The following is a 55,289-nucleotide window of genomic DNA, read 5'->3' as shown; positions in this document are numbered from 1 at the left end:
ACTTCCCCTGATGATGCCCGGCCGTTGGGAGTTCCTGGTCTCCGTCACCGACGGAGGCCGCCACGACCAGGTCGTCTTCCCACTCGCCGTCACCCGCTGACGCACCGTCACGGTCGCGTCTGCCCGGCCCATTCACCCGAAAGGCACCTCCCGATGGACTCCGCCACCACGGCCCGAGCGGTCGACTCCGGCCAGCCGCCACCACCCGACGCCAGGTTGCCTCAGGGCGAGCGCGCCGGGGCGGCCGGCGCGTACACCGTTCTGTTCGGAACGCTGATGTCGCTGGTCGGCATCAGCTGGGACGTGGAATGGCACGTCGACGTCGGCCCCGACACCTTCTTCACGCTGTCCCACCTGCTGCTGTACGCGGGCAGTGCCATCGCGGGTGTCGCCAGCCTCGTGATGGTGCTGCGGGCCACCGCAGCCCAGCGGGCCGGCCGCCCCGCCGACCCGGCTGTCGGGGGAAGCCCGGTGCGGGTCCTGCGCGGCACCTTCACCGCACCTCTCGGATACCTCATCTCCGGCATCGGCGGCGCGCTGTTCCTGCTGTACGGACTGATGGATCTGTGGTGGCACTCCCTGTACGGCTTCGACGCCGTGCTCAACTCCCCGCCGCACGTGGCCCTGTTCATCTCCATCAGCGTGACCATGGTCGGCAGCGTCATCGTGTTCGCCGCCGCCCGCGCGCGGCGCTGGGGACGCGCGGGGATCATCGTCAGCGTCCCTGTGCTGATGACGTTCACCCCGATCACCACCAACGCCTTCGACGGGCTGAATCTGTCGGTCGACCCGGTTGTCGCGGGCACCGTGTTCTTCTCGGTCTGCTTCGTCCTCATGGGCGCGATCACCGTGCGGGGCCGTGCCACGGCCGTGTCCATCGCGGCCGTCCTCGGAGTCATGCAGCTCTTCCTGTGGTGGTTCTCCCCGTGGGCCGCCAAGGCCTACGCGGCCCACGTCGGGCTGCCGCTGCGGGACAACCTGCGCAGCATGCCGCCGGAACTGCCCTCCGGAATACCGATGTTCATGCTCGCCGCGGCCCTGGTGATCGACGTCCTGCTGTGGGTGGGGCGGCGATACGGATGGTCGGCGCGCTTCGCTCCCCAACTGCTCGGCGCCGTCGCGGGTGTGATCGTCAGCCTCACCATGCTGTGGCAGAAGCGGCTGCTGCAGAGCGGCGGGGGCGGGCGGGGCCCGATGGGCGACCGGAGCGAGGACCTGTTGTCCACGGTGCTCACGGACACGCTCCTCGGCCTGGTGTTCGGCGTGCTGGCCGGCTATCTCGGCGCGCGCTTCGCCGCGCTGCTCAACCTGAACGACAACGCCGCCGAGCAGGAAGGCCGCTGAACCGATGCGCACCCCAACCTCCTTCCTGATGCGGCGGCGAGCAGTCGGTGCCGCGCGCCGGTCCGTGGTGCGGCGCACCCGGGCCCTCCTGCTGGCCCTGGGCACGATGGCGGCCGCGATCGCCTTCTCGGCCCCGTCCGCCCAGGCGTACGCACCCGTCGAGATCGTCCACACCGAACAGGTCGACGTCGGCCCCTACCGCATGACGGTCGGCTTCTCCGTGTGGCCGCTGCGCGCCATGCAGTCGCTGGACTTCACCTTCGCCCCCGACGGCGGCATCAAGGGCAAGTCCGGCACGCTCCGGATGGCCCGCGCCGGATCGAACGGTGCCGGATCGAACGGTGCCGGGTCCGACGGTGCCGGGTCCGACGGCCCGGGAGCCGACGGTCCCGGCAGGCGCAGCGGGAGCCCGCTCTCCCGGCATCCGCGCAAGCTCGACGTCTGGGGCCTGGACGTGCAGTCGCTGGACTCCGCCGGGACCTACGACTTCACCTTCGACGGTCCGCAGGGCCAGGGGACCGGCACGCTCAAGAACATCACGGTCCTCTCCCAGCCCGGCCCGCCGCTGCCGCTGAGCTGGACGGTCTGCACCCTGCCGGTGATCGGCCTGATCGTCTTCCTGGTCATCGCCTGGCGCCGCAACCGCCCGTCCCGGCTCCTCGCGGCCACGGGGATCTGAGGCCTCCAACCGACATCGGAAGTAGGTGGTGCCCGGTCGGCGGGAGTGCCGGCCGGGCACCACCTGTGACGAAGAAGGGCTGGTCAGCAGGGTTGTCGTGGCGTAGCCTTCATTCTGATCAAATGACCAAGTCATTTGATCAGAACCAATGAGTGGAGCAGACCATGGCACGACTGGCAGCGGAAGACCGGCGCGAGCAGTACATCGACGCGGCCATCAAGGTGGTCGCGACCGTCGGGGTCGCCGACGCGACGACCCGGCGCATCGCAGCCGAGGCAAAAGCTCCACTCGCCGGTCTGCACTACTGCTTCCAGTCGAAGGAGAACCTGTTCGTAGAGGTCCTGCGGCGCCTCTCCCAGGTCGACCTGGGAGAAGTGCGCGCACTGGGGAAGGACCTCGAACTGGGCGAGGCCGCAGCGGAGTTCTTCAAGCTCGCCGTGGACTGGATGATCGACCACCCGCACCACATCCGGGCGCAGTTCGACCTGCACCTCTGGGCGATGAAGCAGGATCCGGACATCGCCCGTGACTTCTACTCCGCTTTCGTGGGGTCCTGGCACGAGGTGCTGCGCGAGATCACACGCGCCGACGTCGACGACGAATCCGTCGCTCTGGCCGTGCGGACCGTACTCGTCCTCACCGACGGGTTCGCGATCAAGTGGATGACCTTCGGCGACAGGCCCGCCCTGGAGCGGGACATGAGACTGGTGCGCCTCATGCTCCGGAACATGCCGGCCGACTTGTGGCCCCACGCTCTGCGTGAGGTCCTGGAGGAGCCCGCGATGTGATCCGCGGGTACACGGGCCGGGTTCCCGACCGGCCTGCCTTCCGCGTGCCCGTGAGTCGAAAAGCCCGCTGTGCGCGGGACGAGCCGCGCCCGAAACTTCCCCGCCCCTGCCATGCGCGAGCCCTTGCCCTTAATGGTTGCTACGCAATAATTCGGCCATCGATATTTGGGTTCTCTGCCCTCCACCAAGGAGTCACCGTCTATGGACCACGTTCGCCCGCCTGCCCGGACAGGCGCCGCCGACGGCGGCGAGCGCAAGGACATCACCCTGCCGCCAGGCTTCCTCTTCGGCACCAGCACCGCCGCCTACCAGATCGAGGGCGCGGCGACCGAGGACGGCAAGGGGCCCAGCATCTGGGACACCTTCACCGCCGAGCCCGGCCGGATTGTGGACGGCAGTGACGGCAGCGTCGCCTGCGACCACTACCACCGCTGGCCCGAGGACATCGAGCTCATCAAGCGGCTCGGCGCCGACGGCTACCGCTTCTCCATTGCCTGGCCGCGCATCCAGCCCACCGGCAAGGGCCCGGTCAACAAGGCCGGCCTGGACTTCTACGACCGGCTCGTGGACGGGCTGCTCGAAGCCGGCGTCCAGCCCATGGCCACCCTCTACCACTGGGACCTCCCGCAGGCCCTGGAGGACGAAGGCGGCTGGCTCAACCGCGACACCGTCGCCCGATTCGGCGAGTACACCTCCGTCGTCGCAGACCTTCTCGGCGACCGGGTGACCCACTGGTGCCCGGTCAACGAACCCAATGTGGTGACCCTGAGCGGATACGGCGAGGGCGTCCTCGCCCCGGGCAAGGCGCTCATGCTGGACGCGCTCCCGGTGGCCCACCACATCCTGCTGGCCCACGGCACCGCCGTACAGGCACTGCGCGCGGCGGGCGTCACCGGGAAGATCGGCACGGCCACCAACCACATCCCGGTGTGGCCCCTCACCGACGGCGAGGCCGGCCAGGCCGCCGCCGGGTTCTTCGACACGCTCTGGAACCGGCTCTTCGCCGACCCCGTCCTGCTCGGCAGCTACCCCGAGGGACTGGGCGAGGCCATGCCGGGCCCGGTGGCGGACGACCTCGCGTTGATCTCGCAGCCGCTCGACTTCTACGGGGTCAACTACTACAACCCGATGGGTGTGAGGGCTGCCGCCGAGGGCGCGCCGGTCCCGTTCGAGTACGCCGACGTGACCGGATACCCGACCACCGACTTCGGCTGGCCGATCGTGCCTTCAGGGCTCACGGACCTGCTGGTCGACATGAAGGAGCGCTATCCCGGCGTCCCGCCGTTCATCATCACCGAGAACGGCTGCTCCTTCGCGACCGGCCCCGACGCGTCCGGCGTGGTCGACGACCAGGGCCGGATCGGTTACCTCGACGGCCACATCCGTGCCGTAGCCGAGGCGATCGAGCGGGGTGTCGACGTGCGCGGCTACTACTGCTGGTCCCTGCTGGACAACTTCGAGTGGTCAGACGGGTACGCCCAGCGGTTCGGCCTGGTCCACGTCGACTACGACACTCTGGTCCGCACCCCCAAGCGCTCCTTCGACTGGTACGCCGGTCTGATCCGCGCCCACCGCGGAGCGACCGCGTGAGCGCCCGCGTCCAGCCCCAACCTCAGTCGCCGTCCGTCCATCCTGCGCTGGCCGAGCCGACCGAACGGGTCTCCACCGTCTGGGTCGTGTGGCTGGTCCTGATCAGCGTCGGCCTCTGGTCGGGCCTGTTCGGCCCGATCCAGGTGCTGCTCGCCCAGCAGGCCGAAGCGATATCACCGGACCACAAGGAAGCCGTGCTTTCCCTGGTGACCGGCGTGGGCGCCGCCGTCTCGATGATCACCAACCCCCTGTGCGGCGCGTTCTCCGACCGGACCGTCTCACGCTTCGGGCGGCGCCGTCCGTGGGCGATCGGCGGAGTCCTCGGCGGCATCGTCGCCATGCTGCTGCTGACCAACGCGGACTCGGTCATCGTGATGGTCCTGGCATGGTCCCTGGCGCAGGGATCGCTGAACGCCACGCTCGCAGCCATCTCCGCCACCGTCCCCGACCGGGTGCCGGCCCGGCAGCGCGGCGTCGTCGGCGGTGTCCTCGCGATCGCCCAGACCCTCGGTGTCGTCGCAGGCTCCGGGATCGCCGCCGCCACCGGCAGTATCGCGGCCGGCTACCTCACCCTGGCCGCCGTACTCGTGCTGACCACCCTGCCGTACGGCCTGGACGCCCGTGACGTCCCGCTGCCGCGCGAGCTGCGGCCCGAGCTGCGGTGGGGGAGCTTCGTACGAGGCTTCTGGGTCTCGCCGCGCAAGCACCCCGACTTCGGCTGGGCCTGGATCACCCGGTTCCTGATGAACCTCGGCAACTCGCTGCTCATCCTCTACCTGCTCTACTACCTCGGCGACGCCGTGCACATGAGCGACGACGACGCCGAGTCGGGCGTGTTCGTGCTCACCGCCGTGTACGGCGTCGTCACCGTCGTCACGGCCTTCGTCGGCGGATGGTGGTCGGACCGGGTCGGCAAGCGCAAGGTCTTCGTGATCTGGTCGGGTCTCATCGCCGCGGTGGCGCTGCTGATCTTCGCGTTCGTCCACACCTGGACCGCCGCCCTGGTCGGCTCGATCGTGCTGGGCATCGGCTTCGGCGCCTACACGGCCGTCGACTTCGCCCTGATCACCGAGGTGTTGCCGGGCGCCGGGGACCGGGCCAAGGACCTCGGCGTCATCAACATCGCCAACACCCTGCCCCAGGTCCTCGCACCGGTCGTCGCCGCTGCCGTCATCGCGACGGGCCTCGGCTACACGGCGCTCTACGGTCTCGCCGCTGCGGTGAGCGTGCTCGGGTCGGTCCTGGTGGTGCGCATCAAGGCCGTGAGCTGAACCAGGCACACAAAAGAGCAGGCGGGCCAGAACCGGAGAGGTCCTGGCCCGCCTGCTCTTTGCCGTCCGCCAGGAGGATCAGCGCGCGCGGAAGCCTCCGTCGACCACCAGTTCGGTGCCGGTGACGAAGGACGCGTCCGCACTGGCCAGGAACGCCACCGCGGCGGCCAGCTCGTCCACGTTCGCGCGGCGCCCCAGCGGCGTCTCGGGGACCACCCCGCCCTCGGGCTCGGCCTCGTTGATCGGCGTGCTGACCCCGCCCGGCACCAGCGCGTTCACCCGGATCCCGTCGTCCGCCAGCTCCAGCGCCACGGTCCGGGTCAGGCCGAGGATGCCCGCCTTGCTCGCCGCGTAGGCGGCATATCCGGCGGCGCCCGACGGACCGAAGATCGACGAGGTGTTGACGATCGCGGCCTCGGTGCCGCGGCGCAGCAGCGGGATCATCGTCTGGATCCCGAGGAAGACACCGGTGAGGTTGACCGCGATCACCCGCTCCCAGGTCTTCAGCGGCAGCTCGTCGACCGGCGTGACGTCCACGATGCCGGCGTTGTTGACCAGCACGTCCAGCCGGCCGAAGCGGCTCTCGACGTGCGCGCAGGCGGCCTGCCAGTCGCCGGGGTCGGACACGTCGAGGTGGAGGTACTCGACGTCCAGGCCCTCGGCGGTCAGACGTGCGGCGGTCGCGGCCCCGTCGTCGTCCAGGACGTCGGTGATCACGACACTGGCGCCCTCTCGGGCCAACCGGTGAGCGTGCGCCGCTCCCTGGCCGCGTGACCCTCCGGTGATCAACACGGCCCGATCGGCGAAACGGGGGCTGAAGGCGTGCGGGGGCTGAGTCATCGGTGTCCTTTCGCGGGGGTGGAGCCGACACAAGGCGGCTGCCGCCAGTATTTGTGTCCCGGGGCCACGCCGTGAACGGCGATCTGACGACGTACGCCGAAGGTTTTTCCTTGGGGTGGGCCGGGGGGCCGGGAACAGTCACGGGTGCGGCACCAGGACGGGCGGCAGGTGGGTGAGACGCTCCATCGCTCCAGATCATGGGCTGTGAAAGAATTCCGTTCGTGCTGGGACGTACACACCGACGACCGTTGATCACGCGCGTGTTCGCGCCGATCCACGATGTCGACCTGTCCGGTGCGATCGACCGGCGCATCCGCACCGCGATCCGGCTGGGCCTGCTCGCCGACGGTGAGCGCCTGCCCCGCGAAAGGGATCTGGCCGAGCAGCTGAGCGTCACCAGAACCGCGCTGCGGGACGCGCTGGACGTGCTGCGGGCCGACGGCGTCATCGAGACCCGGGCGGGGAAGTACGGCGGCAGCTTCGTACGAGCCCAGCAGATCACTGGACCCGACGCGTTCCTGCGACAGCTTTCCGGGACCGACCTGCGTGAACTCAGCGACTGGCGCGCCATGCTCGTCTCGACGGCGGCCCGTCTGGCCGCGGGCCGGGCCTCGGCGCACGACGTGGAGGTCCTGGAAGCGCACCTCACCGACCTGGTGAGCGCGGACACCGCCCCAGCGGCCCGACGCGCGTACGCCCGCTTCCACATCGAACTCGCCGCCATCGCCCAGTCCCCGCGCCTGAGCCGGGCGGTGCTCGAGTTCACCGAGGACTCGGACTGGATGTTCGAGCCCGCGTTGGAGACACCCGAACTGCGCGCCGAGGCGACCGAACAGCTCGGGGCCCTGGTGGCCGCCATCAGGGACCGTCGGCCCGATGACGCCCGCTCCGTGGCCGCGGACGAGGTCGCGCACGGCTTCGCCGTTCTGCAGACCCGCAGGGTCGAGATCCTCGCCGACGAGACCCGGGAGCGGCCCGAGCAGGCCGCCCGGAAGGCGGGACCGGCCGGCCTGGCTGCGCAACTCGACGAGGTGCTGGGGCGGCTGCGGCGCGATGGTGTGCAACTCGCCGACGCGGTCGCGGCGGTGCTGCGGGAGGACAGGCGGGAGGTGGCCGTACGCCCGCGGATCTCCACGCTGACCCTCGACGCACTGTCCCGGGCCGAACTCCCGCTCGACGGGGCCGGGTTCCTCGCCGAGCCCGGAGCCGTCGAGGGCGCGGCGCACTGGATGGACTGGTGGGAGAACCGCGGTGACGGCGACTATCAGCCTCGCGTCCACGAGCTCGACGAGCGCAAGGACACCTTCTACGACTACACGCACCGCGAGTTCTTCGCGCAGCCGCGCGACCGGCGGCACGCCTGGGTGACGGGGCCGATCGTCGACGCGGGCGGTGTGGACGACTTCGTCGTCTCCACCACGGTTCCGGTGCTCGACGACGGCCGGTTCGCCGGAATCGTCGGCTTCGACCTGCTCGTGTCGGACATCGAGCGTGCCGTCGTGCCGTGGCTCCTGGAGAAGGGTCTGCTCTTCGCCGTGGTCAACGCCGAACGGCGAGTCGTGGTCTCCAACCACCCGCAGGTGTACGTCGGAGACCTCGTCGACGAGGCGGCCACGGTGCTCGTCGGGCTGGAACAGGTGCCCTGGACGGTCGTCGCGCTGGGGTGAGTGCTGCCCGGGCGGCGGACGTCAGCGCCAGGGCGAATGCTGCGGACGTCAGCGCTCGGCCGTACGCAACTGCACGATGTTGAGCGTGGCGGCGACGTCGATCGGCCGTTCCGCGAGGGGCCGGGGCAACAGCTCGTCCACCCGTCGCAGCCGCCGTTCCACCGTGTTGCGGTGGGTGAATAGGACTTCAGCGGTACGGGAGATGTTGAAGCGCTCCCTCACGTAGGCCGCTGCCGTCTCGCGCAGGACCGGGTCGGCGTGTTCGAGTTCGCCCAGCGTCTCGCGCACGTAGGCGTCCATGCGGGCCGGGTCGCCCGCCATGAGCGAGACCATCCGCACCTCGTCGAAGGTCGCGAGACGGCGTGGGGAACGCAGCCCGGCCAGCACCTGCTGTGTGGTCAGCGCGTCGAGGTGGCTGCTGCGGAAACCGTCGAGTCCGGTAGCCGGACGGCCCAGTGTCACCCGTACCTGCGGGTGCTCCCGCATCACCGCCCGCAGGGCGTCGGCGTCGGGATCCTCGGCCGTGGGCATCCAGGTCCAGGTGATCGCGGCACCCGCCACGACCGCGAGACGCCGCCGGCAGCCCAGGGCCCGCATCAGGTGTTCGGCCGCCGGTTCGAGCTCGGCGGCGAGGTCGTTCGAGGGCACCCAGAGGAACGCCGCCAGATGCGGTCCGGTCAGTGGATATCCGAGTGCCTGCTCGGCCCGCTCGACCGGCACCGGCGCTCCGGAGATCAGGAGGGTGGCGGTCTCCAGACGGGTGCTGGCGGTGCCCCGGGTCAGATGCTCGCGCTCCGACTCGATCACCGATCCCACCGCCCGGATCGTGTCGTCCACGAACGTCGTGATCGAGAGATGGCTGATCGACAGCACCTCGATCAGCGTCTCGTTGTCGGAGGCCAGCCCGACACACTCGCGCACCCACTGGGTCCAGGCCACCTGCTGCGCGGCCCGCCAACTGTCGAGGTCGTCCCCCTCGAGGCCGCGTCGGACGAGGTCGCGGGCGAGGTCGATCGCCTCGGCGCCGACATACGGTTCCACCCGCTCGCCGGGTGCGTTGACGTTCGAGGTGATCCACTGGAGGGCGTTCGCCTCGCTCACCGACCGGTCCGCCTCGGACAGGACCGGGTCGGAGCGCAGGCTCGCCGGCGCGACGGACTGGGTCGCCGCGAACAGCGCCTCCACGAGCGACTCCTCGCGGGCGAGGAGTCGCTCGGCGGCGCGCCGGATCAGCCTGCGGGACGACTCCGACGGCATCGGCCATTCACCTTTCACCGGTGCATTGTGCATGTGCCGAGCTGCTGGGGAAAAGCATCTCGTCGCAGGTCGGAGCGTCTACTGGCGCCCGATGCGCTGGTAGATCTCCGGCTTGCGCCGACGCAGGACGGCGGCGTAGACGGCGCCACCGATCGCGATCGCTGCGCTGGCGCCGACGAACAGGGCGCCGAGTTCGGCCGAACCGCCGATCAGCATCGGGAAGTTGACGGCGCCGAAGTAGACGAGCACCAGGAACAGGACGAACGCGATGGCCGGGGCGACCGTGCCGCGCCAGCGGGAGACCGTCGGCGAGGGGTGCTTCACGAAGTAGGCCACCACGGCGAGTGAGGTCACGCACATGGCGATCAGGACGTTGTAGGAGCTGAGGCCGCCGAACCAGGAGTAGATCTCGACGACGCTCAGACCGGCGAGCAGCAGTGTCACGAGCAGCACGAGGTTGACGACGCTGACGCTGACGGAGGCGCGGTAGGGCGAGTTGTGGACCGGGTGCACCTTGGTGAAGTACCGGGGCAGGATCCCGTCGACGGACAGCGAGTAGACGTATCGGGCGATGACGTTCTGGATCGACAGGTGGGCCGCGAAGACGCTGGTCACCAGGAGGACCGAGACGAGGTCGACGTAGGTCTTGCCGAGGAGGTGCTCCGCCACGTTGTTGAACGAGAGCGGACCTTCGGCGGTCGCGCGGGCCACGGCGTCCTTGGTCCCGAGACCCGTGATGAAGGCCCAGGACGTGATGACGTAGAAGACTCCGATGAACAGGGCGGTGGCGATCGTGGCGCGCGGGATGGTCCGCTCAGGGTCGCGGGTCTCCTCGCGGTAGACGGCCGTGGTCTCGAAGCCGACGAAGACCGCCACGCTGAAGATGAACGCCGGTCCGAGGTTGCCGGCGTTGTCGACGAGGTGCGAGGGCGAGAAGACGCCGAGCGAGACGCCGTCCGCGCCGCCGTTGCTCATCGTCACCAGGTCGAAGGCGACCACCGCGAGGACCTCGACGGCCAGCAGGAAGCCGAGGACCTTCGCCGAGACGCTGATGTGGAAGTAGGCGAGTACGCCGACGGCGACGAGGAAGCCGACCGCGTAGAGCCACCAGGGCAGGTCGGGGCCGCCGAAGGACACGACGAGCTGGTTCGCGATGAGCCCGCCGAAGCCGTAGAAGCCGACCGCGGCCGAGATGTAGGTGCCGAGGATCAGGAACGCGGAGCCGAGTCCGGCGGTCCGGCCGAGCCCGGCGGTGATGTACGAGTAGAACGCCCCGGGGTTCGGCGTGGCAGCCGCCATCGCGCCGTAGCCCAGCGAGAACAGGGTGAGCAGCGCGGTGAGGATCACGAAGACCAGGGGGGTTCCGACACCGACGCCAAGGCTGATCATCAGGACGATGTAGCCCGTCGTACCCGCCAGCGGGCCGGTGAAGGCCAGGGTCGACAGCACGATGTCGCGGACGCCCAGACCACCGCTCAGCTTGGTCTCGGACGTGGCCGCCGGGGCGGAGCCGGTGGCGGGCGGTGGAGATGAGGGTTGCTGGGTCATACGTGTCCTCGCTCGGGTCGGCGTGGGTCGCGTCCGGCGGATCCGTCACGCCGTCCGCAAGGTCGAGGCACAACCTTTGGGATGCGACCTCATTGCGTCAAGTCCTTACAGAAAATATCTGAGCTCTATGGTTGTAAACCGATATTTAGCTTTAGGGTGTCGATCGACGCCACCTCTCGGTGTCCCGACCCCGTGTCCGCGTGCCCTGAAAGGTGGCGCCATGGCCCTCATAGACGAACTCGAAGCCCTCGGCTGGTCCCGCTCCGGTCACTTCATCGACGGCGAGGTACGTCCGTCGAAGACCTGTCGCGACGTCCAGGACGTGATCGACCCCGCGACCGGCGAGACCGTCTACACGACGTCGCTCGGCGACGCCGACGACGTGGACACGGCGGTCGAGGCGGCCCGCCGCGCGGGCGCCGACTGGCGCCGGACCACCCCGGCCGAGCGTGCCGCCGTACTGAACGCGGTGGCCGACGTCATCGAGGACAACGCCGACCTGTTCGCCCGGGTCGAGTCGATGGACGTGGGCAAGCCGGTGCCGTTCGCCCGTGACGAGATCCCCGGCTCGGTCGACGCCCTGCGCTTTCTCGCCGGCGCCGCCCGCGCCGCCCAGGCTCCCGCGTCGGGAGAGTACGTGACCGGGCACCTGTCCCTGATCAAGCGGGAACCCGTCGGCGTCGTCGGGGCGGTGACCCCGTGGAACTACCCGCTGCTGATGGCCGTCTACAAGATCGCCCCGGCGCTCGCCACCGGCAACACCATCGTGCTCAAGCCCTCGGAGCTCACCCCGACCTCGACCACGCTGCTCGCGCACCTGACCCGGGACATCGTCCCCGCGGGAGTGCTCAACGTCGTCGTGGGCACCGGTGCGGGCGTCGGCCGCGCGCTCGCCGAACACCCCGGCATCGGCCTGATCTCCCTCACCGGTGGCGCCGAGACCGGCAAGGCCGTCGCCGCCACAGCCGCCTCCACCCTCAAGCGCGTCCACCTCGAACTCGGCGGCAAGGCCCCCGTGGTGGTCTTCGCCGACGCCGACCTGGACGCCGCCGCAGAGGCGATCGTGATGGCCGGCTACTGGAACGCGGGCCAGGAGTGCGGCGCCGCCACCCGGGTCCTAGTCGAGGAGTCGGCCGCCGACTCGCTCAAGGAACGCCTCGTCGCGGCCTCGGCCGCGCTCGTCGTCGGCGGCCCCGACGAGGAGGGCGTCCAGATGGGCCCGCTGATCAGCGGAGTCCACCTCGACCGAGTCTCCGGCTACGTCGAGCGCGCGGTCGCCGCGGGCGCCCGCGTCCTGGCCGGCGGCGAACGGGTCGACCGGGCGGGCTGGTTCTACCGGCCGACCGTCCTCGACAACGTCGCCCAAGGCAGCGAGATCCAGACCACCGAGGTGTTCGGCCCCGTCGTCACCGTCCAGACCTTCACCGACGAGGCCGAGGCCGTGTCCCTCGCCAACTCCGTCGAGTACGGCCTCGCCGCCTCCGTGTGGACCCGGCAGGGCGGCCTCGGCCTGCGCATGAGCGACGCCCTCGACTTCGGCACGGTCTGGGTCAACGACCACCTGGCCGTGGCCTCGGAAATGCCCTGGGTCGGCTTCGGCGGCTCCGGCTACGGACGCGACATGTCCACCTACGTCCTCGACGACTACAGCCGCACCAAGCACGTGATGCTCTCGTACAAGTAAGGGCGGAAGCCACAGCATGACCATCAAACGCGGTACGTACGACGCGACCGCCTTCGACGCCACCGACCGTGACGTCGCCGACGCCGTGATCGTCGGCGCCGGACCGTCCGGCGCCGTCTACGCCAAGTACCTCAGCAGTTGGGGCTTCCACGTCGTCGTCCTCGAACAGGGCCCCTGGATCGGCACGGCCGAGTACACCGGCAACCGCCCCGAGTACGAGATGTCCCTGTGGGGCCGCTGGCACAAGGAAGGCGGCGTACGCGGGCAGTGGCACGACTACCCCTGCGACATTTCCGCCTCGGACCTCTCCCCGGTGATGTACAACGCCGTCGGCGGCGGCAGCATCCACTACGGCGCCCAGTGGCCCCGGCTGCTGCCCAGCGACTTCCGCGCCCGCACCCTCGACGGGGTCGGCGACGACTGGCCGATCACCTACGAGGACCTCGTCCCCTACTACGAGCAGGGCGACGTCGACTTCGCCGTCTCCGGCATGGCCGGTGACCCCGCCTACCCCGACGGAGCACCGCCGCCGTTCCCCGCCATGCCCATCAACGAGGGCGGACGGCGCCTCGCTCAAGGCATGAACCGGCTCGGCTGGAGCTGGTGGCCCGCCCCCAACGCGATCTCCCAGGGCAACCACCGCGGCCTCGTCCCCTGCGCCCGCTACGGCACCTGCGAGGCCGGGTGTCCCAACGGCTCCAAGGCGAGCGTCGACATCACCCACCTGGAGACCGCGCTCAAGGACGGCGCCACCGTCGTCACCGGCGCCCGCGCGAGCGAGGTCCTCGTCGACGCGCGCGGACGCGCCTCCGGCGTGGTCTTCCTCGACCGCACCGGACGCGAACACCGCCTGCGCGCCGAGGTCGTCGTCCTCGCCGCCAACGGCATCGGAACCTCGCGCCTGATGCTCACGTCCCAGTCCGCCCGCTTCCCGAACGGCCTCGCCAACTCCTCCGGACTGGTGGGCCGCAACCTGATGCTCCACCCCACCGGCATGGTCGTCGGCGTCTGGGACGACGAGGTCGACTCGGTGCTCGGACCCGCCGGCCAGAACATCCACTCCTACGAGTTCTACGAGACCGACCGCACCCGAGGCTTCGTCCGCGGCGCCAAATGGGTGTCACTGCCGACCGGAGGACCGCTGGTCGCCAGCACCATGGTCCCGCACAGCCCGGTCGGCGCCCACGGCGAGGAACTCCTCACCGACGTTCGCAGCGTGCTGAACCGGTCCACCATCCTCGCCGTCATCACCGAGGACCTGCCGAACCCCGACAACCGCGTCGAACTTTCCGACACACTGACCGACGCGAGCGGACTGCCCGCGCCCAAGGTCAGCTACCGCCGCGACGAGAACAACATCGCGATGCTCGACTGGCACCTCGGCAAAGCCCGCGAGGCGCTGTACGAGGGCGGCGCGTCCACCGTCCACTGGTACGGCATCGTCCCGGACCAGCCCGGCCACTTCCTCGGCACCGCCCGCATGGGCACCGACCCGGAGACCTCGGTCACCGACTCCTTCGGCCGCACCCACGACGTGCCCAACCTCCACATCGCCGACGGCAGCATCTTCGTCACCAGCGGCGGCGTGAACCCCACCAACACCATTGCCGCACTGGCCCTGCGAGGCGCCACCGAACTCGTCCGCCGCGCCGCCGACGAGGAGGTCCCCGCATGACCTGGCAGCTCACCGACGCACGGCGCGAGCACCTGCTCGCCGTCGCCGACTGGTTCTTCCCGCCGACGATGCACGGCTTCCCCTCCAACGAGGAAGCCGATCCCGACGGTTCAGTGCTCGATCTGGTGCTCGCCGAGATGGGCCCACACCACTCTCGCCTCGACGCTCTGCTTGACGCGGTGGCAGGACAGTCCGCCGAGACCTTCCTCAAAAGCCTGCGCACGGCCGACACCGAGGGCTACGAACTCCTGCGGATCGTGTGCGCCGGACGCTACCTGGCCGCCCAGCCGGTCTGGGACGCGATCGGCTTCCAGGGCAGAAGGCCCAACCCGGTGAAGCCGGGCGAGGCGGACGTCTACCTGACCGGCGATCTGCTCGGTCCGCCCCGCCGCCGCGGCAAGATCTTCCGGCCCACACCCGGCTGACCCCCCACCCGACGAACACCGCACACCAAGGAGCATCGTGACCCGCTACTGCATCATCGGCGCCGGAGCCGCGGGCCTGTCCGCCGCCGACGAACTCACCCGGGCCGGCCACGAGGTGGTCTGCTACGAGAAGACCGACCGCGTGGGTGGCCATTGGCACACCGACTACGAAGCCCTCCACCTCATCACCTCGCGGGACACCACCCACTTCCGCGACTTCCCCATGCCCGACCACTACCCGCACTTCCCCCGACGCGACGAAGTCCGCGACTACATCGTCTCGTTCGCCGAGCACCGGGACCTGAACCGGTGGATCGTCTTCGACACGTCGGTGGAGACGGTCGAACCGGCCCCGGCGGCGGGCCGCCCTGGTGACGCCGGCTGGCTGGTGCGCACCTCCCAGGGTCTCACCGAGCACTTCGACGGCGTCCTGGTCGCCAACGGACACCTCTGGGACCCCAAGATCCCTCCCGTGGAGGGCACGTTCAGCGGCGTGCAGCTCCACTCCAGCGAGTACGACAGCGTCCGGGACCTGAGCGGGAACCGCGTCCTGGTGGTCGGCGCCGGCAACTCCGGCTGCGACCTCGCCGTGGACGTGGCCCAGCACCGCCTCGAGGCGGACGTCGTGATGATCCAGGGCCTGCACTTCCAGCCCAAGTCCTACTTCGGCCTGCCCCGCCAGCAGGTCGAGTGGCTCCAGCGGTTCAGCCCCGCCGAGCAGGACTTCATCAACCGGCTCATGTCCAAGGTGGTCCTCGGAGACCCCGTCGACTACGGGATGCCCGCGCCGGACGCGCCGACCCTCGCCGACGGTGTCACCACCGTCAACACGCTCCTCATGTACTGGATCCAGCACGGCCGCGTCGGCGTCCGCCCCGGCATCCGCTCCTTCGACGGGAACACCGTCCACTTCACCGACGGCGCTTCGGCGGAGTACGACAACATCCTGTGGGCCACCGGCTTCCACGTGCGGCTGCCGTTCCTCGCCGACGACCTCCTGCCCTGGGAGCGCGGCGTACCCCTGCGCCGGGCCGCGGGCATCCTCCCCGAGGGCACCAGCGGCCTGTACTTCATCGGTCTGACCGCACCCCGGGGACCGCAGCTGCCGATCTACGGCACCCAGGCGGCCGCCGTGGCCAGGATGATCACGCTGCGCGAGACCGGCCTCGACGTCGAGGAGCGCATCGAGCAGTTGCAGGAGACCGATACCCGCGTCGACATTGTGCGCGCCGACTGGGTCGAGCAGTTGGAGGACACCACGCGCCTGCTCGACGCGTTCGAGGTGGAGGGCCGCACCCGTCAGGAGGCCGTGACGTCCTGATCGGACACGCGGGAAAGAGGGGGTATCCGCCGTCACGGCGGATACCCCCTCTTTCGTTGCAGCCGGCGGTACGGGGATACGGCTCAGGCCGCGGCGCTCTGCAGTGACTTCAGTCGGCGGCAGGCCATGGCGACGAACTCGCGAGTCGCCCGGGACGGCAGGCTGCCGCTCCGGGTGATCACGGCGAACCGCTCCTCCTCCACCGGCGACAGCGGGGCGCAGTGCACCACGTCCGCGAACCGGGGCAGCCGGGTCAGCAGCCGCGACACCAGCGCGTCCCCGACCCCGCCCGCTGCCAGCTCGAGGGCCGCCGTCTCCAGCTCGACCTCGACATGCGGCCGCTGCGGCACGCCCGCGGCACGGGCGCGGGCCAGCAGCGCCCGGCGGATCGGGTCCCGCTCGCGCAGCCGCGCACCGGACAGCACCAGCCGCCGTACGGCCAACTCGTCGATGGTCACGGGCCGTCCGGCACGGCTGGGATCGGCGCTCGCGCACACGACGGTGTCGACGAGGACCGGCTGGGTGACGGACAGGCCCGAGACGTCGACGGGCAGGCGCACCAGGCCCGCTTCCAGGTCGCCGGCCCGCACGAGGTCGACGATGTCCGCGGACTCCAGGCCGACCAGGCGCATGCCCACCTCGGGGTGGCGGACGCCGAACTCCTTGGCGACGGTGTCGAGCACATGCAGGTGCACGCTGCCGGACGCGCCGAAGGAGACCTGCTCTCCGGGTGCGCTGTCCGCTCCGCGGATCTGCCGGGTCAGCACATCGACGCTGTGAACGGTTTCCCGCGCCAGCGGGATCAGCCGGCGGCCGATCTCGGTGAGCTGCAGTGTTCGGTTGGTCCGCACGAAGAGCGGGCCGCCCAGGGTGCGTTCCAGGCGGCGTATCTGCTCCGACAGGCTCGGGGCGGCCACCAGCAACCGCTGGGCGGCCGCCCCGAACGACCCGTGCTCGACTGCGGCGAGGAAGTACTCGAGCTGCCGCAGGGTAGGACGAGCGGGCACGCGTTCCTCCTCGGTACGGGTGCGGCCCGACCGCGACCACCTCGGGAGGGAGGAGTTCACGGCCGGGCCGCAGATGGGTCAGGCGCCGGCGCCGGCTTCGGCGACAGTGGCGGTCTCGGTGGCGGGGGAGCTGTTGCGGCGCATGTGCTCGTCGATGATGTCGAGGATGGTGCCGACCACACCGGGGGTCAGGTGGTGGCCCATGCCGGGGACGATCACATGCTTGGCACCGGGGATCGCGGCGGCGGTCGCCTTGCCGCCGGTGGGCGCGACCATGAGGTCACGGTCGCCGTTGATGATCAGGGTCGGCGCGGTGATGCCCCGCAACTCCTGCGTCCGGTCGCCGGACTTCTGGATCGCGGCGATCTGCCGGGCGTCACCGGTACCGGCGAGCACACCGGCACCGCGGGCCCACATGCGCTTGGCCCAGGTGCGCTCCTCCGCCTCGTCGAAGGGGAACTGCTTGGACGCGATGTGCCCCAGCATGGACACGTGCGAGTCGGCGAACGCCTCGGCGCTGCGGGGGACCGGGCGCAGCAGTCGCGGCAGTGTGGACGTCGCCGGCTGTCCCACCTTCTTGTTGCCGGTGGTGGAGACCAGCGAAGTGAGCGAACGGACCTTGTCCGGGTGCCGGGCGGAGAGCGTCTGGGCGATCATGCCGCCCAGCGAGATGCCGAGGGCGTGGACGCTGCTCAGGCCGAGGTGGTCGATGAGACCGGCCGCGTCCTCGGCCATGTCGCCGATGTCGTAGGCGTCGTCGGGGGCCTTGGCCGTCAGCATCTGCCAGCTCGTGGGCACCTTGTTGTCGACCAGGGGGGTCGAGCGGCCGCTGTCGCGGTTGTCGTAGCGGATGACGTAGTAGCCGCGCGAGACGAGTTCCCGCACCATCGCCGCGGGCCACGACGTCAGTTCCAGGCCCAGCCCGGGCACGAGCAGCAGGGGTTCGCCCGAGGGGTCGCCATTGGTGCGGTAGCACAGCGTGATGCCTCGGCCGACATCGCAGAACTGGTCCTCGCTGTCGCCCGGCAGGTGGCCGGCCGCCTCGGTCTGGGCGGGCGAGCGGTACTCCGCGGCGACCTGCACCGTCTCGAAGCGCAGGTTGGGGTCGGCGACGTCACCGTGGCGCAGGAGCTTGACGTCGCCCGGGTAGCTCATGGACATCAGCCACGGGAACTCCTCGCCCTGACGCGGCTGTTCGTCGATCACCCGCTGGATGTAGCCGGCGCTGAAGTTCATCAGGGGCCGGGTGCTGCCGCCCTCGGGGAAGACCGGACGCACCGTGTTGTAGCCCAGCTCGTCCATATGGGCGAGCAGTCGGGTGAAGTGCTCGCACAGCAGGCCGACCTTGAGCGTCCACGAGCCGTGCGTGTAGCCGATGAGGAAGGCGAAGTTCGGCACGCCGGAGAGCATGTTGCCCTTGAACGCGACGGTGTCGGGCAGGTGCACGGGCTTGCCGTCGACGCTCAGCGTCATGCCGCCGAAGAGGCGCACGTTGAGCCCGGTCGCGGTGATGACGATGTCCGCGTCGAGGTGCTCGCCCGAGGTGAGCTGGATGCCGGTCTCGTCGAAGGTGTCGATGGTGTCGGTGACGACCGACGCCTTCCCGTCCTTGATCGCCTGGAAGTAGTCGCCCTCGGGGGCCGCGCACAGCCGCTGGTCCCAGGGCTTGTACGGCGGGTTGAAGTGCGTGTCGACGGGATAGCCCTTGGGCAGCAGTTTGCTGTTCACCCGGCGGATGTACCGGCGCATCGCCCTCGGGAAGCGCTGGGCGGTCTGCCAGGTGATCGCCTCCATCTTGATCTGGAACTTGCGCGTCCGCGCGTACGCCTTCGCGGGGCCGGACAGCTTGCGCAGCGTCTGCGCCACCGGGTCGCGCCGGGGCACCGGCATCACGTACGTCGGGGTGCGCTGCAACTGCACGACGTGGGCGGTCTTGTCCGCCATGGCCGGGATGAGGGTGACGGCGGTGGCGCCACTGCCGATCACCACGACCTTCTTGCCCGCGTAGTCGAGGTCCTCGGGCCAGTGCTGGGGGTGCACGATCGTGCCCTGGAAGCGCTCGCGCCCGGCGAGCTGCGGGGTGAAGCCCTCGTCGTAGTTGTAGTAACCGGTGCCCGCCAGAAGGAAGTTCGTGGTCAGCCGGATGCGCTTCCCGCTCGCGCCGTCCTCGATCTCGAGCAGCCAGCGGGCCTGCTCGGTTGACCAGGACGCACTGATCACTTTGTGCCGGTAGCGGATGTGCTGCTCGACGCCGTACTTGGCGGCGACGCCCCGCACGTAGTCGAGGATCTGGTCGCCGCCGACCAGGACCGTCTCCTCCAGCCAGGGCTCGAACTCGTAGCCGAAACAGTGGTGGTCGGAGTCGGAACGGATGCCCGGGTAGCGGAAGAGGTCCCAGGTGCCGCCGGAGGCCGCGCGGGCCTCCAGGATGGCGAAGTTCTTCCCGGGCAGCCGTGACTTCATGTAGTAGCCGGCTCCGATGCCGCCGATGCCGGCACCGATGATGAGGACATCGAAGTGCTCGGGTTCGACGGCGGCGGTGTCGGACGCGGTCGGCTTCGTGGACGTGTCTGCGGGCATAGGGCGCACCCCTGTCGGTGTCTGGCGGTGTCGCGGATCACAACGGGCGTTCACTGTCCGGCCACCGGCGCCCCTGTGTCGACGCAAAGATGCATCGGAATCAGGGCGCTGGTGGTGCAAACTGCCCTGCCTGTGTGTGGCATGTGCAGGGCGTAAGCGACTGTGTCCTCAGAGGTGGCGTGTGCCCGTGCAGCCGGAGAACCCGCCTGGCGGCCAGGAATAGGGGGTCGGTGCACTTCGCACCACTCGCGCGCAGAAGGCGGTGCACATCGCCATCGCTCCTTCGGTGTGCCCTCCGTCACCATCTAGCAACTCCGCATAGAAGCGGCCCGGACGGCACTTTCGCTCGCTTCCGGCCGTGCGGTAGGCGCACTGGAGACGCCGCCCGGCCCACGGGGCCATGGCGCGGCGCGAGAGGTAGGAACCACCATGGGCAACTTCACGGGAAAGGTCGCCGTCGTCACCGGCGCGGGATCCGGCATCGGGCAGGCGCTTGCCGAGGGACTCGCCCGGCGTGGAGCACGGCTGGCGCTGTGCGACGTGAACGAAGAGGGCCTCGCGGAGACGGCGAAGCGGATTCCCGGCACGGACGTGTACACGGCCAGGGTCGACGTCTCTGACCGGAAGGCCGTCGCCGCGTTCGCCGAGGACGTCAAGGCGCACTACGGCGTGGTCCACCAGATCTACAACAACGCCGGCATCGCCCCGGTCTCCGCGACCGTACTCGAACAGGACTACCGCGAATACGAGCGCACGCTCGGCGTGAACCTGTGGGGTGTCATCCACGGCACCAAGGAGTTCCTCCCGCACCTGATCGAGTCGGGCGACGGCCATGTCGTCAACATCTCGAGCCTCAACGGCCTCATGGCCGAGAGCGGCATCGGACCGTACGTGACGTCCAAGTTCGGCATCCGCGGCTTCACCGAGACCCTGCGCATCGAGATGCTCAAGGAGCGCCGGCCCGTCAAGGTCACCGTCGTCCACCCCGGCGGCGTCAAGACCAACATCACCGCCGAGTCGCACCTCGAGGGCGCGAGCGAGGAGGAGCGGCGCCGCGCGGAGATCTACGAGCAGCAGCTCTACAAGACGACCCCGGCCCAGGCCGCCGACGTGATCCTCAAGGGCGTCGCCAAGGGCAAGGGCCGTATCGGCTTCGCCCAGACCACCTGGGCCGACCCGCTGGTCCGGCTGTTCCCCGCGTCCTACCCGCGCATCGTGGTCTACCTGGAGCGCCGCATCTTCGGCGCGTGAGAGCGACTCCCCAGCACCGCCTGCGCATCCGCAGACCCGCGAATCCGCAGTGTTGCTGAACCCCCAACCCCGAACGACCCCACCCACGGCGACGCGGACCCCACGCCGACGAACCGGTTCACCATCGGCCCCGCACCAGTCGGGAAGCACGAACGGAGACGCCCCATGGCGGACCACACCGCGCACCACACCTCCCAGCCATCACGGTCCCTGTCCCGTTGGGCGGCCACCGTGGCTTACGCCCTGCTGCTGTTGTCCACCCAGATGCTGTGGCTCACCTACACCCCGGTCACCACCGACGCCGCCCACAGCTTCGGGGTGTCCGAAGGCGCGGTCGGTGACCTGTCCATTCTCATACCCGTCTTCTACGTCGTCCTCGGCATCCCCACCGGCCGTCTGCTGGACTTGCACTTCAAGCCCGCCCTGGCCATTGGCGCGGTGGTCACGGCGCTCGGCGCGATCCTCCGGTGGGCCGACGCCGACTCCTACACGTGGGCCCTCGTCGGCCAGATCACGCTGGCCCTCGGCCAGTTGCCCATCGTCACGGCGATCACCAAGTTCCCCGCCCGGCACTTCGACGCCAGCCAGCGCACCGCCGCCATCTCGCTGCTGAGCGCCTTCCAGTTCCTCGGCATCCTCGTCGCCTCCGGCAGTGGCAAGGCGCTCTACGACGCGGGCGGGCTCTCCCTGCTCGTCGGATTCCAGGCCGTCCTGACCACCGTGGCCGCGGTGGCGTTCCTCGCCCTGCTCTCCGTGCCGTCCCGCTTTTCGGTCGCAGCGACCGACAAGGTGAGCGTCCTGAAACTGCTGCGCGACAACAAGGCGTTCGGACTGCTCACCATCCAGGTGACGGCCGGCTTCGGCATCTTCAACGTCCTGGCCACCTGGCTCGACAGCATCGAGACCCACCAGGGCAACGCCGACCTCGGCGGAATCATGGTCCTGGCCCTCACCCTCGCCGGCATCGTCGGCGCGGGCGTCCTGCCGACTCTGGCCGCCCGCCGTGACCAGCGCCGAGAAGTGCTCCTGATCTCCTCCTTCGGCGTCATCGCCTGCGTGCTCGCGATGACGGTCGTGACCCAGCCGGCCATCCTGGTGGTCATCAGCGCGGTCCTCGGCTTCTTCCTCCTGCCCGGCATGCCGCTGGTCTTCGACTGGTCCGAGATCGTGGTCGGAGCCCGCCACGCCGGCATCGCACTCGCGCTGGTCCTGGTCGCCGCCAACGTCGGCGCCACGCTCTACGGCTTCATCGTCCAGCCGTTCATCGGCAACCCGGTGGCCGCCCTGCTGGTCCTGGTCGCCCTCACCCTGCCGTGGACCTTCGCGGCCTGGCGCACCCGGCCCACGACGGCACTGACCGTCCCGGCGTAACGCCTTCCGCGCACCCCCATTCCTGCAACCTCACTCCCGTAACCCCTTTCAACAGCACGAGCCGCAGTACGAATCGGAGCACCACCATGGCCACCCTGTCCGTCGCCGCCATCCTCGCCGAGAACGCCCGCAGGCGTCCCGACAAGACCGCCCTGATCGAGGGCGACCTGAGGCTCGGCTTCGCCGAGGTGTGGCGGCGGGCCCTGGCACAGGCCGGCGCCCTCACCGCGCTCGGCGTCCGGCCCGGGGACAGGGTGGCCCTGATGGCACCCAACACCACCGAATTCCCGGTGGCCTACTACGCGATCACCGCCGCAGGAGGGGTGGTCGTCCCCGTGCACCTGCTGCTGTCGCCGTCGGAGATCGAGTATGTCCTGAACGACAGCGGCGCCTCCCTGCTCCTCTGCCACCCGGCCCAGGCCGAAGCGGCGGGCGCCGGAGCGCGGGCCGCCGGGGTCCGACTCGTCGCTCTGGGAACGGAGTTCGACACCCTCGCAACCGAAGCCGAACCCCTGCCCTCCTACGTGGCCAGGCAAGCCGACGACCCGGCCGTCGTCTTCTACACCAGCGGCACCACCGGCGTCCCCAAGGGCGCCGTACTCAGCCACCTCAACCTCGTGATGAACGCGACCACCAGCGCCTTCGACGCCCTCGGCATCGACAGCGCCGACACCGTCCTGGGCGCGCTGCCCCTCTTCCACGCCTTCGGACAGACCGTGTCGCTCAACGCCACCTGGCGCGCCGGCGCGACGCTCGTCCTGCTGCCCCGCTTCGACCCGGCCCGCGCCATCGACCTCATGGTCGAGGAAGGGGTGAACACCTTCCACGGCGTACCCACGATGTACGTCGCCCTGGCCGCCGCGGCGACCGAAGCTGCCGCCCTGCCCCGGCTCCGCCTGTGCGTGTCGGGCGGTGCCTCCCTGCCGGTCGCCGTACTGGAACGCTTCGAAGCGGCCTTCGACGCACCCGTCCACGAGGGTTACGGACTCTCGGAGACGTCCCCTACCGCCACCGTCAACCAGCCTGCCTTCGGTACCCGTCCCGGCACCATCGGTCACCCCCTGTGGGGCGTCGACGTCGAGATCGCGCGCGCCGACCTCGAAGGCCGCATCGAACTCCTTCCCGTCGGCGAGCTCGGCGAGGTCGTCGTCCGCGGCCACAACGTCTTCTCCGGCTACCTGGGCCGGCCCGAGGCCACCGCGGAGGCCCTGGTCGACGGCTGGTTCCGCACCGGCGACCTCGGCACCAAGGACGAGGACGGCTTCCTGCGGATCGTCGACCGCAAGAAGGACGTGATCATCCGCGGCGGCTACAACGTGTACCCGAGGGAGGTCGAGGAGGTCCTGGTCCGCCACCCCGGAGTCGCCCAGGTCGCCGTGATCGGCCTGCCCGACGACCTCCACGGCGAGGAGGTCTGCGCCGTCGTCGTGCCGGCCGAGGACGCGGCGCCGGACGCCGGCCCGGAGATCATCGAGTGGTCCAAGGAGCACCTGGGACGGTACAAGTACCCGCGCCGGGTGGAGTTCACCGACAGCCTGCCGCTGGGCCCGAGCATGAAGGTCCTGAAGCGGGAACTGCGGTCGCGCTACGGGGCCACCCCCACGCCGATGGGCGGGTGATGCCACCGAGCGCCTTGACGGTTCATGCCCGGGGACGTCGTCCTCGGGCATGCCCGCGAGAGCGGCTGTGGTTCATCCGGCGTTGATGACCACCGCCTTGACCTGGGTCCAGTCCTCCAGATAGTCGGGGCCCATGGAGCGGCCGAAGCCGCTGTGCTTGTAACCGCCGAACGGGGTGCCGATCGATCCGTTCGGACCGCCGTCGCCGACCGTGTTGACGGCGACCTGGCCGGCCTGGACCCGGCGGGCGAGACGGACCGCACGGCCGATGTCGCTCGTCCAGACGGTGGCGGTCAGTCCGTAGCGGGTGCCGTTGGCGATCGCGACCGCCTCCTCCTCGTCCTCGTAGGTCAGCACGGACAGCACCGGGCCGAAGATCTCCTCCTGGGCGATGCGCATGTCCGGGGCGACCCGATCGAAGAGGGTCGGCTCGACGAAGTAGCCGTCGTCGAACGGGTCTCCGGTCAACTTGCCACCTCCGACCACCACTTCGGCACCCTCGGCGCGGCCGATCGCCAGGTAGTCGAGGACCCGCCTCTCCTGCCGGGCGTTGATCAGGGGGCCCATGTCCACCGCCTGGTTCCACAGTCCGACCCGTACGGCGCCGAACGCTTGCGCGACCTCGGAGACGAGCCGGTCGTGGAGCGAGGAGTGCACGAGGACACGGGAACCCGCGGCGCAGACCTGGCCGCTGTTCATGACGATGCTGCGCACGATCGCGGGAACGGCCTTGTCGAGGTCGGCGTCGGGCAGCACGATCTGCGGGGACTTCCCTCCCAACTCCAGTTGCAGGGGGATGAGGTTGCGGGCGCAGGCCTCCATCACGGCGGTGCCGGTGGCAGGGGAGCCGGTGAAACTCATCTTGCGGACACCGGGGTGGGCGGGCAGCGCGGCGCCCGCCTCCGAGCCGTATCCGGTGACGACGTTGAGCACGCCGGGCGGGATGCCCGCCTCCTGGGCGAGGCGGGCCAGGTAGAGGGCGGTCAGCGGGGCGTCCTCCGCCGGCTTGAGGACGACGGTGTTGCCGGCCGCGATCGGGGCCGCAGTGTTGAAGACGGTCATTGGGCCGGGCGCGTTCCACGGGATGATCGCGCCGACGACGCCGTACGGCTCGCGCAGAGTCAGGCCCAGCACCTCGGGGGAACGGGTCGGCAGAGTGTCGCCGAACACCTTGTCGGCCTTGCCGGCGAGATAGGTGAGCCGGGCCGCGATGGGAGAGGGGCCGACCGGGTGGCCGACCTCCATCGCCTCGAGGCGGTTGATGTCGTCATCGTGTTCGCGTACCAACTCAGCCCAACGGTAGAGGAGTTCGCCGCGCGTGGCAGGGCTCGTGTCGCGCCAGGCGGGCAGCGCCCGCTCGGCGGAGCGTACGGCGTCGTCGATGTCCTCGGCCGTACCGCGCGGGACGCGGGCGAGTGGCGACCCGGTGGCGGGGTCGACGACGTCGAGCAGGGCCTTGGAACGGGCGGGAACCCACTCGCCGTCGATCAGGTGTGTGCCCTCGGGCAGCAGCGCGGCGATGTCGAGCGGGACGGGGACGGCAGTGGTCATCGTGGTCCTTGAGGGAGGGAGGGGGCCGCCGGGTCAGGCGGTCGAGGCCTTGAGCTCGTCGTAGCGGTGGCAGGCGACGGCGACCCCGTCGCGGTCGGTGAGTCCGGGCCGGAGCGTCCGGCAGAGGTCCTGGGCGAACGGGCAGCGCGGGGCGAAGTCGCAGCCCTGCTCCGTACGTCCCGAGGGCGGGGCGGTGACAGTACGTCGTCGCTCCAGTCGGCGGCGGCGCTGGACCTCGGGGTCCGGGACCGGGGCCGCGGCGAGCAGTGCCCGGGTGTAGGGGTGTGACGGACGGTCGGCGACCTGACCGGCGGGGCCGCGTTCGACGACCCGGCCGGCGTACAGGACGACGATGGTGTCGCTGAGGTGGCGGACCACGGCGAGGTCGTGCGAGATGAACAGGTAGCTCAGGCCTCGGCTGCGCTTGAGCCGGGCCAGCAGGTTGAGCACCTGCGCCTGCACGGAGAGGTCGAGGGCGCTGACCGCCTCGTCGCACACCACGAATTCCGGCTCCATCACCAACGCCCGTGCGATGGCGATGCGTTGGCGTTGACCGCCGGAGAACGCAGCCGGGTAGCGGTGGGCGGCGCCCGACGGCAGGCCCACGTCGGCCAACGCGGCCGCCACCCGCTCCCGGACGGTGTCCTCGGGCAGTCCGAGGTTGTGGCGCAGCGCCTCGGCGAGAGTGTCGCCGACAGTGTGCGCCGGGTTCATGGAGCCGTACGGGTCCTGAAAGATCACCTGCATCCGGCGGGCCAGCAGTCGGCGGTCGGTACGGGTGCCGTGGGTGATGTCGGCGCCGTCGAACGCGACACGACCGCCCGTCGCCGGGACCAGCCCGAGGATCGCCGAACCGATCGTCGACTTCCCCGAGCCGGACTCGCCCACGAGTCCGACGGTCTCGCCGTGCCGTACGGTCAGATCGACTCCGCGCACGGCGTGTACCGCTTCCGAGCGGCGGCCCGGCCTGCGGTAGGAGACGCTCAGGTCGCGCACGTCGAGAAGGGCCGTGTCCCTGCCCGGCAACAGGGTGGCACCCTCGGTGTGTTCAGTCATGGGCCACTTCTCCGATCAGCTCGACGGGCCGGATGCACCGCGCCGAGCGCTCCAGGGCCGTCAGTCGGGAGATGACGACGGGCTTCTCGCGGCAGGCGTCGGTCACGCGCGGGCAGCGGTTCTGGAAGTGGCAGCCCACCGGCCACTCGGGCGGCGGCGGCACCGCGCCCTCGACGGCGGGCAGGGGCTCGCCCGGCACCGCGTGGTGTGGGTCTGAGCCGAGCAGGCCCGCGGTGTAGGGGTGAGCCGGGGCGGTGACCAGTGCGGTGACCTCGGCCTCCTCGACGACCTCGCCGGCGTACATCACCACGGCCCGGTCGCACAGGTCGGCGAGCACGCCCCAGTCGTGTGTGATGAGGACGACGGCAGTGCCGTTCCTTCCCAGATCCCGCAGCAGATCCAGGATCTCGGCCTGGACGGTCACGTCGAGTGCGGTGGTCGGCTCGTCGGCGATGACGAGAGCGGGGTCCCCGGCCAACGCGGCGGCGATGCCCACACGTTGGGCCATGCCACCGGACAACTGGTGCGGGTGGCTTGCCGCGACCCGGGCCGGATCCGGCAGTCGCACCAGCTCGAACAGCTCCAGAGCGCGCTGCCGGGCCTCCTTCCGGGTGCAGCCGGTGTGGACCCGGACGGCCTCCGCCACCTGGGCGCCCGCCGTGAACGACGGGTCCAGGCTCGCGATCGGGTCCTGGGAGATCCATCCGATACGGCGACCCCGAACCCGGCGGAGCGAGGCGGAATCGGCCCGCGCGAGGTCGTTCCCCTCGAACCGGATGGTGCCGGACACGATCTCTCCGCCCGCGGGAAGCATGCCCAGCAGTGAGGTCGCCGTGACGGTCTTGCCGCAGCCGGTCTCGCCGACGATGCCCAGCACCTCACCGGCGCACAGGTCGAAGGAGACATCGCGGATGACGTCGGTCGGTGTCCCGTCGATGAGCAGCGCGACGGTCAGTCCGCGCACCGACAGCAAGACGTCCTCGGCGGGTTCCGCCACCGCCGTGACAGAGGTCCTGGGCACCTTCGGAAGGGACTGCCGAGCCGCACGACGACGGGACGGAGGCTTGTCCGCCGGGGGCGCGTACCGTTCGGCCAGGGTGTCGCGCAGGCCATCACTGAGCAGCCCGAGCGCCAGGATGAAGCTGATGATCATGAAGCCGGAGGGGACCAGGAGCCACGGGTCGGTGCCGATGTTCTTGGACGCCTCGGCGATCATGTTGCCCCAGCTGGCCTCGGTGGTGCCCAGCCCGAGGAAGCCGAGCCCGGTCTCCAGGAGCACGGCGTAGGCGCCGTACACCGAGGCCTGCACCAGTACGACCCCGGTGACGCGGGGCAGGACGTGCCGGCGGATGATCACCCGGTCCCGTATGCCGCTCGCGACGGCGGCCCGGACGTACAGCTCCTCCTTCACCCCGAGGGTGGCCGAGCGCACGACCCGGGCCAGCAGCGGGGCGCCGAGCAGGCCGTTGGCGGCCATGGCGGCGCTCTCCTCGTTCGTGAACACCGAAAGGACCACGAGAAGCACGATGATGACGGGGACGGCCGATACCAGATCGGCGGTCTTGAGAACGAGCCGGTCGAACCAGCCGCCCCGGTAGCCCGCGACCATGCCCGCCGGGACACCGAGCGTCAGATACACCGCCAGTGTGACGATCACGCCGAGGAGCGTGACCTGGCCGCCGTGCATCAGCCGGCTCAGCACGTCCCGGCCCAGCTCGCCGGTACCCAGCCAGTGCGCGCCGCTCGGGGGGCGCAGCGCCGAGGTCAGATCCTGTTCGTCGGTGCCGTAGGGGGCGATCCAGCCGGCGGCTAGGGTAACCAGGAGGACCAGCAGCAGGTAGGCGGCGGAGACCACCGCAGCGGGCTTGCGGACGAACCGGGCGGCGAAACCGGACGGCCGGGCCTCCGGCCGCCCCACCGCACGAGCGGTCCCCGCGCTCTTGAGCTCGGTGCCCTTCATGTCCGCACCTTCGGGTCGAGCATCGTGTACACCACTTCGATCAGTAGATTGATCAGCATCACGGTCACCGTGAAGACGAGGGCCACGCCCTGGACCATCGGGATGTCCTGAGTGGTCGCGGCGGTCACGGCCAGCCCGCCGAGGCCCGGCATCACGAAGAGGGTCTCCGCGAGCACGGTGCCGCCGAACAGCGTCACCACGACGACACCCAGCACGGTGACGATCGGCGCGGCCGCGTTGCGCAGCACGTGCCGGAAGACCACCGACCGCTCCGGGATGCCACGCGCCCGCAGCACGCGGACGTATTCGCGGTCGAGCTGGTTCAGTACGCCGTCCCGGGTCTGCTTGGCGACGGGCGCGGTGGCCGGCACACCGAGCGTCAGGACGGGCAGTACCAGCGACTGAAACCATTGCACCGGAGAGTCGGTGAAGGGGACGTATCCCGTGGCCGGGAAGACGGGAAGCTGCACGGCGAACGCGGTCATCAGCACCAGGCCGAACCAGAAGTTGGGCACCGCGAGACCGACCAGCGAGACACCGTCCACGGCACGCCCCAGCCGCCCGCCCCTGAGGGCGCTGAGGACACCGAGCGTCACTCCCGCGACCGCGGCCACCAGGATCGCGCCGCCGATGAGCGAGACCGTGACGGCCAGCCGGGAGGTGAGCTGGTCACTCACGGGCACGCCCGAGGTGAGAGAGGTGCCCAGGTCACCGTGAAGGGCACCGGTCAGCCAGTCCCAGTAGCGGACCGGCAGCGAGTGGTCGAGTCCGAGCCGGGCGTCGAGTGCCTTCACCTGTGCGGGGCTCGCGTTCGCGCCCAGGATCGTGCGGCCGGGGTCGCCCGGAACCAGGGTGGTCAGGACGAAGGTCAGAACGGTCACGCCGAACACCACGGGGACGGCGCCGACGAGCCAGCGGAAGAGGATCCTGTGCATCTCACCTCACTGTGTTTCCTGGGCCGGGTGGCTCCGGCCACGGCGGGAGCCACCCGTGGTGCCTGACTACTTGGTCGCGTAGAAGGCGAGCGGGCTGGCGAACGGGGCGCCCGCGCTGACCTTGACGCCGCCGGTGCCGGGACGGACGTAGTAGTTGACGGGGGTGAAGGCGACCGGGGCGAACCAGGCGTTCTCCACCAGGTACTCCTGCATCTGCCGGTCCAGCCCGGCCCGTTCGGAGGGTTCGGCGGCGGCCGCCTTGTCGAACAGACTGGTCAGTTGCGGCGACGTGCTGCCGAAGCCGTTGAAGACCTTCGAGCCCGGCATGAACAGGTCCAGTCCCTCCAGGTACATCGGCTCCTCGGTGAAGCCGCCGGAGACCGCCGGGTACTTGTGGTTGGTCTGGTTCTCCACGAAGGAGGTGATACTGGTGACGGCGGTGACCTTCGCCTTGATGCCGACCTTCTCCAACTGGCCGGCGACGGCCTGGGCCATGGTGTCGAAGCCGACGAACGTGGCAGCGAGAACGGGGAGTTCGAAGCCGTCGGGGTAGCCTGCCTCCTTGAGCAGTTCCTTCGCCTTCGCGGGGTCGTAGGTGTAGTGGCCGGCGAGGTCCTCGGAGTAGCCGTCGCCGCCCTTGATGACGGTCTGCACGGTGGGTGTTCCGCTCGCGCCGAGCAGCGCCTTGGTGACGGCCTCGCGGTCGATGGCGTAGTTGATCGCCTGCCGCACCCGCACGTCACCCAGCGGCTTGGACACCTCACCGTCCCGGTCGATCAGGCTCAGCCCCTGGAGGATCACGGGCAGACCGACGGTGCTCATGTCCGCGGATTTCGCGGAGGCGGCGGAGGTGTAGTCGCCCTTGTAGACGTCGATCTGACCGGTCTTCATGGCGTTGATCGCGGTCTGGCCGTTCTGCACGATCCGGATCACGATCTTCTTGTAGCTCTGCCGCGACTTGTCGTAGTAGGCCGGGTTGGCGGTGTAGGTGTAGTGGTCGCCCGCCACGCTGTCGGAGGGCGAGTAGACGTAGGGGCCGGCGCCCTGGCTGGCCTTGGTCGGGGTCAGGTTCGCCGGGTCGGCCAGGCCCTTTGGGCTGATGATCTGGCCGATGCCGTACGACTGGGTCAGCAAGGTCGGCAGGATCGGGTTCGCGTCGGCGAGCTTGATGGTGAGCCCGAGGTCGCCCGTGGTCTCGATCGTCGCGTCGGTCAGATAGTGGGCCTGATTGCCCTGCGCCTTCTTCGCGTACTCCAGCGATGCCTTCACCGCGTCGGCCGTCACGGGTGTGCCGTCTGCGAACTTGACGCCGGAGCGGAGCGTGACCGACAGCTCTTTGTTGCCGGTGCCGACGTACTTCCAGGACGTGGCGAGCGCCGGCTCTACCGTTCCCTCGGGGGAGAGGTAGAACAGCGACTCGTACGACAGCATCGTGAAGTCGACGAAGCCCAGGTCGATGCCGCCGGGGTCGAGCGACGGCGGGGCCTGCTGTTCGGCGACGGTGAGGGTGTCGCCGGCGACCTTCGTGCCGCTGGTGGAGCCATTGCCACCGGCGGCGGTGCCACCAGCGCCTCCGCCGCACGCGGCGAGCGTGAGGGTGAGCGCGGTGCACAGGGCGGCGAGGCCGCCTCCGGAACGGATGGACCGGCGCGCTCTCGGCGCGGCCGGTCGGGGCGCGGCGTCGTGGGACGTCATTGTCTCTCCTTGCTCTGAGCCGGACGGGCGTGGCCGCGGACTCGGGCGGGATAAGGACGGGCTCCGCCCGCCCTGGAGGGCGGCTCCGCGCGGCTCGGCGGAACGCCATGAAGGGCAGGGACGTGAGCGGCCTGAGAGGCGTCTTCCGGATCTCGACCTCGGGAGTCTCGTGTGCCGGTGGCGTCCTGTGGGGTGTCCGCCTGCGCCTGTTCTGCGGGAGTGGGCGAGTCGGCCGACGGGCCGAGGAGGGAGTGATCGCGTCGCGTGGACCACCGCGCGGCCACGGCCGAGGGCCGTGTGGGGCAGGCGGTGACTGGTGAGCGGCGTCGAACCGGAGGTGCTCCCGCTGCTCGCGAGGGTGGTGCTCAGGGGTACTGCCGCACCGGGGGCTGGCCGGTGGACCGGGACGGGGCGCCTCGGTGCTGTAACCCTGCTGAAACGGTGCGGCGGTGTCTACAGCTCGTGCAAGACCAAGTTGGTCACGGATCCGAAAGATAAGCGTGCGGGCCCCGCGATGTACAGATGCGGCCGCCGCGGCGTGGGCGCCTCACCGGACCGGAAGCCCGACTGCCTCAACCCAGCAGGCCGTGCAGCGAGTTCGCGGTCGCACGGACGAGGTCGGTCCAGCCCAGGAGCGTCTCGCGGGACTCCAGGTACGTGATGGCGGAGATGCTGACGCCGCCGATGACCGCACCCTTGGCGTTGCGGACCGGGGCGCCGATGCAGTGCACGCCGAGTTCGTTCTCCTCCTCGTCCAGGGCGAACCCCCGCTCGCGCACCTCGGCGAGGTCGGAGCGCAGGGCGTCGAGGTCGGTGAGGGTGTGCTCGGTGCGGGCCGCCAGGCCCACCCGCTTCGTCAGCTCGGTGAGTTCGTCGTCGCCGAGGCCGGAGAGGATGCACTTGCCGATCGACGTCGCGTGCAACGCCAGTTGCATGCCCACGCGCGACGAGGTCTGCACCGGCTTCGGGCCGGCGACCTTGATCAGGCAGGTCGCGGCGTCCCCGGTGCGTACCCCGAGGTGCACGGTGTTGCCGACCCGCCTGCTGAGGACTTCGAGTTCCGCGCGCATCACCTGGTCCTCCTCGCAGCCCTGGGTGACGCGCGCGGCGAGGGCCCTCAGCCTTGGGCCGGGTCCGTAGCCGCCGGTGCCGTCGGAGGCGAGGAAGGACGTCGTCACCAGGTTGTTCAGGATGCGGTGCGCGCTGGCCTTGGGCACCCCCGCGGCCGCCGCGACCTCGCGGAGCCGGTGCGGGTAGCCGGGTGCCACCGCGGCTTCCAGCAGGTTGAGCGCCTTGTCCGTGGCGTTTCCCGCGAGCGAGCTGCGTCCCCCGCGGCCGCCCGCCTCTGAGTTCTCTGAACTTTCGATCCCGGCCATTGACAGGCTCCCGTCGCACAGTTTCACTGAGGAACGTTCCACTAAAGGATACGTCATTCTGCGTAATGGAACGCCCGGAGTGGTGGGGCCGGAGGGCTGCCGGCACCCGCCCCGGAGGACCCCGGGCTTCTGCGCGAGACCCACCGAGAGGACAGCACACCGTGCCGGAGAAGGTCCACAAGGTACGCACCACGCCGGAACAGATGGCAGAGATCGAACAGCGGTGGATCGACGAGGTCCGGGAGGACCAGGAGCTCACCACCTTCGGTCTCTACCCACAGCCCTCGCGCGAAGGCGCGGACGCCCAGGGCAGCTACCAGCTCTACCTCCCGCCGCAGTACGAGACCGAGCCGGAACGGCGATTCCCTGTCATCTACTGGCTGCACGGCGGGTTCGGCGACGCCCGTCAGGGTGCGGACATGGTCGCGCGCATCGACAAGGCGATCCAGGACGAGGTCATGCCGCCCGCGATCGTCGTGATACCGCAGATCCTGCCGATCGGCTGGTACGTCGACTCGAAGGACGGCACCCGCCCGCTGGCCCAGATCACCGCCTTCGACCTGGTCCACCACATGGACTCCACCTACCGCACCGTCCCCGAGGCCGCCGCGCGCACGGTCGAGGGCTTCTCCATGGGCGGCTTCGGCGCCCTGCACCTCGGCCTGAAGTACCCCAAGATCTTCGGGAAGGTGTCCGCGGTCGCCCCCGCGATCCTGCGCGATCTCAAGGACGAGCCCGAGGACCGGGTCAACAACACCTACTTCGGCGACCAGGAGTACTACGACCTCTGCCACCCCTGGAGCCTGGTCCTGGCCAACGCCCCCGAACTGCGCCGCACCAGCCAGGTCCGGCTGCTCTCCGGCCGCCTCGACACCCGCCTCGCACCCACCATCCGCGACCTCGACGTCCGATTCACCGAACTCGACGTTCCGCACGACTTCTTCGAGTTTCCCGACGCCGACCACGAGTACGCGGACATCATGGACGGCTACGGCGACAAGTACTACGCCTGGTGGCGCACCGCCTGACGCGGAATCCCACGGGACGTCACCTGGGCGGGCGGCCCGATGCCGTGGGCTCGATGCCGCCGCTGAGCAGTGCCGCACTTTTCCGTTCGGCAGACGGAACGGCTGGAACCGGGCCCGCCGGGCGACCTCGACGGCTGCCTTCTCGCCTGTCTTTCACGGCAGTCGCGGCGCAGGCGTGGCCGCGCTGCAACACAGGCGCCCAGGCGTCCCCGCTCACCACAGTCGGCTGTTCCCGGACCATGACTGAGTCCTCCTGGAAAGAGAATCCGCATGACCTCTCCGTGCCCGACAGTGCGCACCGGGCACGGCCTGGTCTCCGGGACCGAGGCCCGCCTGCCCGGCGTCACGGTGTTCAAGGGAGTGCCGTACGGGGCGAGTACCGCAGGCCCGAACCGCTGGCGCCCGCCGGTCCCACCCGGCCGTTGGGAGGGGATCCGGCCGGCCGGCGCCTTCGGCCCCATCTGTCCCCAGCCCCCTTCCGACCTCGCCGACCCGTCACTCCCACGCGGTGAGGACTGTCTGAACCTCACCGTCTGGACCGCCGCCGGGCAGCCGGACGCGTGCCTCCCCGTCCTGGTCTGGCTGCACGGCGGTCGCTTCCTCTACGGCTCTGGAGCCGACCCGCAGTACGACGGCTCCGCCCTCGCCGCCCGGGGCCTGGTGGTCGTCACCGTCAACAGCCGTCTCGGCGTGCTGGGTTACCTCGCCACACCGGAACTGAGCGTCGAATCGGCCGACGGGACCTCCGGCAACTACGGCCTGCTCGACCAGATCGCCGCCCTGCGCTGGGTGCGGAGCAACATCGCCGCCTTCGGCGGCGACCCCGACCGGGTCACGATCGCCGGGCAGTCGTCCGGTGCCGCGTCCGTGATGGACCTCGTGTACTCCCCGCTCGCAGCCGGCCTGTTCCACGGCGCCGTCGCGGAGAGCGCCGTACTGCACCCCGGGGACCCGGCGATCGCCACCCTCGCCCCTTCCCACCGCACCCTCGCGCGGGCGGAGCAGGACGGCGTCGCCTACGCACACGAGCGCGGCGCCGACACGTCACGGCAGCTGCGCGCCCTGCCGGTCGACGTGCTGGTGGAGGGCAGCGCGGCCGACGATCCCCACATCCCGGGCACTCCGCCACCCCCGCTGTTCCGGCCGGTCGTCGACGGACGGGTGCTGCCCGACACCTACGCCCGCGTCCTGGCCGCCGGCGCCCAGAACGACGTACCGCTGCTCCTCGGGAACAACCGTGACGAGAGCGGAGCGGGACCGGCCGTCGCGCTGACCGTCGAGGAGTACCGACGCAGAGCGGCCGGCCGGTACGGGGACTTCACGGCCGAGTTCCTGACGCTGTACCCGGCGACGACCGACGCCGCCGCGAGCGCACAGCACACCCTCGCCCGCGCCGACTCCGCGCGCACCAGCACCCATCTGTGGGCCACGGAGTGGGCGAACGGTGCCCGGAGCCCGGTCTTCACCCACTTCTGGACCCGCACCCCGCCCGGCCCCGAGGGCGCGGCGCGCGGGGCGTTCCACGGCTCCGAGATTCCCTACCTCCTCGGCTCCCTGCACCAGCTGGACCGGCCCTGGACCGAGGCGGACCGGCACACCTCGGCTCTCATGACCGCCTACCTGGCCAACTTCGCGGCGACCGGCGATCCCAACGGTCCGGATCTGCCCGCCTGGCCCACGACCCGCCCCGACCGGCCCGAGGTCTTCGAGACCGGTCACGGCTGGGCCCCGATCCCGCTGGCCGAGCCCGCGCGGACGGACTTCCACCGCCGTTTCCTCCGGGCACAGACCACCACCTGGTGAGCCCCACCTCTCGCTCACCGCTCACCGAAAGGCAGCAAGACCGTGCGACTGAAACCGCTGACCAGCCTCACCTTCGAACAGACCGACCTCCTCGAAACCATCGTCGGACCAGGAGTCGAGCCCCCGCCACCCTTCCTCGTCTGGGCGCGCAACATGGAACTCGCCCACTGGGTGGAGAACCTGGGCGCCTACTGCCGCAACGACTCGCGCTTCCCGCAGCGGCTGCGCGAGCTGAGCGTGCTGATCGCCGGACGCCACTTCGACAGCCAGTCCGCCTGGAACGCCCACATCCAGCAGGCGGTCGCGGAGGGCATCCCGGTCGAATGCCTGGAGCGCCTGGCACGAGGCGAGGACCCTCGGTTCGAGGCCGAGGACGAGCGTGTCTTCCACGCCTTCGCCCACGAGATGCTCCACGACCACTTCGTCACCGACGAGACCTACGCCCAGGCACTGGCGCTCTTCGGGGAAGAGGGAGTGCTGGACCTGATCGGCTGCATCGGCAGCTTCTCCATGTCCGCCATGATGCTCAACACCTTCCGCGTCCCGCTGCGGCCGCACCTGCCCCGCCCGTTCGCCGACGTGGACGGCTTCCGCAAGGTCGCCGGGAGCGAGGCCTGATGCCGCGACCGCCGCAGCAGATGCTCGACGGACTGCTCGACCAGGAGGACATGGAGAGCGCGGCCCACCGCTTCGTCCTCGGCGGCCCCTTCGGCGCGGAGCCGCCCGACGCCTCCGCCGCGCGCCTCACCCACTTCGCCGACGCCGGCGGACTGCTGGTCGAGACCTCGCACAGCTACGCCGAGGGACGGGCCGAGGAGGCGATCGGGCGCTGGCTCCGCAGAAACCCCGGCACACTGGGGGTGGCGACCAAGGTCGGCCACGACTTCACCGGCGCGGACATCCCGCTCGCCCGTGACACCGTCCACGCCCATGTTCGGGCTGCGCTGCGGAGTCTGGGCGTGGAGACCATCGACGTCCTCCTCTACCACTGCGACGACCCCGCCCGGCCCGTGGCCGAACTCGCCGACACCCTGGTGAGCCTCATCGAGGCCGGACACGTCCGTCGCGTCGGCGTCTCCAACTGGTGCCCCGAGCGTCTGTCCTCGCTCGCGACCGAACTGGCCGGACGAGGACACACACCGGTGGCCAGCTACCAGTTCAGCCTCGCCGAACCCGACCCGGCACTGCTCGGCGGCAGCCTGTACGCGGACGGCGCCGTCCTCGACGTCGTCCGCGCACAGCGGTTGCCGCTGCTCGCCTGGTCGGCGCAGGCCCGCGGCTATTTCGCACGTGGTGAGCCACGAGAGGTCAATGGCAGGCCGGACCCGTACGACACCCAGGGCAACCGTGCCCGACGGCAGCGTTGCCGGGAACTTGCCCAGCAATTGGGTACCCGGCCCGAGACCGTGGCCCTGGCCTGGACCCTGCAGCAGGCGCAAGTGTGGCCGTCCATCGGTCCCAGGACGACGGACCAGATCGACCGCTCGTTGGAAGCCCGCCGTCTCCGCCTGACGGCCGCCCAGGCCTACTGGCTCCGGCACGGCCGGTGAGGCCCGCCGCAGCTCGGAGGGGACGCAGCGGCTTCCCACCACTCGACCGCTGCGCCTCCAGGAAGACCGGGTCTGCTCGGTGACCGTAGACGCGAACTTTATGGCGATCAGGCCACGCCATCGCCAACGTGGCCCTGGCTGCTCTCGGCCGCGATTTCGCCGGGGAGATCTCCGTGCGGGCGTACTGCGGGTGTACTGGGGGTCGCAAGTGCAGGAAGGCTGAGCGCCGGTGGCCGCGTTGGCCGGAAGGAGAATTCGCAGGTCGCCGCCTGCCTCGTCTGTGCTGCCGCCGCGGACACGTCTTGGTGGACCGGGACCTGTACATCTCGCGCTCGTGGGCCTCCGGACCCGACCGCTGCCGGGTCGACGGACTCGAGGAGGACACCGCGTTCGCGAGCAGATATGTCACCGTAAGGATCATCAGCAGAGAAGCGGCATCGGACCCCGACCGCGCACGGACGCGCACCAACGTCCGCCGTCCGCACGCAGCGTCCCGGCAGAAGAACCGGCGGACCTGCAGGCAGAGGACCACCTGTCGTCCCGCACTGGGCACGTCGGTGGGAAACCGCAGGTAGGAGCTGTGTATCCGTCGTGAATGACTTCCGCAGTCCGGACACGCCGCCCCGGTCGCCGTACCGCGGGCTTCGATGCGTATCGCCTCGCTGTTCACTTCCATCGACAGCACCGCCACGTCCGCGATCGCCGGGAACAACAGCTCCTTCAGGCGGAGCAAGGTCTCTTCCACGACGCTGAACTGTCGGTTACAGCCAGGTCGACGCTGATCATTTTCAGGCAACTTCCGGGAGGCCGATCCGAGCGTCTCCCGTCACTCAGCGTGTCCCGTTCACGGAAAGCGAGCCAGAGCCGCAGTAACGACGTCGCTTCTCGATGAGTTTGGGAGGCACCCCGTTCCACGGACGGGTGGTGTTGATGAGTTCGGGAGGCACCGGGTCTCTTGCCAGGGCAGCATCGGGATGCTCCTGGTGAAAGGTGCTGGTCATGCCGCGGATGTCGAAGGTCGAGCTGTACGCGGCGATCCGGCGTGCGCGGCCATCGTCGACCGCCTGACCTTCAACGGCACCATCATCGAGACCGGCACCGACCCCTACCGCCTCGCCAGCACCCGGGCACGAGCCGAAGAGCCCGTCAAGGCCGGCTGAGCTCAGGGCGACCAGACATACGGTGTCGTCGTGGTGATCACGTGCAGGCCAAGGCGGGTAAGGATCGGGGCGCTGTCGGCTGAGGCGTCAACGTAGACGTAGGGGACATCGCGGGCAGCAGCGAGTTGGGCTCGGTGGGCGACCATGGCCCGGTAGATGCCCCGTCCGCGCCATTCCCTGAGTGTTGAGCCGCCCCAGAGGCCGCCGAAGTCGACGCCGCCCTTGAACACCAGCCAGGCGGCGCAGACGACTTCGGCGCGTGCCTCGGCGACGAGGACGATGGTGTTCTCCGGGGCGTTCTCGATCCGGGCGGCCAGGTCGTCGGCGAGCCAACTCCAGTCCTCGCCCCAAACGGTGCTCTCCAGAGCGGCAATGCGCTGGAGGTCTGATCTGGCGGTGACACGGCGGAGGGTCACGCCGTCGGGCAGGACGGGGTCGGCGGCAAGGTCTGCGGCCTGCCCGATGAGCACGGTCTCGCTGTCCTCGGCGACGAAGCCGGCCGCCGTGAGCCGGTCCGTGAGGTCGGCGGGGAGATCATGGGCGCGAGTTTTCCATTCGACCGCCTCACCACGGGCAGCGTAGAAGTCACGCTGCCGCGCTATGAGCGTGTCGAGTTCTGCCCCGTACACGCCGAGGTCGCGTGGGCCCGTGACGAAGCCACGGTGCCAACCGACGACACGGGTCAACGGGCCGTCCTTCTCGACGCGGGCGCTGCCGCCAGGCGGGGTGACACCACGGAGTTGGGCGTCATACGCGGTGCGGAGTTCGTCGATCAGAGTGTCCTTCACTCGAACACCGTACGGACCGGGTCAAGTGAATAATTGCCGGTCGAAATCGCGCGGACGTCAAGGACTGCACTGCCTCACCCGGCCACCGGAGATCAGAACAGGTACTGACCTCTGCCACTACCTGCCTCGCCGGCCAGCTGCCCTTCGAGTGGCTGGCCGGCGACACGTTCGCATCCACGCAGTGCCGTCATTTCTCATCCACATTCCAAAGCCGATTGATCACCAACTGCCTCCGGAAACCGTCGACAAACGCTGTTCTTGGAGATCAACGAAGCCAAGCGCGGCGACCGTCGCCTCAACAGGGGTGGTGGGAGTGACGTCAGACATGAGCAGGGCCTTCCTGCGGTCGGGGATGCAACAGGCGACGACCGAAAGCGGCCGTGCCGACAAGCCCGTGCCGAACGGGATCTCTCCAGCTTGCGGCCTGAACCGGCAGACCTGATGGGCACAGCATCAGTCGTCGAACTCAAAGCCTGCCGTCTCCGCACGGGCAACAAGCTCGCGAACCACGCTGGGGCTCGAGACCACGGGCTCAAGGGCAGTCTTGAGCTGCGTGAGGTCACTCAAGCTCCCAAGCGCACAGAACATGCCGCCCTCGCTGTCGAAGTCGAGGCACTCAGCAAGATCCGGCCAGGCGAACTGCACAAGGCCTTCCCAGAAGTACCCGTTCGGCTCGTGTCCGGCGGCAACCACTGCCGCATCAGCGGCCAGGTCGCCGGCATCGAGCGTCAGCGAGTGCTCACCATCAAAGTCATGCAGGGTGATAGTCACGCCGCGATCTTCCCACCCCCGGCACACAGACTGCCTAGCCCATTCAAACTGCTCGTCCGCGCCTAGTACTCCAGCAGTACTTCGTGGTTTGACCTGGGGAAACGTCGAGCGGTGGGAGTGTAGCGGGCAGGAAGTCGTCACGGACGGCTTCTGCCTGCCCGCCCCTCGAAGGAGTGGCCACGATGGCAAGGTCGCCCCGGGCCTGGGAAGCCTCAGACGGTGATCACCGAACAGGCAGCCGAGACCTGGGACCGCGACCTGAACCACCTCTTCACCACCAACGGGCACCACTTCGGCCGCGTCGAACCCCGCCGCCGCATGCGGGACTACGTGCGCGCACTACTCGCCCCGGTGGCCCGCAAAAACAGCTGGCAACTTGCCGAACACGCCGGCCACTCCACCCCCGACGGACTGCAGCACCTGCTCTCCCGAGCCCGCTGGAACCCCGACGACATCCGCGACGACCTGCAGACCTACGTCGCCGAACACCTCGGCAGCCCCGACGGGGTACTGATCATCGACGACACCAGGTTCCTGAAGAAGGGCACTACCTCCGCCGGCGTCCAAAGGCAGTATTCCGGCACCGCCGGCCGCACCGAGAACTGCCAGATCGGCCTCTTCGCCGCCTACGCCAGCACAACCGGCCGCGCCCTGGTGGACCGCGAGCTCTACCTGCCCAAGTCCTGGACCGACGACCGTAACCGCTGCCGCGCGGCGAAGGTTCCCGACGAGCGGGAGTTCGCCACCAGGAACACCCTCGCGGCGACGATCGTCTGCAGGACGCTGTCCTCGCCGCTGCCGATCGCCTGGGTGACCGCGGACGCCGCCTACGGACAGGACAACCACTTCCGCCGGATGCTGGAAACATCCGGCGTCGGCTACGTCCTCGCCGTCCCCAAGTCCCAGTTCTCCCTGGCCGGCCCACGCATCGACAGGGCCTTTGAGCAGGCCCCCGACCAGGCATGGGAACGCCGTTCCTGTGGCGCGGGAGCGAAGGGACAGCGCGAATACGACTGGGCGGCCGTCCAGTTGCGCCCAGTGGCCGAGTACGACCACCAGGACGGCGTGTTGATCCGTCGACGGTGGGCGCTGGCACGGCGCAGCGTGAGCCGGCCGGACGAGATCGCCTACTACCTCGGCTACGCACCGCTGGATGTCGCAGTGGACGAACTGGTGCGCGTCGCCGGTGCCCGGTGGGCGATCGAGGAGTGTTTCCAAGCAGCGAAGAACGAGTGTGGCCTGGACGAGTACGAGGTCCGCCGCTACGTCGGCTGGTACCGGCACATCACCCTGGCCATGCTCGCCCACACCTTCCTCGCTGCGATGAGCGCGCGAGCAGCCGAAAAAGGGGATCCACCGGTGAGGATGCCGTGGTCATCGAGCTCACCGTGGCAGAAGTGCGGCGACTCCTGGCAGCTCGCACACCCCGAGACCTTCACACCCTCACGCACGCGTTGAGCTGGTCGCACTGGCGCCGACGACGCCAAGCGGTGGCCCGCCGCTGCCACTACCGCCGTCGTGGCCACTCCTTCGAGGGGCGGGCAGGCAGAAGCCGTCCGTGACGACTTCCTGCCCGCTACACTCCCACCGCTCGACGTTTCCCCAGGTCAAACCACGAAGTACTGCTGGAGTACTAGCGGCCTAAGGACGCCTACGTCTCCGCCGCCGACCCTGAACTCTGCACACACGGTGTGAGCCGCCCGCCGCGGGGGAGCGCGGGCGGCTACTCCAGCATTCCGAGCGCCTTATCCGGGCGGCAGTGCGTGCACACCGGAACCTGCTTGCGCAGTGCCTCGACCGCCTGTTCGCGAGTCACCGGCTGCCACTTGCCCGTATCCCAGCAGTCCCCCTGATGCACGGCGACCACGTTGCTGCTGTTCAGCCCCCGCCCGATCACCCACTCCGGCGGCTTCGGCCGGGCCTCCTCGCCCCGCAGGCGCTCCGCCTCCTGTCGCTCCTCGGTCGCGGTCCATCCGTTCAGCTGTGCGAGCTATGCGGTCGCCTGCTGTACGACGACTCGCCGTGCGAAACGCAGCAGCTCAAGAGGGGATGGAGTGTCGCTCATGCGTTCGAATGTAATGGAAGGGGGAGGCCCCGGCGACCCGGGGCCTCTGGTGAGTGGCTACGTTCGGCGCGCTGTTCTGGCTACTGCGCCGGAGCGGGCCACAGCACGGTGTCGGACTCGATGTCCACGACGGAGACCCACTCGGCGGCGGGGGCCGCCCTCTCGATCACGTACCAGTGCTTGCTGCCGCGATTCTGCTCGCTGACATAGGGGTCGTTGTCCCGGTTCAAAACCGGCACGCCGAGCGACAGGAACGCCTCCGGCTTCACGTGCTTACCCGCCCAGTCGAACCAGTGATGGGCCTCGGCTTCGGGTATCCGCAGCTCGAAGCGGAGGGTCCGCCCCTCCCGGAAGGCCCACGGAAGATCTTCGGGGTCCATGGAGTCCATCACGTGCACCGTTCTGGGGGCGGAGTCGTCCCCCGGCCATAGGGCTTCGAGGGCCTTGGAAGCGAGGATCTGCTCCCAGAACTCGGGCTTCGTGAAGTGGTACAGCGTTCGGCTCATTGGCTCACCGTAGGTCGTCACCGAGCCTGTAGGGCGCGGGTTGATCGGTTCCGTGTGCGGCCGTCGGTTCAGTCGACGCTGCCGCCGTCCGCGCCTGCCGGATCGCTCTCGGCATCCTTCGACTCGCCCTTCGTGCGCGGCTTGGACCGCCAGGCGCCGGCGTGGCCCCGCTCGATGCTCTGCACCGTGCTGTGGGAGACGTGGATCATCGCGCCGACCTTCCGGTACGAGTGCTCCTTGAGCAGGTCAAGCACGATGTCACGGCGCTGATCGCGCCACTCCGTCTCGTGGTTGGTGACGTACTTGAGCACGTCGCTGATCGCTGCCGCCTTCGCGACGGGGTCCTCCATGTGCTCGATGCGCTGTAGGGCCTCGATCGCTGCACGCGTCTCCTCCGCCTGCTCGTCCCCAGCCATGCCCGTCCCTTCGCCCGGCGGGCCGCCTTGCTCGGAGTGTATGGCACGCCATACACTTCCGGGGAGGAGCAGCCCGCTGCCTCCTCGTGGACAGTCCTGGCCTCGTGGTGGGACATGCAGTGCCGGGACTGTCCCCTTTTATGTGCAAATCGGCCCCTCGGTCGGGGCCTCGTAAACGCCGACCGGAGGGGCCTCGTCAGATGGAGCTGACGTATGGCAAAGAGTACTGATCTCCCTCCGGGGAGTCCCCAGGGCCTCACCGACGAACAGAGGTCCACGGCCGCCGAAGGCCTCGCCCGCGCCGCGAGGCGACTCGTGGTCGACGACCCGGACGGCACGCTCAACAGCCTCGAAGCCGCCGCCCTGGTGGGCGCGATGGTGTACGAGGTCGGAGCCGAGCACGGCACCGGCCGCGGCCTGGACATCCAGCGCGCGGCCCTGGCAGTCGTGGGCGAGGTGCCCGACGGCGCGACCCGAATTGAGTTCGCGGTGAGCGTCGCCCAGGGGGCGCAGACCCTCGGCTTCGACGAAGGGCGACAACTGGCGCCTGATCGGCGGGGCTCGCACCGTCCTGGAGTGGGAGCCGGTCCGCAGCAGGCTGATCGAGCTGGCTGACCTGCTGCGTCAGAACACGCCGGACGAGCCCGCCGTCGAGCGGGAGATCGTCGTCATCGCGAGCGAGATCACCAGCAAGCAGGCCCCAGCCGTCTTCCTCGGTGTCTGGTTCGGCATCTGTCAGGTGGACACGGGGCAGCTGACGCGCCGCGCCTACGGTGACCTGCTCCTCGGGCTGGTGAACCAGTGAGCGCGGCAAGCGAGCAGGAGAAGGCTCGCGACGCGTACCGCAACGGCAAGCAGCAGCGGGACGACGCGAAGCTCGGCAACGGCCTTGTCCGTGGCGCCGGTTCTGCTTCGGCCCAGTCCGGGGGTGCCCGGTGACGACGCAGATCGACACGAAGACCCCGAACGCGATCACGGCGGTGCCCGCGACTGTCGCGGCCTGCCAGGGAGACCGGGCGAACCGGCCCGGCAGCGAACAGGGCCTCACGCCGAGGGAGGTCGACGCGGAGCGGGCCGTCGAGGCAGCCGTCCAGTTCGGCCTGGTCTCAGGGCAGGTGGCCCGGTGACGAAGCCCTACAAGCCGAAGACCACGAAGGACCTCGACAAGGCCAAAGCGAAGGCGGCCAAGGGGGAGGCCGCGAGCAAGGCGCGCGGCAAGGCCTCCAAGCTCCGCTACGCGAAACACGGGACAGCCGGCTGCCTGTCGCTCCCCATCCGCAAGGACGACTGACCTCCTGACCCGGCCCACCCTCCCTGGCCTCTCCGGGGAGGGCGGGCCGCCCCGTGATGCTCAGCACGAAGGAAGCCCCATGACGCAGGATCAGCAGCCCCGACTCCCTGGTGTCCGGTACCGGCAGGTGACGCGGCATCGGGACGAGACGACAGTCATCAACGGAATCCCGTCCGTGCGGAAGGTGGCGTACCAGGCGTGGGAGCCCGTTCCGCCGCGCGACTGGGACGAGCTGATCCTGCGCGGTGTCACCGGCGTGACGATGGGCGTCACCCTGATCGCGATCTGCTCGACTGCGGCCAGCGTGGGTGGCCTGCTGAGTCGGATGATCCCGGACACGCTGGCGTACACGGTCGGCGTGGTGTTCAGCCTGACGTGGCTGTCCTGCATGGGGATCGAGTGGCTCCAGAAGGGCAACTCCGAGGCGGCCCGCGTCCCGCAGGTCGCCGGATGGATCGCGCTCGCCATCGGCATGGGCGCGGTCGGCATCTACGGCCACACCCTGGGCCAGACCCCGGCCGGTGTCGTCGGCGCGTGCGTCGACCTGCTGTCCAAGGGGCTGTGGAGCCTGGTCATGGGCCTCTACGTGGTCCAGCTCGACGATGGTGTCGCGCACTGGCTGCGGGACCAGGAGCAGCATCTGTCCGCGCGGGATCGTCTGGCAGGGCGGCTGAGGCGCCTGAACCGGCGGGCCGCGTACATGCGGGCTGTCGGTGGCGTCGAGCAGGAGGCTGCCGACGCGATCCTGGCCGCCTGGGCCGCGCAGCTGACGCCGGACCCGGACCCGGATCCGTCGCGGCAGCCGCTGCCCGCGTCCGGCTCGGAAGCCACCCCGGCCCCGGCGGCGCCCGCCGCCGACCCGGCCCCCGCCCCGCAGGCTGCTCCCGCTCCCGAGGCGCAGCCGGTGCACGCGCAGGCGCCGGTGCCCCCGGCTCCTCCGGTCGCCCCCGAGCCCGAGCCCGAGGTGGCTCCGGAGCCTGCCGAGGCCCCGGCGCCGCCGAAGGGCGACGTCCTGGACATGAAGCCGTCGGTCCGTCAGATCGTCCGCAATGCCCTGGCCGAGGACGAGGGGATCTCGGAGGGTGACCTTCTCGCCCGCGTCCAGAAGGTTCACGGCACCGACAACCCGAAGCTCGGCGCGACCGCCGAGCGGTACCGGCGCGAAGCGCTGAGGGAGCGCCGGACGGGATGATCCGCCGCTCCCGCCGGATGAGGGTCGAGGCCGGTCACATCGTGGCCGGCCTCGCCTTCTCCGCCCTCCTGCTGCTCCTCGTCTCCGTCTGCCAGCTCCTCACGCAAGGGAACCCCTGATGTCCATGCTGCTGATCGGCGCGCTGCTGGTGCTGTTCGTCGCCCCGGCGTGGCTGAAGGTCGTGGTCTTGGGCGCGGCCGCGTACTACGGCTGGACACGGCACGAGGAGCTGCGGGCCCTCGCCAGCCGCCGCCGCGGCGGGGCCGGTGCCTCGTCGCTGGCCCGCGCCCGACGGCTCCGCACCCCGTGGGTCCGCCTCCTCACTGCCGTCGGCATCGAGACCGAGGCGGCCCGCCTCGCCGACCGCTGCGAGGCCGGAGCGGTAGGGGAGCGGCGGGTCGGCGCGATCCTCGCCGAGCTCGAAGCCGAGGGCTGGACGATCCTCGCGGACCGCGCGCTCCCGCGCGGCGAGGCCAACGTCGACTTCCTCGTGTTCTCGCGCAAGGGCCGAGTGTTCAACGTGGACGCCAAGAAGTACAGCGCCGGCTACGAGCTGCACGCCCGCAACGGCCGCCTGTTGCACGGCCGGTACGACGTGACCAGCCGGCTCCGGGGGATCGGCCATGAGACCCGCACCGTCGCCCGCGTCCTCGGCGTCCAGGTGACCTCGGTCGCCGCTGTGGTCGGCGCCCGTGTCCCCGACGGCGAGCTCCACATCGACGGCATCCGGATCGTCGAGGCCGAGGACGTGTGCGCACTGCTGCGCCGCCTCGACCGCCAGTACTTCCAGCAGCAGGGCGTTGCGCAGCTCATCGACACCGCGACCCGCCTGCTCCCTCCCAAGACCGGAAGGTAACCCGCTCATGCTCGTCCGGATCGGTGTGTACGTCGCTTTCCTCGCCGTGGGCCTGTCGGCCGCGCCGAGGAGGCTCTACAACGAGTCGCTCAGCATCGCGATCCTCGGCCTCGGCTGCATGGTCCTCGCTCAGTTCACGACCCGGGAGAGCCGGATCGGCCGGGGCATCGCGCTCGTCGCTCTCTGTGCCGCCTTCGCGGTCCTGTCCGCCCCGTTCGCCCCTGCGTTCCACGCCCTGGGCGACGCCATGCGAGGTGCCGCGTGACCGGGAACCCGAAGCTGGACGCAGCGGCCGCCATGCTCGCGGCCCTCGTCGTTGTCACCCTGCTCGTGGCCCCGCTGGGCTGGCGCTGGGCATGTCGCATCTTCGCCTTCGGCCTGCTCGTGATGGCCGCCGAGCTGGCGGTCATCGAGCTCGCGCCCGTCGTCAGCGGCTGGGTGCTGGAGGTGGCCCGGTGACCTCCGCCGCCGAGCGCTGGACGAAGCGCGTCATGGACGGGCTCGGTGCCCGCCCCGTTGGACACGCCGCCGCCGATGACGGCGACGAGCCGGAGGGCCCGCAGGTCCCGGTGCAGTCGCCCGTACCGCCCCAGCCGTCCGGCCCACCTGAGCCGCCCGGCCCGCGCGGGTCGACGCGCCTGCCGGACTGGTGGGCCCCGAAGCCGGACCTGGGCGAGGGCTCTGAGCCTGAGGGCGAGGCCGAGCCTCAGGCCGCCGAGGCCGCCAAGACCGACGGTCAGCCGGACGTCGAGAAGACCGACGAGGCCCCGGCCAGCGAAAAGGAGGTGAAGAAGTCCCGCCGGTCCTGGCCTGGCGGCGGGAGTCCGGTAGGGAAGCTTGCCGAGTTCAAGCCGGTCGCGATGGTCCAGGACGACCCGCGGATGCGGTGGGTGGCGTTCACCGGCAGCGCGGCCCTGGTCGGGCAGAGCGTCGGCCTGGTCGACGTCTTCCGCCCGTTCCTGCCCGGCGCTGAGCAGGCCGCCGTCGGTACGTTCGCCCTTGTCCTCGCAGGAGCGGGCGCCTGGTGCGCATGGAAGCTGTTCGGGCACCCGGCCGTCCAGCGGATCCTCCCGGCCGCCCCGGTCAGCCGCGTCCTGCTGACCGCCGGCGCTGCCGAGTTCGGCCGCCGCCTCGCCCCCATGCCCGTCGCCTACCTCAACCACTACGGGCAGAAGTGGGGTCTCGGCCCGTCCTCGATCAGTCTCCTGATCACGGCGGGTGGTCTCTGCGGCGCCCTGTGGTGGTGCTTCGACCGGCCCGCCCGTAAACGCGGCTGGCCCGCGCCGATCCGCTGGATGGCCCGCATCCCACTGGCCAGCGCCCTCCTTGCCTTCGCCCCGTTCCAGTCGAACCTGTACAGCTGAAGGGCCCCACACCGTGACCCCCACACTCGTCCACACAGCCGCCCCGGCGGTGACGACCGGCATCCACGGGATGCAGTTCCTTGGCCCGCTCACCGTCACCGGACTCGCCGCGATCACAGGGGTCTGCCTGCTCGCGGGACTGCGCGGCAGCGACCGCATCCAGATCAAGAACAAGGACCAGGCCCTGAAGTGGGGGTTCGTCACCGGCACGCTGTGGATCGCGGCCGGTGGCACCTGGGCCGACCTCGCTGGAGGCGTCGGCGACATCGGCCTCGGCATCACCAGCGGCTCCGGCCTCGGCGACCCGGGCATCGGCGGCTCCGCCGTCCTCATGCTCCTCCTCGCCTGGGCCTGGCCCTGGAAGACCCGGGTCATCTTCCCGGCGCTCCTGAGCCTGGCCGGTGCTGTCCTGGCCGGGCAGGCCGGGGGAATCCCCGGCATCGCGGTCAACATCATTCGGATGCTGTCGATCAAGCTGACGGGGGGCTGACCGGTGCCCGTGGACCTGAGCAAGCAGCCCGAGCCCGAGCCGGCCGGTGACGAAGAGGAGTGGGAGCACGAGGAAAGGGGAGCGCTCCGCCAGGTCCTCGACGCCATCGCGCCGCGCGCGCTCGCCAGCAGCCTCGTACGCGGCTCGTGGCTGCTCCTCGGCGTGATCCTCCGCGCAGCCCTCGCCGGTCTCAAGCACGCCGCGAAGATGCCCGCCCCCGCGGCCGTCAAGGACAGCGGGGAGAAGCCGAAGACGTCCGCCCCCGCGGCCGCCAAGGACGGCGAGGAGAAGCCGAAGGCTCCGCAGAAGAAGACCGCAGCGAAGGGGACCGGCGACGCCCTCGAACGGCTCGCCCTCGCCGGCTTCACCATCATCATCGCCGTCGTCGCCCTCGGCGGCCTCGTCGGCTCCCTCCTCGTCATGCTGCGCCCGTACAAGCCGATCGCGGTGACCGTCCTCGTCTTCGGCTGGGCGATCGCAGCGATCACCGTCGACCTGATGAACCGGTCCGAAGAAGAATCCGAGGAAGAGGCCGAGGAGGCCGAATCCGACGACGAAGAAGAGGCCGAGGAATCCGATGGAGCCGAGCAGATCGACCCGTGGCCCGCACAACGGAAACTGCTCCTGACATTCGTGGAACACCGCACGACAGCGGGCGCATACGGACATACGGAAGGCCGAAAAGGCAGGGGAGTAGCAGTCGATGACCTCCTCTTCGAACAGCAGCAGGCCGGGGGTCTGGTCGGGTTCGACCGAAAGGCCATGATCGCGCTGCTCGAAAAGGCCGGAGTGACCGTCCGGCCGCAGCTGTCGATCCACTTCCTGGAGAAGACGGAAACGGGCACGAAGTGGCGGAAGGGGAACGTCCCCGGAGTGCACATCGAAGACCTCGCGAAAGACCTCGGGCGCACCCCGAATTTGCCCGCCCGCCTCGTGCCCGACAACACCCCCGGAGCGGCCCCGTTCCTCCTGGCTGAAGAGGCCCCCGACGAGGCCCCGGAAGAGGCCGAAATCACCCCCGATTCCGGGCCGGATTCACCCCCGATTCCGGCCCAGGATCCGGGTGGAAATGCGGTGGCGATTCCCCCCGCCAGGACGGCCCAGAAATAGGCCAACCCGGGGCCCCGCCCCGGGCCGGCTCCCGGGCCCGGCCAGGGGAGTGCCACGGGGTCCGCCCGGGGGCCTCCCCTCCCCCGCCCCCGGGCGCCTACTACCGCCCCTGCTCTACCGGCCTACTACCGGCCTACCGGGGGAGGGGAGGGGCAGGCAAACCCGGGCAAGTCTGGACGTACACGGGCAGAAGCGGGCGGCGCTTCCCGATGGGTCACAGAGCGCGCTACTCTCGTCACGCACAGAGATCAGCCAGTGACGCGAACGCATAGACCCAGGGGGCCGACGATGCACCGATATGAATGCGGGAACTGCCGCCTCCGTTCGGACCCGTTCGCAACGCTGCGGGGCGCCAAGGCGTTTCGCCGAGGGCACTGCGACGAAGAGCACAGCGGGATGTCGCCAATGGACGAGCGGTTCCTGTCGGACCCAGTCGTATTGCCGCAGGCCAGCGACTGGAAGATTTTCGCGCTGCTCGCCGTCCTGATCCTCGCCGGGCTCGTGAACAAGTACATGTAGCCGTCCGCGCCAAACATCTCGAAGGGCCAAGCTGCTCCGCGCGTGGCCCTTACGGCTTTCCGGGATCGGTTACCCTCGCGCGGCCGGAATGACCAGGGGAAGGGTGGCCGCATGGCAGGGACGACAGCAATGGTGTGCGTACTCCTCGGCGGGTGTGCGGTGGCCGCCCTGGCGATCGTGGTGAGAGGTAGGGTCGAGATCGCCCGGATTCAGGCGGAAGCGGCCCGAGGAAAGTAGACCGGACCAGACAACGAAGGCCCGCCGGAATCCCGGAGGGCCTTTCGTGTTCCGTGGGCGGAATCAGCCGTCCTGGGGCTTCGCCGCCTTGTTCGGCTGGCGCGGCTGCACGCCGTGCTCCTTGCCGAGCACGCGCAGGTGAACCTCGCTCCACGGCACGGAAGGGTGCTTGGCGACGGCCGAGTAGGCGAGATCCGGGTCTGCCTTGAGGTCGTCACAGAGGGCGGCGCCAAGGGCCTTGCGCAGCCGCTCCTCCTCCTCGATGGCGCGGTGCCACGCGGCGATGGTCTGGGTGACCTCGTCGCTGGGCTTGTAGGGGCGCTGGGGGGCGGGTCCTGACTTCCTGGGCATGCGGGGAGTGTTTCACAAGCTGGCTTTGCCAAACGCGCTGTGGAACGGCCGCGCGGTGCACACTCCTCCGACCTGCGCTCCTTTGCGGATTCTTTGCCAACTCAACTTTCGAAAATCGGTTAGCAAAAGTCAGCTTTGTAAAGAATGGAAGTAGAACAACCCACCCCACACCGACCCCCCAGGAGCCCGCATGAGCGTCGACCCCACCACCACCCCCCACAGGTGTGGGAAGTGCGGACGGGCCATGCGGAACCCCTCGCCGGACGGCTACGGGCCCAAGTGCCGCGCCAAGCTGCGCCGATCCGGCAAGGCCCCCGAGATCACCAGCGACTACAAGGCGAGCACCGTCGAGAAGGCGACCGAGCACCTGCGGCAGGGCGGCCTGGTCCTCCTGCGCAAGAGCGACAAGAACCGCGTGTACCTCGCGGTCGGCTCCGACGGCACGACCACCTACCGATCGGCCCGGCAGGCCTGCACGTGCCCGGCCGGCCTGCGCGCCAAGTACGTGTGCTGGCATCGCGTGGCCGCGCACATCTTCGACCTCGCCAGCTGACCCCCTGAAGAGAGGACCCACCCCGTGAGCACGCCCACCACCGCCACCGCGACCCCCGCCGTGGTCCGCCGCCTGCGCATCGCCTCCGATGTCTTCACCCGGCACGCGTACAGCGCCTCGCCGTCCGTCATCGACGCGACCGCCTGCGCGTTCCTGCTGGCCGCCAGCGCGCTCGAGGACGGCGACCTCGACGAGTACTCGGACGCCATGGCCGCCGTCGCCGCAGCGTTCGGCGCGCACGACTTCCACCTGTCGACCGAGCTGCTCGGGTACGCGGTCGAGCCGCTGACCGGCATTCGCCCGTCCATGGACGTGCTGAACGCGGTCGGCAAGCAGCTGGCCGAGGAGGACTTCGACCTACAGAAGCGACGGACCACGGTGCTCCACCTGCCGCACCTCGACTCGGGCGACGACGAGACCGTGACCTGGGCGCTGACCGCGCTGGCGCGGATCCACTACAAGCACGAGCGCCTGGCCCTCGCGGTCGCTGCCGACAACGGCCGTCCCTGCAACGTGGGCAAAACCGCGTATCGCCTCCTCGCCAACCAGGCCGTCTCACAGAAGGCCGCCAAGGCGGCGGGCCCACTCGACGGCCACAAGCTGATCGCCGCCCTCCGGGTGTTCGGCATCCCGGCCTGGCTCGCCGAGGACTCCGGCGTCTCATACGTCATCGCCGGGCTCGACAAGACGGACGACGAGGGTGAGGCGCACACCGGGCCGAAGGTCTTCCTGTACTCGGGCGAGAACGCGGACCTGGCCCCGGCGGACCACACGGAGCCGTGGACGTGCGCCCTGTACGACGGCGAGGGCGAGTTCCTCGACGTCCTGTTCACCGCCCGGCCGGGCCAGGCCCTCGACGAGGAGTGCGCGGAAGCCGCCCTGTGCCTCGCCGCCTGGCTCGCCGACCACGCGGCCCAGTACCCGCGCGCCTGACCTCCCCTCCTGCTCCATCCCTCACCCACGACCCATTTCGCACAGTCAGCTTTCGAAACGACGGTGCGGAAGACGCGGATCCCCCCCACGAAGGAGAGCGCCATGTTCCGTGAAACCGTCATCCACCCCGGAGGCAGCACCGAGGGCACCGCGAGCGAGTCGCACGCGCTGATGCTCCTGCGCCGCGCCCTGAACCGCGGCTACCTCACGGAAGCCACCCGCAACGGCGGCGCCTCGATCCGCTGGACCCGCATCGACCTCTCGTACGCGGTCGTGCTCCGCTCGATCGAACTCGCCCCGGTCCTGCCCATGGACGGGCTCGACGACGACACCCTCGGCATGCTCGCCGACCTCGACGGCACCGACGCCCGCTACGTGGTGCGCGGCACCTGGCGGCAGATCGTCACCGAGCGCGGCGACCTCTCGCCCGTGGACACCTCGCGGCTGCATGTGCGCCGCCTGGTCGCCGTCGACGGCAAGGGGCGCGTGCGCCTGACCCTCGCAGCCCGCCTCGGCATGCTCGCCGGCCAGCACGTCCAGAGCGGCGGCGACACCGACGGGCTCGCGATGTGCTCCTGCGGCGTGGTCGTCCACGCCCCGAACGGCCAGGCCGCCGACGACACGATGCGTGGCCACCGGCAGAACGCCACCGCCCGGTTCGTCGACTCGATCAACGCCACCTACGCGGCCGCGATCAGCGCCTCCCACTGACCCCCGCCCGAGGGCGTCCGGACGCGTCCACGGACGTATCCGGACGCCCTCACCCATCCATCCCGGAAGGCTTCACCATGCGACCCACCCAGGCCCACGTGCGCGGCATCTACGCAACCGCCCTCACCTACCTCGGCAGCGGCCGGACGCGCGCCGAACGGCACCACCTGATCCGCGCGCTGGACACGGCGATCAACCGGCGGCACCCGGAGGCCGACAGGCGCGCCCGGCGCCAGCTGCGGCACATGGCGCTCGAAGGCCTGCCCGGCTGGACCGACGCCGCCACGCTCGCCGACCTGGCTGCCCAGGTCCGCGCGGCCGCCCGATGCGGGCTCGACATGGCCGAGATGACCGGCCAGCCGTACGCGGTCGTCGCGGGCCGGATCTGGGTCCACGGTGCCTACTCGGCGCGGCGCGTGACGGTCGAGCGGCCCGCCCCGACCGGCCTGTCCGCCAGCGGCCGGCCCTGGGTGCGGATCTGGACGGACGCCGAGGAGGCCCCGAACCCGGTCGTCCTCGGCCTCGCCTTCGCCGCCTGACCCGGACGTCTCCGGATGCGGCATCCGGAGAGGCATCCGCGCAGGCCAGACGCCCCGTCCGGATCACCTCCAGGCGGGGCGTCCGCGTATCCGGATGCGACGTCCGAGGGCATCCGGATGTGGCATCCGGGGGCCCGGATTTCCCGCGATTTCCTGCGATTCCCTCGGGTCAACCCGGAACTGCATGGCCCGTGCACGCGTTGTATATAGTGACCACCCAATAACACTCCCCAAGGAGTCCGAGATGGCCGCCACGATCACCCCCACCGTGACCGTCGCGCGCGTCCTGCGCGACCTGGGTCTCACCCAGGGCAAGGGCTGCGACTTCCGCGTCACCGGCGAGTACCGCAACGGCGAGCGCATCGGAACCTACGTCCTCACCCTCACCCGCCACGCGGACGAGGTGGTCGCCGCGAACGCGGACGAGATCGAGCGCCTGACCGACGAGAGCAACCACCCCTTCAACGTCTCGATCTACTACCCGATCAGCGACCGCCCAATGACCGTCGTCGCCAACCACGGCGAGCGCGTCCGCCAGACCCCGCCCACCCCCGAGGTCGTCGAGGTGCCCGCCGAAGAGGTCGCCGAGGAGACCGCCCCGGAGGTCGTCGAGGAGCCCGCCGAGGACGCCGTCCCGGTCACCATCGAGGACGCCGCCCCGGCCGCCATCGAGAACGCCGCCCCGGCCGCCATCGAGAACGCCGCCCCGGCCGCCACCGAGGACGTCGCCCCGGCCGCCACCGAGGACGTCGCCCCGACCGCACCGAGCGGCGAGCGCCGCGCGCGGGCCCTGGGCTGGTCCGCCCGTCAGGCGTACCTGGTGGCCACCGTCGCGACCGGCGGCCTCGTCTACGGCCGCGACGGCGTCCTGCGCGACCGCCCCCACCCCGGCATGACCGGCACCGTCGTCGACGAGACCCGCCTCGGCCCCCTCGTGAAGGCCGGGTTCCTCGCGGTCTTCGAGCCGCACGGCCCCGGCACCAAGCGGATCGCCACCACGACCGACGGCCGCCAGGCGCTGCTCCTGTGGCGGCGGTACCGGCCGACCCCCGCCGTGAAGAACCGCAAGGAGGAGCGCGAGCCGCTGCGGCCCCTGATCGGCGGCGTCCAGGCCACCCGCGCCCGCCGGGCCCTGGCCGAGGATGACCGGCGGCTGCGCGAGGACCGCGCCGCGATGTACGCCGTGGTCGGCGCGATCCACGCCCGGGAGGACCGCTGCGAGCGCGCCTGGTGGGCGTGGGCTCGGGTCAACGGCGGCGGCACCCACCGGCTGGGCCGCACCGCCCCGGCCGGCTGGGTGCCCACCGACGAGGAGATCGCCCGGTTCCGCCTGGACCCGGCCGTCGTCGACGAGCTGCGCGCCGAGGCCGCCAGCCCGACGGCCAAGCCGTCGATGCCCGAGGCGCGCAAGCCGGTCCCGGTCGCCCCGGTGCCGCTCCCGACCGTGCCCCACGAGGTCGTGCAGCTCGGCCTGTTCGGAGCCGTGGCCCGATGAGCGCGCACGCGAAGGCGCCCCGCACGCGAGGTGCGGGGCGCCTTGCTGTCCAGCGCAGGTCAGTCGTTCTGGTAGCTGGCCTTCGCCGACCGGTTGCGGACGTGACCGGCGGCGATGTCGTACACGCGCTGCCTGCCGACACCGAGGACGGGGGCCAGCTCCTCGCCGGTGTGGCCGCGGTCGAGGAGACCGCGCACGGTCAGCTCCCGCTGATGACGGAGCCAGCGCTGAAGCTCGGGGACCGCCTTGAGCGCGGTCGTCAGTGCCTCGGCCTGGTCGAGAGTCGGGTCGGCGGCGAGGTTGGTGAGAGCGGCGAAGGGCTCGGGGAGTTCGATGGCCATGCGAGCAGTCTAGTGGGTAGTCACGCTGAATGACCAAGAAGGGCTCTGACCTGCGGTTTTCTTCGAAAAATTCCCGATTTTCTTCCGTCGCCCCGGTACCCCCAAAGTGGTTCAGCGTTAGACATAGTGACCAACCAATAACCCCCCACCCAGGGAGCCGCCATGGACGCCAGCCTTGCCCTCGACATCTTCACCGCCCGCGCGAACGGGGAAGCCAGGAAGGCCGAGACCGCCCGCGAGAACCTGGCCAAGGGCTGCGCATCCAAGGGCTACCTCGACCTGACCCACCTCATGGACGCCGTGATGATGGCCGACGCGACGGCCAAGCCCTGGCACGACCTGATGGTCCGCATCGAGCGCCACGGCGTCCGCGAGGGCCTCGCCAAGATGCGCGCCAAGGCGACCGAGGCCCTGATCGAGTACGGGATTGCGCTCAGCACCAGCCTGATCACCAACGCGGAGCGGATGTACGAGCAGGACGGCCTGCGCCGCTTCCTCAGCTCCACCAACGGCATGGACATCGAGGACGCCCCCGAGGCCGCCGACGAGGCCCCCGCGGCGGCCGTCGAGGAGCCGGCCCCGGCGCCGGTGATCGCCCCCACGGCGACGCCCGCCCAGAAGCGGACCCTGGAGGCCATCCGGGACAACGGCATCAAGCTCCAGGAAGCGCGCGTGGGCCACCTGCGGGTCGCGGCCGAGCGCGGCGAGCGCCCCCGCAAGGACATGGTCG

56 protein-coding genes and 2 pseudogenes (2 of these 58 only partly in view) are annotated in these 55,289 nt (G+C 70.2%); 39 read left to right on the top strand and 19 right to left on the bottom strand.

The window, feature by feature from the left end:
• The 6 genes from ACZ7OY_RS29765 to ACZ7OY_RS29740 all read left to right on the top strand — a co-directional run.
• Positions 1-100, top strand: partial view of a hypothetical protein gene (locus ACZ7OY_RS29765; protein WP_471914253.1) — the final stretch only. It extends 386 nt beyond the left edge of the window; the window shows 100 of its 486 coding nt (coding positions 387-486); its start codon lies beyond the left edge, outside the window; it ends in the stop codon at positions 98-100.
• Positions 101-153: 53 nt separating this feature from the next.
• On the top strand, positions 154-1,344 hold the full coding sequence (locus tag ACZ7OY_RS29760) for a hypothetical protein (protein ID WP_471914252.1): 1,191 nt from the start codon (positions 154-156) through the stop codon (positions 1,342-1,344).
• Between the two features lie 4 nt (positions 1,345-1,348).
• Positions 1,349-2,023 (top strand): hypothetical protein, encoded by a 675-nt coding sequence (locus ACZ7OY_RS29755; protein WP_471914251.1) that lies wholly within the window; start codon positions 1,349-1,351, stop codon positions 2,021-2,023.
• A gap of 164 nt (positions 2,024-2,187) precedes the next feature.
• Positions 2,188-2,811 (top strand): TetR/AcrR family transcriptional regulator, encoded by a 624-nt coding sequence (locus ACZ7OY_RS29750; RefSeq protein ID WP_471914250.1) that lies wholly within the window; start codon positions 2,188-2,190, stop codon positions 2,809-2,811.
• A gap of 201 nt (positions 2,812-3,012) precedes the next feature.
• Entirely contained in the window at positions 3,013-4,401 is a 1,389-nt protein-coding gene (locus ACZ7OY_RS29745) for a GH1 family beta-glucosidase (protein WP_471914249.1), read from the top strand.
• Entirely contained in the window at positions 4,398-5,672 is a 1,275-nt protein-coding gene (locus tag ACZ7OY_RS29740; protein ID WP_471914248.1) for an MFS transporter, read from the top strand. The genes ACZ7OY_RS29745 and ACZ7OY_RS29740 overlap by 4 nt, the downstream gene beginning before the upstream one ends.
• A gap of 78 nt (positions 5,673-5,750) precedes the next feature.
• Here ACZ7OY_RS29740 and ACZ7OY_RS29735 read toward each other — a convergent pair whose 3' ends face one another.
• On the bottom strand, positions 5,751-6,512 hold the full coding sequence (locus ACZ7OY_RS29735; protein ID WP_471914247.1) for an SDR family NAD(P)-dependent oxidoreductase: 762 nt from the start codon (positions 6,510-6,512) through the stop codon (positions 5,751-5,753).
• Positions 6,513-6,760: 248 nt separating this feature from the next.
• On the opposite strand from ACZ7OY_RS29735, the gene ACZ7OY_RS29730 reads away from it, so the two are divergent.
• Positions 6,761-8,179, top strand: coding sequence for a GntR family transcriptional regulator (locus ACZ7OY_RS29730; RefSeq protein ID WP_471914246.1), 1,419 nt, complete (start codon positions 6,761-6,763; stop codon positions 8,177-8,179).
• Positions 8,180-8,227: 48 nt separating this feature from the next.
• On the opposite strand, the gene ACZ7OY_RS29725 is transcribed toward ACZ7OY_RS29730, so the two are convergent.
• Both ACZ7OY_RS29725 and ACZ7OY_RS29720 read right to left on the bottom strand, forming a co-directional pair.
• Positions 8,228-9,436 (bottom strand): PucR family transcriptional regulator, encoded by a 1,209-nt coding sequence (locus ACZ7OY_RS29725; protein ID WP_471914245.1) that lies wholly within the window; start codon positions 9,434-9,436, stop codon positions 8,228-8,230.
• 78 nt (positions 9,437-9,514) lie between these two features.
• Positions 9,515-10,984 (bottom strand): APC family permease, encoded by a 1,470-nt coding sequence (locus ACZ7OY_RS29720; protein ID WP_471914244.1) that lies wholly within the window; start codon positions 10,982-10,984, stop codon positions 9,515-9,517.
• Between the two features lie 220 nt (positions 10,985-11,204).
• Here ACZ7OY_RS29720 and ACZ7OY_RS29715 point away from each other — a divergent pair, with 220 nt between their 5' ends.
• Genes ACZ7OY_RS29715 through ACZ7OY_RS29700 form a run of 4 tightly spaced genes read left to right on the top strand, consistent with a single transcriptional unit; the run spans position 11,205 to position 16,089 of the window.
• Positions 11,205-12,668 carry an aminobutyraldehyde dehydrogenase gene (locus tag ACZ7OY_RS29715; RefSeq protein WP_471914243.1) on the top strand — a complete coding sequence of 488 codons (1,464 nt, stop codon included), beginning with the start codon at positions 11,205-11,207 and terminating at the stop codon, positions 12,666-12,668.
• A 16-nt stretch (positions 12,669-12,684) separates the two neighbouring features.
• A complete protein-coding gene (locus ACZ7OY_RS29710; RefSeq protein WP_471914242.1) occupies positions 12,685-14,343 on the top strand; it encodes a GMC family oxidoreductase in 1,659 nt (552 codons plus the stop codon).
• On the top strand, positions 14,340-14,768 hold the full coding sequence (locus ACZ7OY_RS29705; RefSeq protein ID WP_471914241.1) for a hypothetical protein: 429 nt from the start codon (positions 14,340-14,342) through the stop codon (positions 14,766-14,768). Before ACZ7OY_RS29710 ends, ACZ7OY_RS29705 begins: the two co-directional genes overlap by 4 nt.
• A gap of 37 nt (positions 14,769-14,805) precedes the next feature.
• The gene (locus ACZ7OY_RS29700; protein ID WP_471914240.1) at positions 14,806-16,089 is read left to right on the top strand and encodes a flavin-containing monooxygenase; all 1,284 of its coding nucleotides are present in this window, start codon (positions 14,806-14,808) and stop codon (positions 16,087-16,089) included.
• Between the two features lie 83 nt (positions 16,090-16,172).
• Here the strand turns inward: ACZ7OY_RS29700 and ACZ7OY_RS29695 are convergent, their stop codons facing one another.
• Entirely contained in the window at positions 16,173-17,096 is a 924-nt protein-coding gene (locus ACZ7OY_RS29695; protein WP_471914239.1) for a LysR family transcriptional regulator, read from the bottom strand.
• Positions 17,097-17,174: 78 nt separating this feature from the next.
• Positions 17,175-19,676 carry an alpha/beta fold hydrolase gene (locus tag ACZ7OY_RS29690; protein WP_471914238.1) on the bottom strand — a complete coding sequence of 834 codons (2,502 nt, stop codon included), beginning with the start codon at positions 19,674-19,676 and terminating at the stop codon, positions 17,175-17,177.
• A gap of 429 nt (positions 19,677-20,105) precedes the next feature.
• On the opposite strand from ACZ7OY_RS29690, the gene ACZ7OY_RS29685 reads away from it, so the two are divergent.
• The 3 genes from ACZ7OY_RS29685 to ACZ7OY_RS29675 all read left to right on the top strand — a co-directional run bounded on the left by ACZ7OY_RS29685 (position 20,106) and on the right by ACZ7OY_RS29675 (position 23,917).
• Positions 20,106-20,927: an SDR family NAD(P)-dependent oxidoreductase gene (locus ACZ7OY_RS29685; protein WP_471914237.1), complete on the top strand. Its 822-nt coding sequence runs from the start codon at positions 20,106-20,108 to the stop codon at positions 20,925-20,927.
• A 165-nt stretch (positions 20,928-21,092) separates the two neighbouring features.
• Positions 21,093-22,298, top strand: a complete 1,206-nt coding sequence (locus ACZ7OY_RS29680) for an MFS transporter (RefSeq protein WP_471914236.1) — start codon at positions 21,093-21,095, stop codon at positions 22,296-22,298.
• Between the two features lie 86 nt (positions 22,299-22,384).
• Entirely contained in the window at positions 22,385-23,917 is a 1,533-nt protein-coding gene (locus tag ACZ7OY_RS29675; RefSeq protein WP_471914235.1) for a long-chain-fatty-acid--CoA ligase, read from the top strand.
• Between the two features lie 72 nt (positions 23,918-23,989).
• On the opposite strand, the gene ACZ7OY_RS29670 is transcribed toward ACZ7OY_RS29675, so the two are convergent.
• The 6 genes from ACZ7OY_RS29670 to ACZ7OY_RS29645 all read right to left on the bottom strand — a co-directional run bounded on the left by ACZ7OY_RS29670 (position 23,990) and on the right by ACZ7OY_RS29645 (position 32,490).
• Positions 23,990-25,468 carry an aldehyde dehydrogenase family protein gene (locus ACZ7OY_RS29670; RefSeq protein WP_471914234.1) on the bottom strand — a complete coding sequence of 493 codons (1,479 nt, stop codon included), beginning with the start codon at positions 25,466-25,468 and terminating at the stop codon, positions 23,990-23,992.
• Positions 25,469-25,501: 33 nt separating this feature from the next.
• Positions 25,502-26,524 (bottom strand): ABC transporter ATP-binding protein, encoded by a 1,023-nt coding sequence (locus ACZ7OY_RS29665; protein WP_471914233.1) that lies wholly within the window; start codon positions 26,522-26,524, stop codon positions 25,502-25,504.
• Complete coding sequence (locus tag ACZ7OY_RS29660; protein WP_471914232.1) at positions 26,517-28,484, bottom strand: dipeptide/oligopeptide/nickel ABC transporter permease/ATP-binding protein; 1,968 nt, start codon at positions 28,482-28,484, stop codon at positions 26,517-26,519. The genes ACZ7OY_RS29665 and ACZ7OY_RS29660 overlap by 8 nt, the downstream gene beginning before the upstream one ends.
• On the bottom strand, positions 28,481-29,419 hold the full coding sequence (locus ACZ7OY_RS29655; protein ID WP_471914231.1) for an ABC transporter permease: 939 nt from the start codon (positions 29,417-29,419) through the stop codon (positions 28,481-28,483). The genes ACZ7OY_RS29660 and ACZ7OY_RS29655 overlap by 4 nt, the downstream gene beginning before the upstream one ends.
• A 66-nt stretch (positions 29,420-29,485) precedes the next feature.
• Entirely contained in the window at positions 29,486-31,114 is a 1,629-nt protein-coding gene (locus ACZ7OY_RS29650) for an ABC transporter substrate-binding protein (protein ID WP_471914230.1), read from the bottom strand.
• Positions 31,115-31,686: 572 nt separating this feature from the next.
• Positions 31,687-32,490 carry an IclR family transcriptional regulator gene (locus tag ACZ7OY_RS29645; RefSeq protein ID WP_471914229.1) on the bottom strand — a complete coding sequence of 268 codons (804 nt, stop codon included), beginning with the start codon at positions 32,488-32,490 and terminating at the stop codon, positions 31,687-31,689.
• 161 nt (positions 32,491-32,651) lie between these two features.
• Here ACZ7OY_RS29645 and ACZ7OY_RS29640 point away from each other — a divergent pair, with 161 nt between their 5' ends.
• The 4 genes from ACZ7OY_RS29640 (at position 32,652) to ACZ7OY_RS29625 (ending at position 36,871) form a co-directional block, all read left to right on the top strand.
• Positions 32,652-33,518: an alpha/beta hydrolase gene (locus tag ACZ7OY_RS29640; protein ID WP_471914228.1), complete on the top strand. Its 867-nt coding sequence runs from the start codon at positions 32,652-32,654 to the stop codon at positions 33,516-33,518.
• Positions 33,519-33,788: 270 nt separating this feature from the next.
• Positions 33,789-35,321 (top strand): carboxylesterase/lipase family protein, encoded by a 1,533-nt coding sequence (locus ACZ7OY_RS29635; protein ID WP_471914227.1) that lies wholly within the window; start codon positions 33,789-33,791, stop codon positions 35,319-35,321.
• A gap of 42 nt (positions 35,322-35,363) precedes the next feature.
• The gene (locus tag ACZ7OY_RS29630; RefSeq protein ID WP_471914226.1) at positions 35,364-35,939 is read left to right on the top strand and encodes a carboxymuconolactone decarboxylase family protein; all 576 of its coding nucleotides are present in this window, start codon (positions 35,364-35,366) and stop codon (positions 35,937-35,939) included.
• The gene (locus ACZ7OY_RS29625; protein ID WP_471914225.1) at positions 35,939-36,871 is read left to right on the top strand and encodes an aldo/keto reductase; all 933 of its coding nucleotides are present in this window, start codon (positions 35,939-35,941) and stop codon (positions 36,869-36,871) included. The genes ACZ7OY_RS29630 and ACZ7OY_RS29625 overlap by 1 nt, the downstream gene beginning before the upstream one ends.
• A gap of 502 nt (positions 36,872-37,373) precedes the next feature.
• Here the strand turns inward: ACZ7OY_RS29625 and ACZ7OY_RS29620 are convergent.
• A pseudogene (locus ACZ7OY_RS29620) lies at positions 37,374-37,547 on the bottom strand (transposase family protein); the annotation flags it as partial.
• Positions 37,548-37,914: 367 nt separating this feature from the next.
• On the opposite strand from ACZ7OY_RS29620, the pseudogene ACZ7OY_RS29615 reads away from it, so the two are divergent.
• Positions 37,915-38,031 (top strand): annotated as a pseudogene (locus ACZ7OY_RS29615) (IS21-like element helper ATPase IstB); the annotation flags it as partial.
• Positions 38,032-38,033: 2 nt separating this feature from the next.
• Here the strand turns inward: ACZ7OY_RS29615 and ACZ7OY_RS29610 are convergent.
• Together ACZ7OY_RS29610 and ACZ7OY_RS29605 are read right to left on the bottom strand one after the other, a co-directional pair.
• Positions 38,034-38,819, bottom strand: coding sequence for a GNAT family N-acetyltransferase (locus ACZ7OY_RS29610; protein WP_471914224.1), 786 nt, complete (start codon positions 38,817-38,819; stop codon positions 38,034-38,036).
• Between the two features lie 453 nt (positions 38,820-39,272).
• Entirely contained in the window at positions 39,273-39,590 is a 318-nt protein-coding gene (locus ACZ7OY_RS29605) for an Imm51 family immunity protein (RefSeq protein ID WP_471914223.1), read from the bottom strand.
• Positions 39,591-39,848: 258 nt separating this feature from the next.
• On the opposite strand from ACZ7OY_RS29605, the gene ACZ7OY_RS29600 reads away from it, so the two are divergent.
• Complete coding sequence (locus ACZ7OY_RS29600) at positions 39,849-41,048, top strand: IS701 family transposase (protein WP_471914262.1); 1,200 nt, start codon at positions 39,849-39,851, stop codon at positions 41,046-41,048.
• 265 nt (positions 41,049-41,313) lie between these two features.
• Here the strand turns inward: ACZ7OY_RS29600 and ACZ7OY_RS29595 are convergent, their stop codons facing one another.
• From ACZ7OY_RS29595 to ACZ7OY_RS29585, 3 genes are all read right to left on the bottom strand, one after another.
• Positions 41,314-41,487, bottom strand: a complete 174-nt coding sequence (locus ACZ7OY_RS29595) for a DUF6233 domain-containing protein (protein WP_471914222.1) — start codon at positions 41,485-41,487, stop codon at positions 41,314-41,316.
• Positions 41,488-41,735: 248 nt separating this feature from the next.
• Positions 41,736-42,161: a hypothetical protein gene (locus ACZ7OY_RS29590; protein WP_471914221.1), complete on the bottom strand. Its 426-nt coding sequence runs from the start codon at positions 42,159-42,161 to the stop codon at positions 41,736-41,738.
• Positions 42,162-42,229: 68 nt separating this feature from the next.
• A complete protein-coding gene (locus tag ACZ7OY_RS29585) occupies positions 42,230-42,577 on the bottom strand; it encodes a hypothetical protein (protein WP_471914220.1) in 348 nt (115 codons plus the stop codon).
• A 213-nt stretch (positions 42,578-42,790) separates the two neighbouring features.
• On the opposite strand from ACZ7OY_RS29585, the gene ACZ7OY_RS29580 reads away from it, so the two are divergent.
• From ACZ7OY_RS29580 to ACZ7OY_RS29520, 13 genes are all read left to right on the top strand, one after another.
• Positions 42,791-43,192, top strand: a complete 402-nt coding sequence (locus ACZ7OY_RS29580; protein ID WP_471914219.1) for a hypothetical protein — start codon at positions 42,791-42,793, stop codon at positions 43,190-43,192.
• A 186-nt stretch (positions 43,193-43,378) separates the two neighbouring features.
• Complete coding sequence (locus ACZ7OY_RS29575) at positions 43,379-43,516, top strand: hypothetical protein (protein WP_471914218.1); 138 nt, start codon at positions 43,379-43,381, stop codon at positions 43,514-43,516.
• A complete protein-coding gene (locus ACZ7OY_RS29570) occupies positions 43,513-43,704 on the top strand; it encodes a hypothetical protein (protein WP_471914217.1) in 192 nt (63 codons plus the stop codon). The genes ACZ7OY_RS29575 and ACZ7OY_RS29570 overlap by 4 nt, the downstream gene beginning before the upstream one ends.
• A complete protein-coding gene (locus ACZ7OY_RS29565; protein ID WP_471914216.1) occupies positions 43,701-43,868 on the top strand; it encodes a hypothetical protein in 168 nt (55 codons plus the stop codon). The genes ACZ7OY_RS29570 and ACZ7OY_RS29565 overlap by 4 nt, the downstream gene beginning before the upstream one ends.
• Before the next feature lie 79 nt (positions 43,869-43,947).
• Complete coding sequence (locus tag ACZ7OY_RS29560; protein ID WP_471914215.1) at positions 43,948-45,060, top strand: hypothetical protein; 1,113 nt, start codon at positions 43,948-43,950, stop codon at positions 45,058-45,060.
• Entirely contained in the window at positions 45,057-45,179 is a 123-nt protein-coding gene (locus tag ACZ7OY_RS29555; RefSeq protein WP_471914214.1) for a hypothetical protein, read from the top strand. The genes ACZ7OY_RS29560 and ACZ7OY_RS29555 overlap by 4 nt, the downstream gene beginning before the upstream one ends.
• Positions 45,179-45,916: a nuclease-related domain-containing protein gene (locus ACZ7OY_RS29550; RefSeq protein ID WP_471914213.1), complete on the top strand. Its 738-nt coding sequence runs from the start codon at positions 45,179-45,181 to the stop codon at positions 45,914-45,916. Before ACZ7OY_RS29555 ends, ACZ7OY_RS29550 begins: the two co-directional genes overlap by 1 nt.
• Positions 45,917-45,923: 7 nt before the next feature.
• On the top strand, positions 45,924-46,181 hold the full coding sequence (locus ACZ7OY_RS29545; protein WP_471914212.1) for a hypothetical protein: 258 nt from the start codon (positions 45,924-45,926) through the stop codon (positions 46,179-46,181).
• Complete coding sequence (locus ACZ7OY_RS29540; protein WP_471914211.1) at positions 46,178-46,375, top strand: hypothetical protein; 198 nt, start codon at positions 46,178-46,180, stop codon at positions 46,373-46,375. Before ACZ7OY_RS29545 ends, ACZ7OY_RS29540 begins: the two co-directional genes overlap by 4 nt.
• Positions 46,372-47,280, top strand: a complete 909-nt coding sequence (locus ACZ7OY_RS29535; protein WP_471914210.1) for a hypothetical protein — start codon at positions 46,372-46,374, stop codon at positions 47,278-47,280. The genes ACZ7OY_RS29540 and ACZ7OY_RS29535 overlap by 4 nt, the downstream gene beginning before the upstream one ends.
• A 13-nt stretch (positions 47,281-47,293) precedes the next feature.
• Positions 47,294-47,770, top strand: coding sequence for a hypothetical protein (locus ACZ7OY_RS29530; protein WP_471914209.1), 477 nt, complete (start codon positions 47,294-47,296; stop codon positions 47,768-47,770).
• A gap of 3 nt (positions 47,771-47,773) precedes the next feature.
• Entirely contained in the window at positions 47,774-48,880 is a 1,107-nt protein-coding gene (locus tag ACZ7OY_RS29525) for a hypothetical protein (RefSeq protein WP_471914208.1), read from the top strand.
• A 396-nt stretch (positions 48,881-49,276) separates the two neighbouring features.
• A complete protein-coding gene (locus ACZ7OY_RS29520; protein ID WP_471914207.1) occupies positions 49,277-49,399 on the top strand; it encodes a hypothetical protein in 123 nt (40 codons plus the stop codon).
• A gap of 300 nt (positions 49,400-49,699) precedes the next feature.
• On the opposite strand, the gene ACZ7OY_RS29515 is transcribed toward ACZ7OY_RS29520, so the two are convergent.
• Positions 49,700-49,987, bottom strand: coding sequence for a hypothetical protein (locus tag ACZ7OY_RS29515; RefSeq protein WP_471914206.1), 288 nt, complete (start codon positions 49,985-49,987; stop codon positions 49,700-49,702).
• Between the two features lie 190 nt (positions 49,988-50,177).
• On the opposite strand from ACZ7OY_RS29515, the gene ACZ7OY_RS29510 reads away from it, so the two are divergent.
• The 5 genes from ACZ7OY_RS29510 to ACZ7OY_RS29490 all read left to right on the top strand — a co-directional run bounded on the left by ACZ7OY_RS29510 (position 50,178) and on the right by ACZ7OY_RS29490 (position 54,218).
• On the top strand, positions 50,178-50,540 hold the full coding sequence (locus ACZ7OY_RS29510) for a hypothetical protein (protein ID WP_471914205.1): 363 nt from the start codon (positions 50,178-50,180) through the stop codon (positions 50,538-50,540).
• A gap of 24 nt (positions 50,541-50,564) precedes the next feature.
• Entirely contained in the window at positions 50,565-51,473 is a 909-nt protein-coding gene (locus ACZ7OY_RS29505; protein WP_471914204.1) for a hypothetical protein, read from the top strand.
• A gap of 102 nt (positions 51,474-51,575) precedes the next feature.
• On the top strand, positions 51,576-52,184 hold the full coding sequence (locus ACZ7OY_RS29500) for a hypothetical protein (protein WP_471914203.1): 609 nt from the start codon (positions 51,576-51,578) through the stop codon (positions 52,182-52,184).
• Between the two features lie 77 nt (positions 52,185-52,261).
• Positions 52,262-52,723, top strand: a complete 462-nt coding sequence (locus tag ACZ7OY_RS29495; RefSeq protein WP_471914202.1) for a hypothetical protein — start codon at positions 52,262-52,264, stop codon at positions 52,721-52,723.
• Positions 52,724-52,967: 244 nt separating this feature from the next.
• Positions 52,968-54,218, top strand: a complete 1,251-nt coding sequence (locus tag ACZ7OY_RS29490; RefSeq protein WP_471914201.1) for a hypothetical protein — start codon at positions 52,968-52,970, stop codon at positions 54,216-54,218.
• A gap of 59 nt (positions 54,219-54,277) precedes the next feature.
• Here the strand turns inward: ACZ7OY_RS29490 and ACZ7OY_RS29485 are convergent, their stop codons facing one another.
• The gene (locus ACZ7OY_RS29485; protein ID WP_471914200.1) at positions 54,278-54,559 is read right to left on the bottom strand and encodes a sigma-70 family RNA polymerase sigma factor; all 282 of its coding nucleotides are present in this window, start codon (positions 54,557-54,559) and stop codon (positions 54,278-54,280) included.
• 162 nt (positions 54,560-54,721) lie between these two features.
• Here ACZ7OY_RS29485 and ACZ7OY_RS29480 point away from each other — a divergent pair, with 162 nt between their 5' ends.
• A protein-coding gene (locus ACZ7OY_RS29480; RefSeq protein WP_471914199.1) for a hypothetical protein crosses the window boundary here: on the top strand, positions 54,722-55,289 show its 5' portion. Its footprint extends 107 nt past the window's final position; only the first 568 of its 675 coding nucleotides appear in the window; it begins with the start codon at positions 54,722-54,724; its stop codon lies beyond the right edge, outside the window.

The organism is Streptomyces sp. NPDC107559 (assembly GCF_055657365.1).
This window is presented reverse-complemented; position numbering and strand designations above follow the sequence as displayed.

Excerpts from the sequence above, each read along its gene's own strand:
- ACZ7OY_RS29760 (WP_471914252.1), top strand. The coding sequence starts at position 154 with ATGGACTCCGCCACCACGGCCCGAGCGGTCGACTCCGGCCAGCCGCCA.
- ACZ7OY_RS29755 (WP_471914251.1), top strand. The coding sequence starts at position 1,349 with ATGCGCACCCCAACCTCCTTCCTGATGCGGCGGCGAGCAGTCGGTGCC.
- ACZ7OY_RS29750 (WP_471914250.1), top strand. The coding sequence starts at position 2,188 with ATGGCACGACTGGCAGCGGAAGACCGGCGCGAGCAGTACATCGACGCG.
- ACZ7OY_RS29745 (WP_471914249.1), top strand. The coding sequence starts at position 3,013 with ATGGACCACGTTCGCCCGCCTGCCCGGACAGGCGCCGCCGACGGCGGC.
- ACZ7OY_RS29735 (WP_471914247.1), bottom strand. The coding sequence starts at position 6,512 with ATGACTCAGCCCCCGCACGCCTTCAGCCCCCGTTTCGCCGATCGGGCC.
- ACZ7OY_RS29725 (WP_471914245.1), bottom strand. The coding sequence starts at position 9,436 with ATGCCGTCGGAGTCGTCCCGCAGGCTGATCCGGCGCGCCGCCGAGCGA.
- ACZ7OY_RS29720 (WP_471914244.1), bottom strand. The coding sequence starts at position 10,984 with ATGACCCAGCAACCCTCATCTCCACCGCCCGCCACCGGCTCCGCCCCG.
- ACZ7OY_RS29715 (WP_471914243.1), top strand. The coding sequence starts at position 11,205 with ATGGCCCTCATAGACGAACTCGAAGCCCTCGGCTGGTCCCGCTCCGGT.
- ACZ7OY_RS29710 (WP_471914242.1), top strand. The coding sequence starts at position 12,685 with ATGACCATCAAACGCGGTACGTACGACGCGACCGCCTTCGACGCCACC.
- ACZ7OY_RS29705 (WP_471914241.1), top strand. The coding sequence starts at position 14,340 with ATGACCTGGCAGCTCACCGACGCACGGCGCGAGCACCTGCTCGCCGTC.
- ACZ7OY_RS29690 (WP_471914238.1), bottom strand. The coding sequence starts at position 19,676 with ATGCCCGCAGACACGTCCACGAAGCCGACCGCGTCCGACACCGCCGCC.
- ACZ7OY_RS29685 (WP_471914237.1), top strand. The coding sequence starts at position 20,106 with ATGGGCAACTTCACGGGAAAGGTCGCCGTCGTCACCGGCGCGGGATCC.
- ACZ7OY_RS29680 (WP_471914236.1), top strand. The coding sequence starts at position 21,093 with ATGGCGGACCACACCGCGCACCACACCTCCCAGCCATCACGGTCCCTG.
- ACZ7OY_RS29675 (WP_471914235.1), top strand. The coding sequence starts at position 22,385 with ATGGCCACCCTGTCCGTCGCCGCCATCCTCGCCGAGAACGCCCGCAGG.
- ACZ7OY_RS29670 (WP_471914234.1), bottom strand. The coding sequence starts at position 25,468 with ATGACCACTGCCGTCCCCGTCCCGCTCGACATCGCCGCGCTGCTGCCC.
- ACZ7OY_RS29665 (WP_471914233.1), bottom strand. The coding sequence starts at position 26,524 with ATGACTGAACACACCGAGGGTGCCACCCTGTTGCCGGGCAGGGACACG.
- ACZ7OY_RS29660 (WP_471914232.1), bottom strand. The coding sequence starts at position 28,484 with ATGAAGGGCACCGAGCTCAAGAGCGCGGGGACCGCTCGTGCGGTGGGG.
- ACZ7OY_RS29655 (WP_471914231.1), bottom strand. The coding sequence starts at position 29,419 with ATGCACAGGATCCTCTTCCGCTGGCTCGTCGGCGCCGTCCCCGTGGTG.
- ACZ7OY_RS29650 (WP_471914230.1), bottom strand. The coding sequence starts at position 31,114 with ATGACGTCCCACGACGCCGCGCCCCGACCGGCCGCGCCGAGAGCGCGC.
- ACZ7OY_RS29645 (WP_471914229.1), bottom strand. The coding sequence starts at position 32,490 with ATGGCCGGGATCGAAAGTTCAGAGAACTCAGAGGCGGGCGGCCGCGGG.
- ACZ7OY_RS29635 (WP_471914227.1), top strand. The coding sequence starts at position 33,789 with ATGACCTCTCCGTGCCCGACAGTGCGCACCGGGCACGGCCTGGTCTCC.
- ACZ7OY_RS29625 (WP_471914225.1), top strand. The coding sequence starts at position 35,939 with ATGCCGCGACCGCCGCAGCAGATGCTCGACGGACTGCTCGACCAGGAG.
- ACZ7OY_RS29590 (WP_471914221.1), bottom strand. The coding sequence starts at position 42,161 with ATGAGCCGAACGCTGTACCACTTCACGAAGCCCGAGTTCTGGGAGCAG.
- ACZ7OY_RS29585 (WP_471914220.1), bottom strand. The coding sequence starts at position 42,577 with ATGGCTGGGGACGAGCAGGCGGAGGAGACGCGTGCAGCGATCGAGGCC.
- ACZ7OY_RS29580 (WP_471914219.1), top strand. The coding sequence starts at position 42,791 with ATGGCAAAGAGTACTGATCTCCCTCCGGGGAGTCCCCAGGGCCTCACC.
- ACZ7OY_RS29560 (WP_471914215.1), top strand. The coding sequence starts at position 43,948 with ATGACGCAGGATCAGCAGCCCCGACTCCCTGGTGTCCGGTACCGGCAG.
- ACZ7OY_RS29555 (WP_471914214.1), top strand. The coding sequence starts at position 45,057 with ATGATCCGCCGCTCCCGCCGGATGAGGGTCGAGGCCGGTCACATCGTG.
- ACZ7OY_RS29550 (WP_471914213.1), top strand. The coding sequence starts at position 45,179 with ATGTCCATGCTGCTGATCGGCGCGCTGCTGGTGCTGTTCGTCGCCCCG.
- ACZ7OY_RS29545 (WP_471914212.1), top strand. The coding sequence starts at position 45,924 with ATGCTCGTCCGGATCGGTGTGTACGTCGCTTTCCTCGCCGTGGGCCTG.
- ACZ7OY_RS29520 (WP_471914207.1), top strand. The coding sequence starts at position 49,277 with ATGTCGCCAATGGACGAGCGGTTCCTGTCGGACCCAGTCGTATTGCCG.
- ACZ7OY_RS29515 (WP_471914206.1), bottom strand. The coding sequence starts at position 49,987 with ATGCCCAGGAAGTCAGGACCCGCCCCCCAGCGCCCCTACAAGCCCAGC.
- ACZ7OY_RS29510 (WP_471914205.1), top strand. The coding sequence starts at position 50,178 with ATGAGCGTCGACCCCACCACCACCCCCCACAGGTGTGGGAAGTGCGGA.
- ACZ7OY_RS29500 (WP_471914203.1), top strand. The coding sequence starts at position 51,576 with ATGTTCCGTGAAACCGTCATCCACCCCGGAGGCAGCACCGAGGGCACC.
- ACZ7OY_RS29495 (WP_471914202.1), top strand. The coding sequence starts at position 52,262 with ATGCGACCCACCCAGGCCCACGTGCGCGGCATCTACGCAACCGCCCTC.
- ACZ7OY_RS29490 (WP_471914201.1), top strand. The coding sequence starts at position 52,968 with ATGGCCGCCACGATCACCCCCACCGTGACCGTCGCGCGCGTCCTGCGC.
- ACZ7OY_RS29485 (WP_471914200.1), bottom strand. The coding sequence starts at position 54,559 with ATGGCCATCGAACTCCCCGAGCCCTTCGCCGCTCTCACCAACCTCGCC.